The organism is Streptomyces sp. NPDC029956, assembly GCF_055574655.1.
The window spans coordinates 1-57,671 of sequence record NZ_JBVHZJ010000015.1; the positions used below are offsets into that span (position 1 = coordinate 1).

General features: G+C 72.7%; 44 protein-coding genes and 1 tRNA gene (1 of these 45 running past the window's edge). 20 read left to right on the plus strand and 25 right to left on the minus strand.

The window, feature by feature from the left end; all coding sequences use genetic code 11:
- Nucleotides 1-125 precede the first annotated feature (125 nt).
- Nucleotides 126-1,511, plus strand: coding sequence for a PucR family transcriptional regulator (locus tag ACZ4XX_RS14510; protein ID WP_468508279.1), 1,386 nt, complete (start codon nucleotides 126-128; stop codon nucleotides 1,509-1,511).
- Nucleotides 1,512-1,633: 122 nt separating this feature from the next.
- Here the strand turns inward: ACZ4XX_RS14510 and ACZ4XX_RS14515 are convergent, their stop codons facing one another.
- Nucleotides 1,634-2,905, minus strand: a complete 1,272-nt coding sequence (locus ACZ4XX_RS14515; RefSeq protein ID WP_468508280.1) for an IS701 family transposase — start codon at nucleotides 2,903-2,905, stop codon at nucleotides 1,634-1,636.
- A gap of 385 nt (nucleotides 2,906-3,290) precedes the next feature.
- Between ACZ4XX_RS14515 and crcB (ACZ4XX_RS14520) the strand changes: the two genes are divergently transcribed.
- The gene (gene crcB / locus ACZ4XX_RS14520) at nucleotides 3,291-3,734 is read left to right on the plus strand and encodes a fluoride efflux transporter CrcB (RefSeq protein WP_468508281.1); all 444 of its coding nucleotides are present in this window, start codon (nucleotides 3,291-3,293) and stop codon (nucleotides 3,732-3,734) included.
- Entirely contained in the window at nucleotides 3,731-4,084 is a 354-nt protein-coding gene (crcB, locus tag ACZ4XX_RS14525) for a fluoride efflux transporter CrcB (protein WP_468508282.1), read from the plus strand. Before crcB (ACZ4XX_RS14520) ends, crcB (ACZ4XX_RS14525) begins: the two co-directional genes overlap by 4 nt.
- 29 nt (nucleotides 4,085-4,113) lie before the next feature.
- Here the strand turns inward: crcB (ACZ4XX_RS14525) and pucL are convergent, their stop codons facing one another.
- Nucleotides 4,114-5,031: a factor-independent urate hydroxylase gene (pucL, locus tag ACZ4XX_RS14530; protein ID WP_468508283.1), complete on the minus strand. Its 918-nt coding sequence runs from the start codon at nucleotides 5,029-5,031 to the stop codon at nucleotides 4,114-4,116.
- Between the two features lie 476 nt (nucleotides 5,032-5,507).
- Here pucL and kdpF point away from each other — a divergent pair, with 476 nt between their 5' ends.
- The 4 genes from kdpF to ACZ4XX_RS14550 are packed head-to-tail and all read left to right on the plus strand — an operon-like array spanning nucleotide 5,508 to nucleotide 10,049.
- Entirely contained in the window at nucleotides 5,508-5,597 is a 90-nt protein-coding gene (gene kdpF / locus ACZ4XX_RS14535; RefSeq protein WP_033204243.1) for a K(+)-transporting ATPase subunit F, read from the plus strand.
- 8 nt (nucleotides 5,598-5,605) lie between these two features.
- A complete protein-coding gene (gene kdpA / locus ACZ4XX_RS14540) occupies nucleotides 5,606-7,270 on the plus strand; it encodes a potassium-transporting ATPase subunit KdpA (RefSeq protein WP_468508284.1) in 1,665 nt (554 codons plus the stop codon).
- Nucleotides 7,267-9,372 (plus strand): potassium-transporting ATPase subunit KdpB, encoded by a 2,106-nt coding sequence (gene kdpB / locus ACZ4XX_RS14545; protein ID WP_468508285.1) that lies wholly within the window; start codon nucleotides 7,267-7,269, stop codon nucleotides 9,370-9,372. Before kdpA ends, kdpB begins: the two co-directional genes overlap by 4 nt.
- Nucleotides 9,373-9,374: 2 nt before the next feature.
- A complete protein-coding gene (locus ACZ4XX_RS14550; RefSeq protein ID WP_468508286.1) occupies nucleotides 9,375-10,049 on the plus strand; it encodes a potassium-transporting ATPase subunit C in 675 nt (224 codons plus the stop codon).
- A 59-nt stretch (nucleotides 10,050-10,108) separates the two neighbouring features.
- Here the strand turns inward: ACZ4XX_RS14550 and ACZ4XX_RS14555 are convergent, their stop codons facing one another.
- On the minus strand, nucleotides 10,109-11,260 hold the full coding sequence (locus ACZ4XX_RS14555) for a winged helix DNA-binding domain-containing protein (protein ID WP_468508287.1): 1,152 nt from the start codon (nucleotides 11,258-11,260) through the stop codon (nucleotides 10,109-10,111).
- Nucleotides 11,261-11,421: 161 nt separating this feature from the next.
- On the opposite strand from ACZ4XX_RS14555, the gene ACZ4XX_RS14560 reads away from it, so the two are divergent.
- Nucleotides 11,422-12,759 carry an esterase-like activity of phytase family protein gene (locus tag ACZ4XX_RS14560; RefSeq protein ID WP_468508288.1) on the plus strand — a complete coding sequence of 446 codons (1,338 nt, stop codon included), beginning with the start codon at nucleotides 11,422-11,424 and terminating at the stop codon, nucleotides 12,757-12,759.
- A gap of 12 nt (nucleotides 12,760-12,771) precedes the next feature.
- On the opposite strand, the gene ACZ4XX_RS14565 is transcribed toward ACZ4XX_RS14560, so the two are convergent.
- Both ACZ4XX_RS14565 and ACZ4XX_RS14570 read right to left on the minus strand, forming a co-directional pair.
- The gene (locus ACZ4XX_RS14565) at nucleotides 12,772-13,476 is read right to left on the minus strand and encodes a class E sortase (RefSeq protein WP_468508289.1); all 705 of its coding nucleotides are present in this window, start codon (nucleotides 13,474-13,476) and stop codon (nucleotides 12,772-12,774) included.
- A gap of 173 nt (nucleotides 13,477-13,649) precedes the next feature.
- The gene (locus ACZ4XX_RS14570) at nucleotides 13,650-14,918 is read right to left on the minus strand and encodes an MFS transporter (RefSeq protein ID WP_468508290.1); all 1,269 of its coding nucleotides are present in this window, start codon (nucleotides 14,916-14,918) and stop codon (nucleotides 13,650-13,652) included.
- A 356-nt stretch (nucleotides 14,919-15,274) separates the two neighbouring features.
- Here ACZ4XX_RS14570 and ACZ4XX_RS14575 point away from each other — a divergent pair, with 356 nt between their 5' ends.
- From ACZ4XX_RS14575 to ACZ4XX_RS14585, 3 genes are all read left to right on the plus strand, one after another.
- Nucleotides 15,275-16,285 (plus strand): GNAT family N-acetyltransferase, encoded by a 1,011-nt coding sequence (locus ACZ4XX_RS14575; protein ID WP_468508291.1) that lies wholly within the window; start codon nucleotides 15,275-15,277, stop codon nucleotides 16,283-16,285.
- Nucleotides 16,286-16,653: 368 nt separating this feature from the next.
- Nucleotides 16,654-17,073: a pyridoxamine 5'-phosphate oxidase family protein gene (locus ACZ4XX_RS14580; RefSeq protein ID WP_468508387.1), complete on the plus strand. Its 420-nt coding sequence runs from the start codon at nucleotides 16,654-16,656 to the stop codon at nucleotides 17,071-17,073.
- A gap of 530 nt (nucleotides 17,074-17,603) precedes the next feature.
- Nucleotides 17,604-18,251 (plus strand): hypothetical protein, encoded by a 648-nt coding sequence (locus tag ACZ4XX_RS14585; RefSeq protein WP_468508292.1) that lies wholly within the window; start codon nucleotides 17,604-17,606, stop codon nucleotides 18,249-18,251.
- Between the two features lie 443 nt (nucleotides 18,252-18,694).
- Here the strand turns inward: ACZ4XX_RS14585 and ACZ4XX_RS14590 are convergent.
- Nucleotides 18,695-18,767: transfer RNA gene (locus ACZ4XX_RS14590), tRNA-Arg, on the minus strand.
- Nucleotides 18,768-19,069: 302 nt separating this feature from the next.
- On the opposite strand from ACZ4XX_RS14590, the gene ACZ4XX_RS14595 reads away from it, so the two are divergent.
- From ACZ4XX_RS14595 to ACZ4XX_RS14625, 7 genes are all read left to right on the plus strand, one after another.
- On the plus strand, nucleotides 19,070-20,680 hold the full coding sequence (locus tag ACZ4XX_RS14595; protein WP_468508388.1) for a dynamin family protein: 1,611 nt from the start codon (nucleotides 19,070-19,072) through the stop codon (nucleotides 20,678-20,680).
- A 259-nt stretch (nucleotides 20,681-20,939) separates the two neighbouring features.
- The gene (locus ACZ4XX_RS14600) at nucleotides 20,940-22,613 is read left to right on the plus strand and encodes a GTPase (protein WP_468508389.1); all 1,674 of its coding nucleotides are present in this window, start codon (nucleotides 20,940-20,942) and stop codon (nucleotides 22,611-22,613) included.
- A 203-nt stretch (nucleotides 22,614-22,816) separates the two neighbouring features.
- Nucleotides 22,817-23,398, plus strand: a complete 582-nt coding sequence (locus ACZ4XX_RS14605; protein WP_468508293.1) for a single-stranded DNA-binding protein — start codon at nucleotides 22,817-22,819, stop codon at nucleotides 23,396-23,398.
- 225 nt (nucleotides 23,399-23,623) lie between these two features.
- A complete protein-coding gene (locus ACZ4XX_RS14610; protein ID WP_468508294.1) occupies nucleotides 23,624-25,069 on the plus strand; it encodes a Cys-Gln thioester bond-forming surface protein in 1,446 nt (481 codons plus the stop codon).
- Nucleotides 25,070-25,364: 295 nt separating this feature from the next.
- Nucleotides 25,365-27,029, plus strand: a complete 1,665-nt coding sequence (ettA, locus tag ACZ4XX_RS14615) for an energy-dependent translational throttle protein EttA (RefSeq protein WP_266891988.1) — start codon at nucleotides 25,365-25,367, stop codon at nucleotides 27,027-27,029.
- Between the two features lie 2 nt (nucleotides 27,030-27,031).
- Nucleotides 27,032-27,454: an acyl-CoA thioesterase gene (locus tag ACZ4XX_RS14620; RefSeq protein ID WP_468508295.1), complete on the plus strand. Its 423-nt coding sequence runs from the start codon at nucleotides 27,032-27,034 to the stop codon at nucleotides 27,452-27,454.
- Nucleotides 27,451-28,125 (plus strand): DUF8010 domain-containing protein, encoded by a 675-nt coding sequence (locus ACZ4XX_RS14625; protein ID WP_468508296.1) that lies wholly within the window; start codon nucleotides 27,451-27,453, stop codon nucleotides 28,123-28,125. Before ACZ4XX_RS14620 ends, ACZ4XX_RS14625 begins: the two co-directional genes overlap by 4 nt.
- Nucleotides 28,126-28,209: 84 nt before the next feature.
- Here ACZ4XX_RS14625 and ACZ4XX_RS14630 read toward each other — a convergent pair whose 3' ends face one another.
- From ACZ4XX_RS14630 to ACZ4XX_RS14650, 5 genes are all read right to left on the minus strand, one after another.
- Entirely contained in the window at nucleotides 28,210-28,755 is a 546-nt protein-coding gene (locus ACZ4XX_RS14630; protein ID WP_468508297.1) for a hypothetical protein, read from the minus strand.
- Nucleotides 28,756-29,040: 285 nt separating this feature from the next.
- Nucleotides 29,041-30,027: an ABC transporter ATP-binding protein gene (locus ACZ4XX_RS14635; protein ID WP_468508298.1), complete on the minus strand. Its 987-nt coding sequence runs from the start codon at nucleotides 30,025-30,027 to the stop codon at nucleotides 29,041-29,043.
- On the minus strand, nucleotides 30,024-32,819 hold the full coding sequence (locus ACZ4XX_RS14640) for an FtsX-like permease family protein (RefSeq protein WP_468508390.1): 2,796 nt from the start codon (nucleotides 32,817-32,819) through the stop codon (nucleotides 30,024-30,026). Before ACZ4XX_RS14640 ends, ACZ4XX_RS14635 begins: the two co-directional genes overlap by 4 nt.
- A gap of 206 nt (nucleotides 32,820-33,025) precedes the next feature.
- The gene (locus ACZ4XX_RS14645) at nucleotides 33,026-36,379 is read right to left on the minus strand and encodes an FtsX-like permease family protein (protein WP_468508299.1); all 3,354 of its coding nucleotides are present in this window, start codon (nucleotides 36,377-36,379) and stop codon (nucleotides 33,026-33,028) included.
- A 339-nt stretch (nucleotides 36,380-36,718) separates the two neighbouring features.
- The gene (locus tag ACZ4XX_RS14650; RefSeq protein ID WP_468508300.1) at nucleotides 36,719-37,123 is read right to left on the minus strand and encodes a globin; all 405 of its coding nucleotides are present in this window, start codon (nucleotides 37,121-37,123) and stop codon (nucleotides 36,719-36,721) included.
- Nucleotides 37,124-37,208: 85 nt separating this feature from the next.
- Between ACZ4XX_RS14650 and ACZ4XX_RS14655 the strand changes: the two genes are divergently transcribed.
- Nucleotides 37,209-38,162 carry a methyltransferase domain-containing protein gene (locus ACZ4XX_RS14655; protein WP_468508301.1) on the plus strand — a complete coding sequence of 318 codons (954 nt, stop codon included), beginning with the start codon at nucleotides 37,209-37,211 and terminating at the stop codon, nucleotides 38,160-38,162.
- Between the two features lies 1 nt (nucleotide 38,163).
- Here ACZ4XX_RS14655 and ACZ4XX_RS14660 read toward each other — a convergent pair whose 3' ends face one another.
- The 14 genes from ACZ4XX_RS14660 to ACZ4XX_RS14725 form a co-directional block, all read right to left on the minus strand.
- Nucleotides 38,164-39,633, minus strand: coding sequence for an FHA domain-containing protein (locus ACZ4XX_RS14660; protein ID WP_468508302.1), 1,470 nt, complete (start codon nucleotides 39,631-39,633; stop codon nucleotides 38,164-38,166).
- A 40-nt stretch (nucleotides 39,634-39,673) separates the two neighbouring features.
- Nucleotides 39,674-41,005, minus strand: a complete 1,332-nt coding sequence (locus ACZ4XX_RS14665) for a vWA domain-containing protein (protein WP_468508303.1) — start codon at nucleotides 41,003-41,005, stop codon at nucleotides 39,674-39,676.
- A 61-nt stretch (nucleotides 41,006-41,066) separates the two neighbouring features.
- Nucleotides 41,067-42,485 (minus strand): PP2C family serine/threonine-protein phosphatase, encoded by a 1,419-nt coding sequence (locus tag ACZ4XX_RS14670; RefSeq protein ID WP_468508304.1) that lies wholly within the window; start codon nucleotides 42,483-42,485, stop codon nucleotides 41,067-41,069.
- Nucleotides 42,486-42,487: 2 nt separating this feature from the next.
- Nucleotides 42,488-45,013: a serine/threonine-protein kinase gene (locus ACZ4XX_RS14675; protein WP_468508391.1), complete on the minus strand. Its 2,526-nt coding sequence runs from the start codon at nucleotides 45,011-45,013 to the stop codon at nucleotides 42,488-42,490.
- A gap of 79 nt (nucleotides 45,014-45,092) precedes the next feature.
- Nucleotides 45,093-46,370, minus strand: coding sequence for a coiled-coil domain-containing protein (locus ACZ4XX_RS14680; protein WP_468508305.1), 1,278 nt, complete (start codon nucleotides 46,368-46,370; stop codon nucleotides 45,093-45,095).
- 52 nt (nucleotides 46,371-46,422) lie between these two features.
- On the minus strand, nucleotides 46,423-47,460 hold the full coding sequence (locus ACZ4XX_RS14685; RefSeq protein ID WP_468508306.1) for a glutamate ABC transporter substrate-binding protein: 1,038 nt from the start codon (nucleotides 47,458-47,460) through the stop codon (nucleotides 46,423-46,425).
- An 11-nt stretch (nucleotides 47,461-47,471) separates the two neighbouring features.
- The gene (locus ACZ4XX_RS14690) at nucleotides 47,472-48,908 is read right to left on the minus strand and encodes a hypothetical protein (RefSeq protein WP_468508307.1); all 1,437 of its coding nucleotides are present in this window, start codon (nucleotides 48,906-48,908) and stop codon (nucleotides 47,472-47,474) included.
- Nucleotides 48,909-49,214: 306 nt separating this feature from the next.
- A complete protein-coding gene (locus ACZ4XX_RS14695; protein ID WP_468508308.1) occupies nucleotides 49,215-50,204 on the minus strand; it encodes an N-acetylglucosamine kinase in 990 nt (329 codons plus the stop codon).
- Nucleotides 50,195-51,460 (minus strand): 6-phospho-beta-glucosidase, encoded by a 1,266-nt coding sequence (locus ACZ4XX_RS14700; RefSeq protein WP_468508309.1) that lies wholly within the window; start codon nucleotides 51,458-51,460, stop codon nucleotides 50,195-50,197. Before ACZ4XX_RS14700 ends, ACZ4XX_RS14695 begins: the two co-directional genes overlap by 10 nt.
- Before the next feature lie 8 nt (nucleotides 51,461-51,468).
- Nucleotides 51,469-52,365 carry a carbohydrate ABC transporter permease gene (locus ACZ4XX_RS14705; RefSeq protein WP_468508310.1) on the minus strand — a complete coding sequence of 299 codons (897 nt, stop codon included), beginning with the start codon at nucleotides 52,363-52,365 and terminating at the stop codon, nucleotides 51,469-51,471.
- A gap of 3 nt (nucleotides 52,366-52,368) precedes the next feature.
- On the minus strand, nucleotides 52,369-53,250 hold the full coding sequence (locus ACZ4XX_RS14710; protein WP_468508392.1) for a carbohydrate ABC transporter permease: 882 nt from the start codon (nucleotides 53,248-53,250) through the stop codon (nucleotides 52,369-52,371).
- Between the two features lie 133 nt (nucleotides 53,251-53,383).
- Nucleotides 53,384-54,730 carry an ABC transporter substrate-binding protein gene (locus ACZ4XX_RS14715; protein WP_468508311.1) on the minus strand — a complete coding sequence of 449 codons (1,347 nt, stop codon included), beginning with the start codon at nucleotides 54,728-54,730 and terminating at the stop codon, nucleotides 53,384-53,386.
- 71 nt (nucleotides 54,731-54,801) lie between these two features.
- Nucleotides 54,802-56,016 (minus strand): ROK family transcriptional regulator, encoded by a 1,215-nt coding sequence (locus tag ACZ4XX_RS14720; protein ID WP_468508312.1) that lies wholly within the window; start codon nucleotides 56,014-56,016, stop codon nucleotides 54,802-54,804.
- Nucleotides 56,017-56,255: 239 nt separating this feature from the next.
- Entirely contained in the window at nucleotides 56,256-57,335 is a 1,080-nt protein-coding gene (locus ACZ4XX_RS14725; protein WP_468508313.1) for a mechanosensitive ion channel family protein, read from the minus strand.
- Between the two features lie 238 nt (nucleotides 57,336-57,573).
- On the opposite strand from ACZ4XX_RS14725, the gene ACZ4XX_RS14730 reads away from it, so the two are divergent.
- Nucleotides 57,574-57,671 carry the 5' portion of an HNH endonuclease gene (locus tag ACZ4XX_RS14730; protein ID WP_030325842.1) on the plus strand. 466 nt of this gene lie beyond the right edge of the window, so 98 of the gene's 564 nt are visible here — the first part of the coding sequence; it begins with the start codon at nucleotides 57,574-57,576; its stop codon lies beyond the right edge, outside the window.

Here is a 57,671-nt window from a genome sequence, read left to right on the forward strand (position 1 = left end):
TCCCCCCCTTCAACCCCCTCCCCACATTTGCCCCCCCCCCCTCTTTCGACGGTTTCGCCGCATCGTCCCTGCGCGCCGACCACCTCCCCCCCCCCCCCCCCCCCCCCCCCCCCCCCCCCGACACCGTGATCGGCGTCCTGCACGGAGCCGACCGGCGGGTCCGCCGCCACACCGGCGAGGAGATCGGGCTCCTCACCGCGCTCGCCGACCTCGCCGCACTCGCCGTCGAGAAGGCCGGACTCCTCGACAGGACCCGGGCCGAGGTCTCCGAACTCGAACGGGACAGCTCCCGGGTCCGCACCAGCCTCACCCGGATGCGGCACGTCAGCGAGGCCCACGGCCGCATCATGAACCTCGTGCTCGCCGGCGGGGACCTCGGCAGCGTCGCCAAGGCCGCCGCCGACGCCCTCGACGCCACGGTGATGATCCGCGACCAGGGCGGCCGCTGCCTCGCCACCGCCGGAGACATACCCGGCCTCGTCGAGGAGGCCGTCGCCAAGGCCTCGCTCGACGCGCACGCCCGCCGCCGCCCGGTCCTCGCCGACGACGACACCTGGGTCGCCCCCGTCATCGCCGGCTCAGAAGACCTCGGCGGCCTCGTCATCCGCGCCGCCGGCGGCCTCACCGGCGAGGACGAGCGACTCCTCGAACTCGCCGCCCAGTCCGTCGCCTTCCTCCTCCTCATGCGGCGCTCCACCGCCGTCGCCGAGGGCCCCGTTCGCGACGAACTCCTCGACGACCTCATCGCCGACCCGCCGCACGCACCCCAGCAGATCGCCCAGCGCGCCCGCCGCCTCGGCGTCGACCTGCGCAGACCGCACGTCCTCGTGCTCGCCCGGCCGGAGGGCGGCGAACAGGGCAGGGCCGTGGTGTGGGCGTCCTCGTACGCGTACCGCCTCAGTGGTCTGAAGACCGTCCAGGGCGGCTGCATCGTGCTGCTGCTCCCCGGCATCGACGCCTCGGCCGCCGCCAGGGCCGTCGCCGACGAACTGTCCCCGCTGCTCGGCCATCCCGTCTCCGTCGCCGCCGCCGGACCCGGCCAGAGCCCGGACGGCGTCGCCCGGATGCACCAGGAGGCCGGGCGCTGCCTGGACGCGATGAGCGCCCTCGGCGGCACCGGCTCGGCGGCGTCCGTGCAGGACCTCGGCTTCCTCGGGCTGCTGCTCTCCGACGACAACGACGTCGACGGCTTCGTCGAGGCGGCCATCGGACCCGTACTCGACTACGACGCGGAGCGGTTCACCGACCTCACCCACACCCTGGAGGCGTACTTCGCCTCCGGCGGCAGCCCGACCAACGCGGCCGAGGCGCTCCACGTCCACCCCAACACGGTCTCGCGCCGGCTGGAACGGATCGGTGAACTCCTCGGCCCCGAGTGGCAGAGGCCCGGCCAGGTCCTGGAGGTCCAGCTGGCGCTGCGCCTCCAGCGCACCCGGGAGGTCCTGGCCAGGGGCCGCGCCACCGCGGACCCGGGCCGACCGGCACCGGGCCCGCAGGAGCGGAGCGTCTGATCCGCCCACGCGGGCCCTGCGACGCCACGCGGGGCCTGAGAGGCCGTCCACGCGGGGCCTGAGAGGCCGTCCACGCGGGGTTCGAGGCCGCCCACGCCACCGACTGCGACCGCCCGTGCGGCTCAGCTCGCCGTACGCGCGGTCCGTCCTGATCCGTAGCCGGGGCCGTAGGACGCCTCCCAGTCGGTGGCGGCCATGACCGTCGCCGCGTGGGCCGCAGAGGCCAGCGTGATGTGCCGGTGCCAGCCGCGGAACGAGCGGCCCACGAAGTCCCGCAGCCCCGCGCCCTCGCCGACCTCCACGAAGTCCCGCTCCACCCGGCGGGCCAGCTTCGTCAGCCGCAGCAGGGAGCCGACCGGCGAACCGGTCAGATCGCTGATCCACACCCGGGCCGGGGGCCGCCGGGGGTCGTCCCACTCGCCGAGCAGCACCAGCGGACGCATCCGCTCGCCGCCCGGCGTGGGCAGCGCCACCCGCACCGCCGTGGCCAGCGAGGTGCGCGAGGTCCGCGCGCCGGCCACCGTGTCCACCCAACTCACCGGCCTGCGCAGACCCTTGAGCGACTCCAGGATCTGGACCGCCGACAGCGGACCGGCCCCGAATCCGGGCAGCGAACGGTCCGCGATCGCCAGCCGGGAACCCGGACCGATCCGGGCCACGACCGGCACTCCCGCACCGGCGAGCCGGGTCAGGGCCGCCCGCCCGGCGCCGCCCCGGATGTCGAGCAGCACCGGCTTGCGGGTCACGTCCTGCCAGCGGGCCGTGTCGAGCGCCGCCGCGACGGCGCACTCCTCCAGGGTCTCCTCGCCGGCCTCCTGGGGAACCTCCGCGCGGTCGCGCCGCGTGCGGTCGTTCACCCACGGGTCCGGCAGGAACAGACGCCAGTTGACGGGAACGCTCAGCTCGTCGCTCGCGAACCACACCCCGAACGCCTGCTGGCCGTGGAAGACCTGCCCGCGCTCCGGGTCGAAACGCCGGTCCACACCCACCGAGTGCTCCCCGGCCTTCGGTATCGGCATCGGCCGCACCACCCAGGCCTGCGGGCAGCTGTTCCGCTCGAGGTGCCGGGCGAGCGCCGCCCGCATCGGCTGCCAGTCCCAGGTGGAGCTGGACACGAAGTGGTGCAGGCTCTGTTCGGCGGCCGGACCGCCTATCTGCGCGGCGATGTTACGGATGGACTTGCGGCCCTGCGCGGTGAGCAGGCCGTGCAGATACTGCTCGGCCTTCAGCCGCTGGTCCCGGCGCGGGAAGCCGGAGAACAGCGCGGCACACAGCTCGGCGTAGACGTCCTCGCGCGAGCCGGGCGCGCCGACGGCCCTGACGACGTCCAGGGGGACGGCCGGCTGAACGGACCCGGTCACGGTCCTGCGCTTGGTTGCGACGGATGTACTCACGACACTCCTGCCCGAAGGTTGCGCAGCTCCCTCCCGCTGCTCCACCACCGTCGCCCGACCAGGCCACCCGCGGCGAGGTGTACCCGGCACCCGAATCGGCCGTCGGATGGTGACCGGACCACCTACCGACGTGTCGTCGCAGGTCAGAGGTGTGCCCAAGGAGCCCTCGCGGCCCACCGCCAGGGGCCGGTCCGCCCCTCGGCATCCCCCTCCGGAACGCCCCGAGGGGGATCTGACAGACTCGCCGGCCCGGCTTTGACCCGTCGCACGGAGTGGCCGGACCATCGCAGAGCGAGGCTGCACGGGCCGGACCCCGGTTAATGCCCCAGGCCGGGGGCCGTGCCTGTGCGCCTCGCCTTGATCCGTCCCTCGTAGGCTTGTGGCCATGGGACTGCGCGCCGAACTGCCGGTCGTCGGAGTGGTGGCCGCCGGCGGCGCCCTCGGCGCAGCCGCCCGCTACGGCGCGGGACTCGTCTGGCCGACCCCCGAAGGCGCCTTCCCGTGGACCACGTTCACGGTGAACGTCGTCGGGTGCGCACTCCTCGGCACGCTGATGGTCCTGGTGACGGAGCGGCGGACCGAGTGGTCGACGGCGCTCCCGCACCCACTCCTCCGGCCCTTCCTCGGCACCGGATTCTGCGGCGGGTTCACCACCTTCTCGACCTACAGCCTCGAGACCGAGCGGCTGTTGAGCGCCGGGGACCCGACACGCGGTCTGCTCTACCTGGGCGGCACCCTGGTCACCGCGCTCGCCGCCGTATGGGCCGGGGTCGCCGGCACCAGGGCCGTCCGCGCGAGGGCGGGGCGGGGCGGGGTGGGGCGCGCGTGAACTGGCTGCTGGTCGTCGCGGGCGCCGCCGTCGGCGCGCCCCTGCGCTTCCTCACGGACCGCGCGGCGCGCGCCCGATTCGGCCCCGGCTTCCCTTGGGGCACGTTCACGGTCAACGTCGTCGGCTCGTTCGTCCTCGGTCTGCTCACCGGGGTGACGTCGGCCCAGGTCCATCTGCTGCTCGGCACGGGCCTGTGCGGGGCGCTCACGACGTACTCGACCTTCTCCTACGAGACGCTGAAGCTGTACGAGGACGGGGCGAAGGGGTACGCGGTGCTCAACGTCCTCGCGAGCCTGGCCGCCGGACTCGGAGCCGTATGGCTGGGAGTGGAGACGGCCAGGCTGTGGTGATCCGCTTCCTCGGGCGGTGATCCGCTTCGTCAGGCGGTGATCCAGTCGCTCGTCGCGATCACCGGCTGCACGCCGTCACGGTGGATGGTGCCCTCGATGAGGCCGTACATCCGGTCCGCCGCGAAGTAGACCTCGTTGTCGTTCTCGAGGCCGAACGGCTCCAGGTCCACCAGGAAGTGGTGCTTGTTCGGCAGGTTGAGCCGGACCTCGTTGACCGTGGAGACGTGGTCCAGGACCCGGTCGGCCATCGCGTGCAGCGTCTGCTGGAGCGAGTAGCTGTACGTCTCCGCGAACGCCTCCAGCAGGTGACGGCGCACCTTCTGGTACGAGCGGTCCCAGTCGTGCTCCTCGTCCGCGGCCGCCGGGGCCGAGTTCGCCCAGCGGGCGGTGACCTTGGTGGCGAGGATCCGGTCGTGCGCCTCCTTGAGCGTCGTGTACCTGTCCTTGATGAAGCCGTGAAACTCGGAGTTCGTCGAGTTCATGACGGTGAGGTCCTTGAGGCCCGAGAGGACCTGGAGTCCGGTGTTCGCCGAGTAGGTGATCTGCGCGGTGCGGACCTCCTGGCCCTTGCGGGCGAAGGAGTGCTGTTCCTTGCGGGTGGGGACGGAGATCCGCTCCCAGGTGTACTCCTCCACCCGGATCTGCGCCTCGTGGATCACCGCCTGCGAGGTCACGAAGTGCTTGGCCAGGAGGATGCCGAAGGCCTCGGGGGAGGCCACGCCGTGCTCCTTGGCGAAGGCGTAGACCGTGTTCTTGGTGGTGTCGGTCGGCAGGCAGTTGCCGTTGTCGCCGGTCAGATGGACGTCGCGGTACTCACCGCGCAGCGCCACCGACACGTTCAGGTCGCGGATCTCGTGCCACGCGCCGTCGTTGCCCTTGCGGGTCACGGCGACGATGCGGTTCTCGGCCTTGCCGTACTGGTTCTGTGCCAGGACGTGCTTGCTCATGTGCTGCTCAGCTCCTGCGGGTACGTGGATACGGATATCCCGTACGCCCGGCGTCCAGCGCCCCCCGTCGTCCCCGGAGGTTCCGCTCCCCGCCGTCCGGCCCGTGAACGGCGGGCCGCCCCGGGACTGACGAGCATCCCGGTCCGTAGGTGTCGCTCGAAGATATGTCCCCTTCCGGCCACTGGCAATGGTCGAGCGCCGAACCAGGTGGAGCCCGGAACCCGTGGGCCAGGTCACCCGGCCGTACGGGACGCGTCAAGAGGGGCGTGCACGGCGTTAGGGGCACGTCAACGGAGGCGGCGAAGCAGCCGGGGGAGAGGTTTCCTCGTCTCGTCCGAGAATCCGTTTCTCGTCCGAGAACCCTTTCTTCCTTCTTCCTGCATCCGGGAGCTCACGATGGCCGACGTGGCCTTCGTCGTCACCACGATCGCGGTCTTCGCGCTGGTGGCCTTCATCGCCAAGGGGGTGGCCAAGCTGTGAGTGCCGAGAACATCGTCGGTCTGCTGGTGGCAGCCGCCCTCCTGGGCTACCTCGTCCTCGCCCTCGTCAAGCCCGAGAGGTTCTGAGGCCGATCATGAGTCCCGTCCTTGCCGGCGTCCTCCAGCTCCTCGCTCTTCTGGTCGCGCTCGGCCTGTCGTACCGGCCGCTGGGTGACCACATGGCCAGGGTCTACTCCTCCGACAAGCACCTGCGGGTGGAGAAGTGGATCTACAAGGGCATCGGCGCCGACCCGTCGGTGGAGATGCGCTGGCCCGCCTATCTGCGCGGAGTCCTCGCCTTCTCCGCCGTGAGCGTCCTCTTCCTCTATCTGCTGCAGCGGGTGCAGGGCTCGCTGCCCGGCTCGCTCGGCTTCGTGTCGATCGACCCGGACCAGGCCTTCAACACGGCCGCCTCCTTCGTCGCGAACACCAACTGGCAGTCGTACTACGGCGAGCAGGCCATGGGCCACGTCGTGCAGACCGGCGGCCTCGCGGTGCAGAACTTCCTGTCGGCGGCGGTGGGCATCGCGGTCGCGGTCGCCCTGGTGCGCGGCTTCGCCCGGTCCCGTACCGGCGCGCTGGGCAACTTCTGGGCCGACCTGGTCCGCGGCACGGTCCGCGTCCTGCTCCCGATCTCCGTGATCGGCGCCCTCGTGCTGGTCGCGTGCGGTGCGATCCAGAACTTCGCCGGCATCCACGAGGTCGGCCAGTTCATGGGCGGGTCGCAGCAGTGGAACGGCGGGGCGGTGGCCTCGCAGGAGGTCATCAAGGAGCTGGGCACGAACGGCGGCGGCTACTTCAACGCCAACTCCGCCCACCCGTTCGAGAACCCCAACCCGCTCTCGAACCTCTTCGAGATCTATCTGATCCTCGTCATCCCCTTCGCGCTGACGCGGACCTTCGGCCGCATGGTCGGCTCGCTGAAGCAGGGGTACGCGATCCTCGGCACGATGGCGGCGATCTGGCTCGGCTTCACCGCGCTGATGATGTGGACCGAGTTCGCCCACCACGGCCCCGCCTTCGACATCGCCGGCGGTGCGATGGAGGGCAAGGAGACCCGGTTCGGGATCGGCGGCTCGTCGATCTTCGCGGTCGCCACCACGCTGACCTCCACGGGAGCGGTGAACTCCTTCCACTCCTCGTACACCGGCTTCGGCGGCGGCATAACGATGCTGGGCATGCAGCTGGGCGAGATCGCGCCCGGCGGCGTCGGCTCCGGCCTCTACGGCATGCTGATCATGGCGGTCATCGCGGTGTTCATCGCCGGCCTGATGGTCGGCCGCACCCCCGAGTACCTGGGCAAGAAGATCGGCACCCGCGAGATCAAGTTCGCGGCCTGCTACATCCTGATCACCCCCGCCCTCGTCCTCGGCTTCACGGCGGTCGCGATGGCGCTGGACACACCCTCGAACTCGATGACGAACTCCGGCGCGCACGGCTTCTCCGAGATCCTCTACGCCTACACCTCGGGTGCCAACAACAACGGTTCGGCGTTCGCTGGTCTGAACGCGGACACCCAGTGGTTCAACTCGACCATCGGCATCGCGATGCTGCTCGGCCGGTTCCTGCCCATGGTGTTCGTCCTCGCCCTGGCGGGATCGCTCGCCGAGCAGCAGCCCGTACCGGAGACGGCGGGCACCCTGCGGACCGAGAAGCCGCTGTTCACGGGCCTGCTCGTCGGCACGATCCTCATCATCGCCGGTCTCACCTACTTCCCGGCGCTCGCGCTGGGACCGCTCGCCGAAGGGCTCGCAGCATGAGCACCATCACTCCCACCCGGCCCCCGCAGTCCGGGGCGACCGGCGGCCGGCCGGCCGAGGCCGGACGCGTCGGCGGCGGACTGTTCGACCCCAGGCAGCTGGTCACGTCCTTCCCGGACGCGATCAGGAAGCTCGACCCGCGGGTCATGGTCAAGTCTCCCGTGATGTTCGTGGTGTTGATCGGCTCGGTCGTCACGACGGTGCTCGCGGTCACCAACCCCGGCGACTGGTTCGGCTGGGCGATCACGGCCTGGCTGTGGCTGACGACGATCTTCGCCAACCTGGCGGAGGCGGTGGCCGAGGGCCGCGGCAAGGCGCAGGCCGACACCCTGCGCAAGGCCAAGACCGACACCGTCGCCCGCAGGGTCATCGGCACGAACGAGGAGCGGGTCCCGGGCACGGAGCTCCGCATCGGCGACCTGGTGGTCTGCGAGGCCGGCGACATCATCCCCGGCGACGGTGACGTCGTCGAAGGCGTCGCCAGCGTCGACGAGTCCGCCATCACCGGCGAGTCGGCCCCGGTCATCCGCGAGTCCGGCGGCGACCGCTGCGCGGTGACGGGCGGCACGAAGGTGCTGTCGGACCGGATCGTCGTGAAGATCACGACGAAGCCCGGCGAGACGTTCATCGACCGGATGATCAACCTGGTCGAGGGCGCGGCCCGGCAGAAGACGCCGAACGAGATCGCGCTGAACATCCTGCTCGCCTCGCTGACGATCGTCTTCCTGCTCGCGGTCGTGACGCTGAAGCCGTTCGCGATCTACGCGGGCGCCGACAAGCAGACCTCCCTCATCGTCCTCACCGCCCTGTTGGTGTGCCTGATCCCGACCACGATCGGCGCGCTGCTCTCCGCGATCGGCATCGCGGGCATGGACCGGCTCGTGCAGCGCAACGTCCTCGCCATGTCGGGCCGCGCGGTCGAGGCCGCCGGTGACGTGTCGACGCTGCTGCTCGACAAGACCGGCACGATCACCCTGGGCAACCGGCAGGCCTCGGAGTTCGTCCCGGTGGCCGGGACGACGGAGGCCGAACTCGCCGACGCCGCCCAGCTCTCATCGCTCGCCGACGAGACGCCCGAGGGTCGCTCGATCGTTGTCCTGGCGAAGGAGAGGTACGGCCTGCGCGAGCGCCACCAGGGCGAGTTGTCCCACGCCACGTGGATCGAGTTCACGGCCCAGACCCGTATGTCGGGCGTGGACGTGGACGGACGCAAGGTGCGCAAGGGCGCGACCGGTTCGGTCGTCGCCTGGGTCCGTGAGCGGGGCGGCACGGTCGCCGACGACGCCGAGACCCTGACCGACCGGATCTCCCAGGCCGGTGGTACGCCGCTGCTCGTCGCGGTCAAGGACGACAAGGGCGCGCGCGTCCTCGGCGTCGTCCACCTGAAGGACGTCGTGAAGGAGGGCATGCGGGAGCGGTTCGACGAGCTGCGCCGCATGGGCATCCGTACGGTCATGATCACGGGTGACAACCCGCTGACCGCGAAGGCGATCGCCGAGGAGGCGGGCGTCGACGACTTCCTCGCCGAGGCCACCCCCGAGGACAAGATGGCCCTCATCAAGCGGGAGCAGGCGGGCGGGAAGCTCGTCGCGATGACCGGTGACGGCACGAACGACGCGCCCGCGCTCGCGCAGGCCGACGTCGGTGTCGCGATGAACACGGGCACGTCGGCCGCGAAGGAGGCCGGCAACATGGTCGACCTCGACTCCAACCCGACCAAGCTCATCGAGATCGTCGAGATCGGCAAGCAACTCCTCATCACCCGAGGCGCGTTGACGACCTTCTCGATCGCCAACGACGTGGCGAAGTACTTCGCGATCATCCCCGCGATGTTCGCGGTGGCCTACCCGTCACTGGACCGGCTCAACATCATGGGCCTGACCTCGCCCGAGTCCGCGATCCTCTCCGCGGTCGTCTTCAACGCGCTGATCATCGTCGCGCTGGTCCCGCTCGCCCTCAAGGGCGTGCGCTACCGGCCGTCCGGCGCGGACTCGATGCTCCGTCGGAACCTGGGGATCTACGGCCTCGGCGGCCTGGTCGCCCCGTTCGTCGGCATCAAGATCATCGACGTGCTCCTCTCCCTCATCCCCGGAATCGGCTGATCATGAACAACTCCGTAGGAAGCACGGGCCGTCTGCTCTGGGCGGGCCTTCGCGCCCTCCTCGTCCTCACCGTCGTGTGCGGTGTCCTCTACCCGCTGGCCGTCACCGGGGTCGCCCACGTGGCCTTCCCCGGCAAGGCGAACGGCTCCGAGGTCACCGACGCGAGCGGCACGGTCGTCGGCTCGGAACTGATCGGCCAGACCTACAACCTGCCCCTGAAGGAGGGTGAGGAGACGGCGGCGCCGGACCTGAAGTGGTTCCAGCCGCGCCCGTCGAACGGCCTGGGCTCCAACAGCGTCAACACCCGGTACTCGATCATCCTCTCCGGCGCCACGAACCGCTCGGGCGACAACGAGGACCTGATCACCTGGGTCAAGGCCGCCAAGGCCGCCGTCATCAAGGACAACTCGACGGCTTCGTACACGGTGAAGCCGTCGGACGTCCCCGCCGACGCCGTCACCTCCTCCGGCTCCGGCCTGGACCCGCACATCTCCCCGGAGTACGCGAAGCTCCAGGTCCACCGGATCGCCGAGGTGAACAAGCTGGACGTCGAGGCCGTCGACAAGCTGGTCGCCGACCACACCGACGGCCGGATCCTCGGCTTCGTCGGCGAGCCCCGCGTCAACGTCCTCCAGCTCAACATCGCCCTCAAGCAGCTGGTGACGGCGAAGGGCTGAGCCCCGGTCGGCGAGCCGCCGGCGGTCGCCATCGGGCCGCCGGCGGCTCCCGGCGGCGGTCACCGCCCCGGCAGCACACGGGTCTCCGCCGCGGGAAGCCCCTTGACCCACCAGTGGTCGTAGCGGCTGTAGACACGACGGTCGCGGGCGGCGAGGAAACCGTCGAGCGCCGCGGCCTCCTCCGCGAGTTCCGCCCAGACCCGGGCGGGCAGCGGGTGGAAGGCCGAGGCCTCGATGCCGCCCTCGACGGGGCGCCAGACCCCGGCCACGTACCCGTCGACGAGCAGGGTCGGCAGCGTGTCGCCGTTCACGCGGATCACGTGCCTGCGGTACTCGGCCGGGATGACGCGGCTGCGGTCCGCGTAGGCCAGCAGGATGCTGTCCCACATCGCAAGCAGACGGGGCGGCGCCGGGACCTCCTCGTCGGGCCGGGACGCCCCGGGCACATCGTGGAGGAGGATCCCGTCGGGCCCCTCCAGCTGTTCGAGCTCGCCCTCGAGGAGCCGTACGGCCTCGCGCACCTTCCCCCGCGGCGCCGTCGTGAACTGCGCCATGTCGGGTACGGACGCCGGCCCGAACCCCTCCAGATAGCGCCGGATCAGGACGGCGAGCCCCGCCGTCGCCGCCTCCGGATCGCCGAGCACGGGCAGCGGCGCGTTCGCCGTCACGAACGACTGCGCCGCCCCGAACGACCACGGCGGCCCCGTCGGCGCGTGCCACAGCGGCGCGTACTGCCGCATCATCCGCCACACCACGGCCTCCACCGGCCCGCCCCGGGCCGCTTCGAGGCGCTCCCGCATCTGCGCCCCGGACCGGGCCTCCCCGGCGAATTCGAGGAGAGCGGGAAGCAGCGCGTCGGCGTCCTCGGCCGTGAACCCCGCCGCCTTGAACCGGGGGTCGTGGAGGCGCGAACCGCGCAGGGTCGGCTCCATGCCCTCCCGGAAGGCCCGGTAGTCCTCGGCGTGCACCAGGTGCAGCGTGAGTCGCATCAGGGTCGACCTGACCAGCTCGAAACCCTCCACGGCCTTGTCGAGCTGCGCGGGATCGAAGCCGGCGACGCGGTTCCACAACGCCACGTAGGGCGAGCCCGGTTGCTGCGCCTGCAGGGCCACCACCTGGCGTACGGCGTCCCCGACCCCGATCGGCACCCGGTCGAGGAGGAGCTGCCGGGCGAGAGTGGAGCGGTTGAGGGCGCGCGCGGTGATCACCATGGCGCGATTGTCCTCCCCGGCACCGACACCCGCGGGCCGGAGTCGTGCGTTCACCCACGGCTCGCCCCGACGTCGCCCACCCGTCGCCCACCGTTGTGGCCGGAATCGGACCATGAGGCCGCCGCCAGGGGCGACATTCCATGTGTTCAAAGGGAGTTCAGATGAATCCGCGCCTCATGCGCCGACCCGCCGCCGTGGTCCTTCCGCTGTCCGCCGCGCTCGCGCTGACCGTGGTCATGGGTACGGCCGAGGCGGAGCCGGCACGGCACGGCTCCGCCGCCCGGGTCGTCTCCACCGCGACCCTGCCGGACATCCCGTTGGCCGCCTTCAGCAACGGCCTGCTGCCCGGCAGCGTCGACGACGACCGGGACGTCGACCTGGGCGGCATCGGCAGCGACCTGTACCCGGCCGAGCGGCGCGGCGAGTACTGGACGGTCACCGACCGGGGCCCCAACGGTCAGATAGCGGTCGGCAAGGACAAGCGACGCACGTTCCCGGTGCCCGGCTTCGACCCGGCGATCGTGAAGGTCCGCGCGGTCGGCGGCCGGATCCAGGTGCTGAAGTCCATCCCGCTCACCACCGCCTCCGGCGCGCCCGTCACCGGCCTGCCCAACCAGCCGGACCGCGACGAGGCCCCGTACGGCTACGACGCCACGACCCCGCTCGCGTACAACGTGAACGGCCTCGACACCGAGGGGCTCGTACGGGACCGGGACGGCAGCTTCTGGCTGGTGGACGAGTACGGCCCGTCGCTGGTGCACGTCTCCGCCGAGGGGCGGGTCCTCGCCCGCCACGTCCCCAAGGGGCTCGGTCTGACCGGCGCCGACTACCCGGTGATCGAGTCGCTCCCGTCGATCTTCCTCAAGCGCAAGATCAACCGCGGCTTCGAGGGCCTGGCGCTGCTCCCCGACGGCGACCTGGTGCTGGCGCTGCAGAGCCCGCTCCTGAACCCGGACAAGGCCGCCGGCGAGGACTCCCGCACCACCCGCCTGCTGCGCTTCTCGACCCGCAAGAACCGGGTCACGGCGGAGTACGCGTACCGCTTCGACCCGGTGGGCGTCGTGGAGCCCGGCCAGACGAAGACGTCCGAACTGAAGATCTCCTCGATCGTGGCACTGGGCGGCGACCGCGTGCTGGTCCAGGAACGCACGGACAAGTCCTCCCGCCTCTACGAGGTACGGCTCCGCCGCGGCTCCGACATCCTCGGCTCCCCGTGGGACACGACGGCGAGCCCGGCCCTCGAACAGCTCGACGACGAGGCGGCCGCCGACGCCCCGGTCCTGGCCAAGCGCCTGGTGGTCGACCTGAACACGGTCGAGGGCGTCCCCGGCAAGATCGAGGGCATCGCCCTGGAGGGCTCCTCGACCCTGGTCCTCCTCAACGACAACGACTTCGGCATGACGGACGGCCCGGCTGCCTTCGACGCGAACGGACGCCTGGTCGACAGCGGCGTCGACACCACGCTGGTCCGCGTCCGCCTGCCGCACCGCCTGCGCTGACGCGCCGGGACGCTAAGCGGGCCGCGAGGACGTCAGAACGCCGATCTTGTCGATGCGATGCTCGGGGTTGTTCTGGGCGTCCCGCCAGAAGTTGCCCGCGGCGTTGTCCTCGGGGGTCGCACAGGTGGAGAGCGTGATCATGGCCCGGGTGGGCTTCTCGCCCGGCTCGCCCGGCACGGCGGCGCGCTGCTCGGCGAGCGAGCGGGCCGAACGGAACGACGTGGTCCGGGTCTCGACGATCTCGTACGTGTAGACGGTGCCGTCGGCGGTGACGTGCACCGCATCACCCACCTCGACCGAGGGCAGCTCCCGCAGCGGCCCGCCGGCGGAGAGCCGGTGGGCGGTCACCAGGTAGTTGCCGACCTCGCCCGGCCCCACACCACCACGCGCGCCGTGGGGACTCGCGGCGACGCCACGGTCCTGGATACGGGTGCCCGCCCGGTCGTCGGTCGTCCCCCGGTACGGCAGGACGTCCAGGTCCTCGACACCGATCGAGGGGATGGAGATCTCGGCGGCGACGGGCCCCCGGGGCGAGGGGGCCGTCGAGGCGGAGGGCGTGGGGGAGGGCGTGGGGGGAGGGGCGACGACCGGCGGAGCGAGCGGCACGGGCCCGGGCGCGCCGGTGGTCGTACCGGCGCCGCGGTCCCCGCCACCACCTGTGTCAGCGCCCGCGCAACCGGCCGACGCCGTGAAGCCCACGACGACGGCGGCGACCACGCCGACCAGGGCCGAGCGCGACCCTCGGCCGCGACTCCGCCCCTTCCCCGGGGACCCACCACGCACAGCGCCCATACCCCCAGAATGACCCACCTTCCCCGCCCGGGCATCCACGGCGGGAGAGGTCCCACCCGGGCGGAAGGCTTCCGGCGCCTCGCCAGGCCGCTCCCCGGTCACTTCGCCGTCGGCGTGGCCTGCACGGGATCGGCCGGTTGCGGGCGGGTCCGGACGCCCCAGCGGGCGAGTGCGGGGCCGGCTGCGCCCAGGGCCGCGAAGAACACCGCGAGGAGTAGCCAGCCCGCCGTGCCGAGGCCGAGCACCACCGTGGTGAGGATCGCGGGGGCAAGCGCCTGGCCCGCGCTGAAGCCGAGGCCGAGGAGGCCTTGGTACTGGCCCTGGGCGTGGTCGGGCGCGAGGCCGAAGCCCAGGGCGAAGCCCGCCGAGGACTCCCAGATCTCCCCGAGGCTGTGGACGAAGATCGCCGCGACGAGCAGCCCCGCGGCCGCCCAGACCGGCGTGTACGCCGCCAGCGCCATCATCGGGCAGCTGACGAGGAAGAGCAGGCCCGCGTTGCGGAACGCCCTGCCGCCGTCGTGCGGGGTTTCGATACGGGAGCCGATCCTGGTCTGCAGGAGCACGCAGAAGGCCGCGTTGACGGCGAACACCGCAGCCACCGTCCAGCGCGGCGCCTCGGTGTGCTGGGAGACCCAGATCGGCAGGAGCAGGGACACCACCGAGTACTGCAACCCCATGGCCCCGTACAGGGCGGTGAACGTCAGGTACGGGCGGTCCGTGAAGGCGAGCCGGCGACGCTCTCGCGGCGGTGCCGGCAGCGCCGGGTAGTTCGGCAGCAGGAACAGCAGCAGCGCGCACAGGGCGAAGCTCGCCGCGTTGCCGAGGATGAGCGTGACGTAGGCGCCGCGGGTGTCCGCCGCCACCGCCAGCCCCGACCCCACCGTTCCGAAGATGACGCCCAGATTGACGAAGGTGCGCAGCTTCGCCCGGAACAGCGCCGGGCGTTCGGTCCCGACCCTGGCCACCAGAGCGCCCCAGGCCGCTCCGCCGGCCGCCGCGGCGATCTGGTCGACCGTCGCGAGGACCGTCAGCGCGGTCCAGCTCTCGACCAACACGAGAGCCGACATCGACACCGCCTGGACCGCGAGGGCCAGCATCATGATCGTGCGCGCGCCGCGCCGGTCGGCGAGATGACCCCCGGGTATCCCCGCGAACAGGCCGATCAGTCCGGCGATGGTGAGCGCGGATCCGACCTGCACCGCCGGCAGGCCCACGATCAGGGTGAAGTAGAGCGCCGACGCCGCGTTGAACAGGCCGTTGCCGACCCGGTTGACGAAGCTGGCGGCGATCAGCACGCGCTCCGGCCCGTTGTCGCCGGCGACACGGGCCAGGCGGGCCGTTCGGTCGGCCGGGCTGCCCTCGATCATGATCGGCAGGCTAGCAGCGGGCTCGGGGGCGGCTTCGGGGCGGCTTCGGGGCGGCGCTGGGGGCCTCGGGGAGTGCGGGCCCGGGGAGCGCGGGTCTCGGAGTGCGGGCCTTACTGCACGTGCAGGGAAGAAGCATCGGAATGCATCGAGATCCACCGGCAGCGCCCCCGGTCCACCGGTCCACCGGCACTCCCCACCGTCGGCCCGGACAGGGCGACGGAGAAAACGCGATGGCCCGAACGTGACGCGATGGCTCAGGCTGGGCCGGATCACCCGAGCGGATCACCCGGGCGGCCTTCCCGGGCGGCCCTCCCGAGCCGTCCTCCCGGACGGTCTTCGGAGCCGGCCCCGCGCAGGTGACAGCAGCCATCCCCACCGAGAGGCTCCACATGATCAACGCCGTTCCCCTCACCCAGGTCTCGACCGAGGACGCCACCGCCTGGCACGCGGTCGTGTCGGCCTCGCTCGCCGCAGATCTGCCCGAGGAGCCCCGGCCCACGTTCGAGCAGACCCACGCCCAGCTCGCCGTCGTCGGCCGGCACAACCGTCGGCTGTTGTGGCTGGCCACCGACGGGGACGGCACGGTGGTCGGTGTGGCCGGTCTGCGGCTGTTCACCTCGCCCGGTCAGCAGCACCTGGCGGAGCTGGAGCTGCACGTCACCCCGGACCGGCGGCGCTCGGGAGTGGGCTCGCACCTGCTGGCCGCCGTCGTACGGGCGGCACGCGACGAGGACCGTCGCAGCCTGGTGGCCGCCGCGCCCGGCGAGGGGCCGACCGGCGCCTTCTGCGCCGCCCGCGGCTTTCGGCGGGTCCTGGCCTTCGACCATCTGCTGCTCGACGTCGCGGACGCCGACGTCGCCGAGGCCGAGGCCGAACACCCCGGCTACGAACTGGTCAGCTGGACCGGCACGGTCCCCGACGAGCTGGCGGAGGCGTTCGCCGCGGCCAAGAACGCCATGAACGACATGCCCACGGGTGACATGGACTTCGGCAGCCGGACCTGGACCGCCGACCGGGTCCGCGCGATGGCCGAAGTGCTGGCCGACCGCGGCGACCTGCTGCTGACGACCGCCGCGCTCGGCAAGGGCGAGATGGCCGGCTACACCGAGATCGTCATCCGCTCGGGGGAGACCCTGCGTGCCCTGCAGTACGACACCGCCGTGGCGCCCGCCCATCGTGGCCACGGGCTCGGGCTGTGGGTGAAGGCGGAGATGGTGCGCAGGCTCCGTGCCGAGCACCCCGCGATAGAGGAGATCGAGACGGACAACGCACAGGACAACACCCACATGATCGCGGTGAACCGCCGGCTGGGCTTCCGCTTCCACCGCAGCACGTACGAGTACCAGCTGGACCTGATCGCCGAGTGACCGACGGGCCGGCGGGGGGTCGGTGACGAGCAGGCCGAGGACGGCACGCGTCGGCAGGACTGCCGAGAATAGTCTGCAACAAAACCATCTGCTACGGTTCCTTGTGTGGCGCCAACGGGCGGGAGGCCGCGTGCGCTTGCCGCATCCGGCTCCGGTCCGGGCCGATCCGGGCTCCACTCCCAGCCGCCGTCCGACCACCGAAGGGCTGTCCCATGAGCGCGCACTCCGGCACCGAGACCACCACTGGCACCGCTGGCACCGCCGGCGCAACCGGAACCACTGGCACCGCTGGCGCCACCGGAACCACTGGCACCGCTGGCGCCACCGGAACCACTGGCACCACCCGGAACGACGGCCCGGCCCCCCGTGTGCTCACGGACCAGGAGCTCTCCCGGCTGTTGGGCGGGCAGCGGTTCGGCGTACTCGCGAGCGTCAGGAGCACTGGGCACCCGCACCTGTCGACCGTCCTCTACGACTGGAACGCCGAGGAGCGCGTCCTGCGCGTCTCCTCGACGGCCGATCGCCTCAAGGTCCGCGGGCTGCGGCGCGACCCGCACGCCTCGCTCCACGTCAGCGGTCCGGACGTCTGGTCGTTCGCCGTGGCGGAGGGCGAGGCGGAGATCGTGGACCCGGCCGCCGATGCGGGCCCCGGCGAGCGGCCGCTGCCCGACCGGCGCGTGGTGATCGAGCTCAAGGTCTCCCGGCTGTACGGAACCGCCCTGGACTTCCCGGACGGGAATCCCCCCGCCCAGGACATCCCGGACCGGGACCTCCCCGCCCAGGACTGAGGCCGTCGCCGGGGGCGTCGCGTGGCCTCAGGCGCCGCGCCGGTTGCCCTGGTTGTCGCAGGGGATGTCCGAGGCCGGGTGGGCGGCCAGGAGGTCGCGGGTCGCCTGACCTGCCGGAACGGGTCACCTGAGTGCGTCGTGACCAGGGGGGACGGTTGCGGTTGTCAGGGGCCCTGAGCGACTGGACGGGTAACCACAAGAACAACTGCTCCAACGGCAACGTCATCGACCACTCGGGAGGAGGCTCCCAGCCCTGATCGCCCCCTGACCGCCCCCCTGATCGGTCCCTGTCGGCGGCTGATCGGCCGCCGCTCTGTCGGCCGCGCCGGAGCACTCTGTGAAGTGGCGTGCTCCGGCGCCCGGGCGGGAGTCGCCCATGGCGCTTCGAGACACCGGTGCAGTGACGGGTGTGGCCACTTGTCGCGCTCGCCGCAGTGCGGGCAGCGTGCCGACGGCCCGTATCTGACGGACTTGCGGGCGTCAGTCGAGAACCTGCCCCCGTGAGGTCTCAAAGTCCCTACGGTCAAGGCATGTTGAGAAACAAGGTAGTCGCTGTGCTGGCCGCAGCCTTCATGACCATGCTCGCCCTCCCGGCCACGGCCTCCGCCGAGACCTCCGACGCGGGGACCGGCACGAGTTCCGCCCGCGTCGAGTACAAGGGCGACGTGACCACCCTGGCAGCGCTGGAGGAGCGGATCGGCGAGTCCCACTGCCACGACGCGAAGGGACAGGGCAAGGTCACCTGCTTCGCGACCGAGCGCGAGGCGGACCTCGACCTGCTCGACAGGGGCGGCTTTCCCGGCGAGGCCGCCAAGGCCGTCGCCCGCAAGTGGGGTGTCGCCGTCCCCAAGCGGACCCGCGTAGCCGCCGCGCCCGCGGCTGAGGCCGCCGGTACGTGCCACCCCTGGGTGGTCGCCCGTTTCTACGACGGCAACAGCGGCTCGGGGGCGTCCTTCACCCTCTACTGCGACTACACGAACCTCGGGCAGATCGGCTGGGACAACCGGGTGAACTCCCTTGCCTGTCATGTCTGTTCCCCGATCCAACACCCGGAGGTGGACGGCCTCGCGGCCTTCCAGAACTACAGCTACCGAGTTCAGATGATGATGGCGCAGGCGACGACCACCCTGAACGTCACCGCGAACGTCATGTCGTCGAACCGTCTCGCCTTCGACTAGAGGCGCACCCCGGGCCGGAGGGGATTCCGCCCGTCCGGCCCGGGGGTCTTCACGTCGGATGGCGCATCCAGTGATCGCCACCGGTCGCGCCTGACGAACCGGCTCATCGCCGGCGTCCTGCCCGCGACCGCTGCCGAGTGGTCGGCAACGGCGTCCCCGTCCTCCTCTCCACCTGTGCCCGGTGCGCCGGCGGGCAGCTGCCCGACCTCAAGCGCCGCGTCGAGCAGGCGGGGGAGCAGCCGGGGGAGCTGCCGGACCGGCAGCGGCGACCGGCTGGAGATGTCTCCGCGTATTCTCCGTGGCCACCCGCAGAACCCCGGTCCCAGCCGGACGCGCCGGACGCGCCTCACCCCGCCGTGAGGTGCGACCGGCCTCTCCGGGGCCTACCCGAGACCGCCGCTGAACAGCAAAAAGACCCTCCCGAAGGAGGGTCTTCCGTCGTGCGCCCCCGGCAGGACTCGAACCTGCGGCCAAGTGCTTAGAAGGCACCTGCTCTATCCACTGAGCTACGGGGGCCGGGTGGTGGCCGTGTGGCCAGGAGCCCCTTGTGGGTGGGGTGTGGCCTGCCGGGACAAGGATAGGGCTCCGATCGCCTTGGCCCGGTTGCTTCACCTGCGTGGCACGATGTGGAGGTTCGGTGAAGCGGAACGATAATCGCAGGCAGGTGCGATTCGCGCAGCGGTTTTCACGCCGCTCGGGGCGGGTGTTGTGCACTCGTTATGCCTGAGCTTCCGGTCGACACCCCTCTCTTCGGCGCGCAGGGCCGCAATAGGCTTCAAAAACACTCATAAATTGGGCATTCTTCGCATGTGGTGACCTTGGACGAACGGCCTCAGCTGATCGACGCACTTTCCGCCCTGCGCGACCGTGTCGCCGCCGTGCGCCTTCCCCTCCCCCTCCCCGACACGCCACGCGCCCGGCAGACCCGGGCCGAGCTGCTCGCTCAGCTCGACGACTATCTGGTGCCCCGGCTCAAAGATCCCGACGCCCCGCTGCTCGCCGTCATCGGCGGGTCCACCGGGGCCGGCAAGTCCACGCTCGTCAACTCCCTTGTCGGGCGGCGCGTCAGCGAGTCCGGCGTGCTCCGGCCCACCACCCGCACCCCCGTGCTCGTCTGCCACCCCGAGGACCACCACTGGTTCGCCGGGATGCGCGTCCTGCCGCAGCTCACCCGCGTCTGGCTGCCCCAGGCCGACGACGACCACGCCGACGACGCCCCGCCCCCGGAGGAGAACGCGCTCCGCGTCGAGACCGCCGCCTCCATGCCCCGCGGCCTCGCCCTCCTCGACGCCCCCGACATCGACTCCCTCGTCGTCGAGAACCGGCTCCTCGCCTCCGAGTTGATCTGCGCCGCCGACATCTGGGTGATGGTCACCACCGCCTCGCGGTACGCCGACGCCGTGCCCTGGCACCTCCTCCGTACCGCCAAGGAGTACGACGCCACCCTCGTCACCGTCCTCGACCGCGTCCCCCATCAGGTCATCGGCGAGGTCTCCCGCCAGTACGGGGCCCTCCTCGACAAGGCCGGTCTCGGCGACGTGCCCCGCTTCACCATCCCCGAACTCCCCGAGTCCGCGGGCGGCGGCAGTGGCCTCCTCCCCGACTCCGCCGTCGCCCCCCTCCGCGGCTGGCTCGCCCACCGGGCCGAGGACCCCGCCGCCCGCCAGCAGGCCGCCGACCGGACCGCCACCGGCGTCATCGACTCCCTCGACGCCCGGCTCCCCGAACTGGCCGGCGCCGTAGCCGCGCAGTACGCCGCCTCCGTCCGCCTCGGCGGCGCCGTCGCGGCCGCCTACGGCGAACAGGCCAAGCGGGTACGCGAACAGCTCGGCCGCGGCGCCGTCCTCGCCGGCGACGCCCGCACCCGCTGGCGCGCCTACCCCCGCGACAGCACCGCCGACGAGCTCCTCGACGCCCTCGCCGAGTCCCTCGCCGCCCTCCTCCACTGCGCCGTCTCCGCCGCCGAGGAACGGGTCCGCGACGCCTGGCGCCGCGAACCCGCCGCAGACGCACTCGGCCCCGCCCGGACCGGCGGCGACCGCGACACGGCCGAGCGGACCGGCGTGGAGGTACGGCGCTGGCGCCGCGTCCTGGAGGAGCTCGCCGAGGAGGAGGTGCGCACCGTCGAGCGTCCCTCCGCCCACCGTACGGCCGCCCCCGAGGCCGACACCGTCGCCGCCCTCCTCGCCGCCTCCCTCCTCGGCGGCCGCCGCACCCGGGCCGCGGGCGAGCGCCTCGCCGAACTGCTCGGCGCCCAGGCCGCCCTGCGCCTGCGCGACAAGGGCGGCGAACTCGTCCTCTCGTACGTCGACCGTGTCCTGCACGCCGAACGCGACCGGCGCCTCGCGCCCCTCGAAGCGCTCGACGTGACCCCCGAGCCGCAGGCGGAGCTGATCGCCGCGCTCTCCGTACTGCAGAAGGAGAAGTGACGTGGTGGACGACGACGAGTCGCGCGCCGGTGGCCGTGCCGAGAAAGGGAGCAGCGCTGCCGGTGCCCGGGCCGGGGGAGGCCACGGAGGCCACGGAGATAGCGGAGACAGGAGCCGTGACCACGGTCACGGCGGCGACCGTGAACGCGAGCAGCCGGGGCGCTGGGACGACGGGCTGATCGCGCGGCGCGCCGCCGAACGGGGTGCCGCCGTCGCCGACGTACTTCCCGGCGCGGACGACACGCAGGAGCCCGACACCCTGCCGCCCCTCGGCGGGAGTTACGGCGGGCCGCTGCGTGCCCGCCTCGACGCCCTCCACGAACTCGTCGGGCTCTCCCGTACGCGGGTCGAGAGCGAGGCCCTCGCCGAGGCCGGGCGGGTGCTCGACGAGGCCGCCGCCCGGCAGCGGCTCTCCTCGCGGCACACCGTGATCGCGATCGCCGGTGCCACCGGCAGCGGCAAGTCCACGCTCTTCAACGCCCTCGCCGGCGTCCCCGTGTCCGAGACCGGACTCCGCCGCCCCACCACCTCCGCGCCCATCGCGCTCTCGTGGTCCGAGGGCGCCGCCGGGCTGCTCGACCGGCTCGCCGTCCCCAGCCGGCTGCGCCGCCGGCCGCTCGCGGGCGGCGCCGCCGACACCGGGCTCCAGGGGCTCGTCCTCATCGACCTGCCCGACCACGACTCGGCGGTCACCGCCCACCGCGACCAGGTCGACCGGGTCCTCGGCCTCGTCGACGCCGTCATCTGGGTCGTCGACCCCGAGAAGTACGCCGACGCGGCCCTCCACGAGCGCTACCTCCGGCCGCTCGCCGGGCATGCCGAGGTCACCTTCGTCGTCCTCAACCAGATCGACCGGCTCGGTACGGAGGCCGCCGACCTCGTCCTCGACGACCTCCGCCGCCTCCTCGACGAGGACGGCGTCGCGCTCGGCGAGCACGGCGAACCCGGCGCCACCGTCCTCGCCGTCTCCGCCCTGACCGGCGAGGGCGTCCCCGAACTGCGGGAGATGGTCGGCGGATTCGTCCAGGAACGTACCGCCCCCGAGCGCCGACTGGCCGCCGACGTCGACGCCGCCGCGGCCCGGCTCCGTCCCGCCTACCTCGGCGACGGCCGGTCGGGACTCGACGAGCGCGCCCGCGACGCCTTCACCGACCGGCTCGCCGTCGCCGTCGGCGCCCAGGCCGCCGGCGAGGCCGCCGAACGGGTCTGGCGCCGCGGCGCCATCCGCGCCTGCGGCACCCCCTGGCTGCGGCTCTACCGCTGGTACGAGCGGATCCGCGAGCACGGCTCCACCGACCCGCACCTCGCCGCCCCGGTCGAGGACGAGCTGACGGCACGCCAGCGCGTCGAACAGGCCGTCCGGGTCGTCGCCGACGAGGCCTCCCGCGGACTCCCGACCTCCTGGGCGCAGGCCGTTCGCGAGGCGGCGGCGCGCGGGGCGGCAGGGCTGCCCGAGGCGCTGGACGAGCTGACGGTCACCATCGGCGACGCGGCGGCGCGGCCGCCCCGCCCCGCCTGGTGGCCCGCGGCCGTCCTCGCGCAGGCCGTGATGACGCTCCTGCAGATCTTCGGCGCCCTGTGGCTGGTGGGCCAGATCGTGGGTCTCGTCGAGCCGGGACTGCTCCCGCCGGTCCTGGTGATGCTCGGCGGCATCATCGGCGGACCGCTCGTCGAATGGGCCTGCGAGGGAGCCGTCAAGGGCCCCGCGCGACGGTACGGGCAGGAGGCCGAACGCCGGCTGCGCGAGGCGGCTGCGGCCTGCGGCCGGGCCCGGGTGCTCGACCCGGTGGCGGCGGAGCTGATGCGCTACCGCGAGGTGCGTGAGCAGTACGCGACGGTGGTGGGCACCCGCCCGTCGGCACGGATCGTCGGCGGAGGCCGCGGGGGTACGGGGCGGCTGGGTGCGACGCGGACGGGAGTACGGGGGAGGTAGCGGCGCGCTCGGCCGACCTCGCCGGTGTCTCCCCGGCCGACCGGGCGCGGGCGCCTTCGCCTCCCGTACGCCCATCCGGGTGTGGGAGTTGTCCACATTCCTGCCCTCGTCCACAGCCCCCGGCGGCATCTTCTCCGCAGCCCCACGATGGTGTCCGACCGGTGAAGAGACAGCAGTGTGAACGCAGGGTGGGGGAACGGACCATGAACGACACGACCGTGACGCTCGTCGGCAACGTGGCGACGGCGGTGGAGTACCGGGACACGGCGACGGGCGGCCTCGCCAGGTTCCGCTTCGCGGTGACGGCGCGCCGCTGGGACCGGGAGAAGGGGCTCTGGTCGGACGGGCCCACCAGCTTCTACACGGTGTCAGCCTGGCGCTCCCTCGGGGCCAATCTGGCGGCCTCGGTGTCCGTCGGGGAACCGCTCGTGGTGCACGGTCGGTTGAGGGTTCGTGAGGACGAGCGGGACGGGCAGCGCAAGACCTTCGTGGACGTGGCCGCGCTGGCCGTGGGGCACGATCTGAGCCGGGGGACGGCGGCCTTCCGGCGGGCGGCACGGCCCCTCTGGGCGGATTCGGAACCAGGGACCGGACCGGGATCCGGGCCAGGGACCGGGCCGGGAGCAGGACCGGGGCCGGGGTCAGGAGCCTTGTCTCGGAAGGAACCTGAGGTGGGGACGGCGGAGGGGGTGCCGGTGCTCGGACCGGCGCCGGACGGCGACCCGTGGGCGGTTGCGGCGGAGGCCGCGGAGGAGTCGGCGACGCTGTTGGTGACCGTGCCCTGACCTTGTGTTGTGGGGATTTGTCGACCAACTGGCCCTGGGTGATAACGATTCCGATTCGGAATGGTTATCTGACCGTATGGCCGGGCACCCGGGGGTTCCGCATCCCTAGGATTCCCGGGTACTCATGTGGCACGTGAGCCCATCGGGTCTGTGATCTGCTGGCGTGCGCTCCCCCCACGCGAATCTAACGATGTTCGTGGAGCGTCTCGCCCGGAGGGGAAAGCAATGTATTCAGTTCGTGGACGAGGCGCTGTCCGCCTCGCCGCAGCCGCCCTCGTTTCCGGCCTCGTCATGGCCGGTGCGATAGCGACGGCCGGTCCGGCGCTGGCTGACGACGGTGCCCCGGGCACCGGTGGCGTGACGGCGAAGCTCGGCGGGATGACCGACCGGGACGACGTCGTCATCTCCGAGAAGAACGGCGAGAAGTGGGGCGTCAAGGGCGGCCTCTTCAAGATGGAGGTCGAGGGCGGGGGCACTCTCCAGACCTACTGCATCGACCTCCGCACGCCGGCCAAGCACGACTTCGACTACAAGGAAGTCGGCTGGGACGAGTCCTCCCTGCACAACAACGACAACGCCGGAAAGATCCTCTGGATCCTCGAGAACGGCTACCCGAAGCTCTCCGCGGAGGACCTCGGCAAGAAGCTCGACGTCGACCTGTCGAAGGACGAGGCCGCCGCGGCCACCCAGGCCGCCATCTGGACCCTGTCCGACGACGTGACGGCGACGCCGAAGAGCCCCGACGCCCGGAAGCTCACCGAGCAGCTCCTGAAGGACGCGGTCAAGCTCGAGGAGCCGAAGGCCTCCCTCTCGCTCTCCCCGTCCTCGGTCGCGGGCAAGGCCGGTGACCGGCTCGGCCCGATCACCGTCTCCACCAACGCCGAGATCGCCAAGCTGGCGACCGCCCCGGGCACCCCGGACGGCGTCAAGATCGTGGACAAGGACGGCAAGGCCGTCACCGAGGCCAAGAACGGCGACCAGGTCTACTTCGACGTTCCCGCCGGCACCGCCGACGGCACCGCCGGTCTGACCGCCGAGGCCACCACCAAGGTCTCCCTGGGCCGCGCGTTCGTCTCCATCGACGGCCCGTCCCAGACCCTGATCCTGGCCGGCTCCAGCGAGTCGACCGTCACCGCCCAGGCCTCGGCCACGTGGGCGAAGAAGGGTGCCGTCCCGGCCGTCACGGTCGCCAAGGACTGCGCCAAGGGCGGCCTGGAGGTCATCGCCTCCAACGAGGGCGACGAGGCCTGGACCTTCGACCTGAAGGGCACCTCGTACACCATCGCCGCCGGTGAGACGAAGACCATCCCGGTCCCGCTCGCCGAGGACGAGGCCTACAAGTTCACCATCACCGGCCCGAACGGCTTCGAGGAGACCTTCGAGGGCGTCCTGGACTGCAAGACGGCCACCCCCGGCCCGAAGCCGTCCGAGACCCCCACCACGGAGCCCTCGACCGAGCCGCCGACCGAGCCCACCCCGTCGACCACCGCTCCCGCGACCGGTGACACCACGGGCGGCACCACCGGCGCCACCACGACCGGTGGCGGCGACCTCGCCGAGACCGGCAGCTCCAACGCCACCCCGATGATCGCCGGCATCGCCGCCGCGCTCGTCGTGATCGGCGGCGGCGCGGTGTTCTTCCTCCGCAAGAAGAAGGCCGCCGGCGCCTGATCCCAGGCCCCCGGTGCCGGCCCGCCGGCACCGGGAAGCCACCCGATCCCGTGAAGTGATCTGCGTCACATCATGATCGCCTCGTGATCACCGCACGACCCCGGAACGCGTCAGCGTCCGGGGTCGTCGCACGTCCGGGCTCCGTTTCCGCCCCCTACCGCCCGGTACGGCTCCTCCGCGGCACCCGCGCTCCGCTCCGCCGGGCCCCGCTCCCGCCTCACCGGTTTCCGCCCGAGGGTTCCGGTCAGGCAAGATGGGTGTATCTGCCCACTCACTCCTTGCCGGACGGTTTCTCTTGGCTGAGTACATCTACACGATGCGCAAGACGCGCAAGGCGCACGGCGACAAGGTCATCCTCGATGACGTGACGCTGAGCTTCCTGCCGGGTGCGAAGATCGGTGTGGTCGGCCCGAACGGTGCCGGTAAGTCCACCGTTCTCAAGATCATGGCTGGCCTCGAGCAGCCGTCCAACGGTGACGCGTTCCTGTCGCCCGGCTTCACCGTCGGCATCCTCATGCAGGAGCCGAAGCTCGACGAGTCGAAGACCGTCCTGGAGAACGTGCAGGACGGCGCCGCCGAGCAGATGGGCAAGCTCAAGCGCTTCAACGAGGTGGCCGAGCTCATGGCCACCGACTACAGCGACGCCCTGATGGAGGAGATGGGCAAGCTCCAGGAGGACCTGGACCACTCCAACGCCTGGGACCTCGACGCCCAGCTGGAGCAGGCCATGGACGCCCTGGGCTGCCCGCCCGGCGACTGGCCGGTCGTCAACCTCTCCGGTGGCGAGAAGCGTCGTGTCGCGCTCTGCAAGCTCCTCATCGAGGCCCCGGACCTGCTCCTCCTCGACGAGCCCACCAACCACCTCGACGCCGAGTCGGTGAACTGGCTGGAGCAGCACCTCTCGAAGTACTCCGGCGCCGTCGTCGCGGTCACCCACGACCGCTACTTCCTCAACAACGTCGCCGAGTGGATCCTGGAGCTCGACCGCGGTCGCGCGATCCCCTACGAGGGCAACTACTCCACCTACCTCGACAAGAAGGCCACCCGCCTCAAGGTCGAGGGCAAGAAGGACGAGAAGCGCGCCAAGCGCCTCAAGGAAGAGCTGGAGTGGGTGCGGTCCAACGCCAAGGGGCGTCAGACCAAGTCCAAGGCCCGTCTCGCCCGCTACGAGGAGATGGCGGCCGAGGCCGACAAGATGCGGAAGCTGGACTTCGACGAGATCCAGATCCCGCCGGGCCCGCGTCTGGGCTCCATCGTCGTCGAGGTCGAGAACCTCTCCAAGGCCTTCGGCGACAAGGTCCTCATCGACGACCTGTCCTTCACGCTCCCGCGTAACGGCATCGTCGGCGTCATCGGCCCGAACGGCGCCGGCAAGACCACGCTCTTCAAGATGCTCCAGGGTCTGGAGACCCCGGACTCCGGCTCCGTCAAGGTCGGCGAGACCGTCAAGATCTCGTACGTCGACCAGACCCGCGCCAACATCGACCCGAAGAAGACGCTGTGGGCCGTCGTCTCCGACGAGCTCGACTACATCAACGTCGGCCACGTCGAGATGCCCTCGCGGGCGTACGTCTCCGCGTTCGGCTTCAAGGGCCCGGACCAGCAGAAGCCGGCCGGTGTGCTCTCCGGTGGTGAGCGCAACCGTCTGAACCTCGCGCTCACCCTCAAGCAGGGCGGCAACCTGCTGCTCCTCGACGAGCCCACCAACGACCTCGACGTCGAGACCCTGTCGTCGCTGGAGAACGCCCTCCTGGAGTTCCCCGGCGCCGCGGTCGTGATCTCCCACGACCGGTGGTTCCTGGACCGGGTGGCCACCCACATCCTCGCCTACGAGGGTGAGTCGAAGTGGTACTGGTTCGAGGGCAACTTCGAGTCCTACGAGAAGAACAAGATCGAGCGCCTCGGCCCGGACGCGGCCCGTCCGCACCGCGCCACGTACAAGAAGCTGACCCGAGGCTGACCGTGCGCCACATCTACAGCTGTCCCCTGCGCTGGTCGGACATGGACGCCTTCGGGCACGTCAACAACGTCGTCTTCCTGCGGTACCTGGAAGAGGCGCGGATCGACTTCATGTTCCGGCTCGCGCCGGGGGACGGTTCCCCCTCGTTCTCCGGCGGGTCCGTCGTGGCCCGGCACGAGATCGACTACATGCGGCCGCTGGTCCACCGGCACCAGCCGGTGACCATCGAGTCCTGGGTGACGAAGATAGGCGCGGCGTCGCTGACGATCGCGTACGAGATCAAGGACCCCGAGGTCACGTACGTACGGGCGTCCACGGTCGTCGTGCCCTTCGACCTGGAGGCGCAGCGTCCGCGCAGGATCTCCGCGGAGGAGCGCGCGTTCCTCCAGGAGTACGTCGACGACGGGATGACGTCCGCAGCATGACCGTGCTCGCGCCGCTGCACTTCGCCGACGCCAGGGAGGCGGCGGCCCTCGCCGCCTTCCTGACCCGGCTCGTCCACTACGACCGGGCCGCCGCCGTCCGCCTCCAGGGGGGCGGCGGGGCGCTGGCCGTCTTCGGCCGGCCGCCGTCGTTCGAGGTGCTCGCGATCCGTACGGCCCGGCTGGTCGACGCCGTCGACCTCGACGTCACCGTCTCCGCCGGCGAACTCCTCGAAGGCATCGAGGAGTCCGCGGGCAAGGCGGTCGTCCCGGACTCCGTCACCGGGCCCCCGTGGACCGGTGTCCTCCCGCCCCGCACCGGCTGGCAGCCGGTCGCCGGGCTGCCCGACGCCGCCGGGATGAGCGGCGCGGTCGCCGCGGCCGTCGCCGAGTTCCGGGCGCGGGACGAGGAGTTGCCCGAGGAACGGCGCACCAGGGCCGAGCGCGACCGGATCGGCCACGAGATCTGGTCCCGGACCCTCGGACCCACCGGACTCCCGCTGCGGGCCGTGCACGCCGCGCAGTCGCTGGGCTTCCTGCCGCCCGCGGACACCGAGGTCCCGGTCGCCCTCTTCGCCTCCGGCCCTTGGCTGCGGCTCCGCACCCCGTACGGCTCGATCGCCCTCCGTACGGTGTCCCTGTCGCTGAGCGTCACCCCCGGTCCTTCCGCGTGACGGGTGCGGTCGTCGACGTCGACGGGCCCCTCACCGGCGGGGAACTGCACGAGCGGTGCGGTTTCCGGCCCACGGCCGCCGGGCTCATGGCCCTGGACGAGCCTCCCGGTCCCGTCGGCCCGCTCGGCTGAACCGCCGGGCCCCCGCCGTCGCGACGGCGAGCAGCAGCACGGCGAGGAATCCCTGGCCCCACGGCAGGGACGAGCCCTCCACCGCCGGTGCCACCCGTCGCCGCGGATCGTAGGCGATCCGGACCTCCCCGCCGTCCGGGGCGACCCTGCGGTCCTCCGCGAGGTCCGACGGATAGCCGCCGGGACAGCGCAGGGTGTGGCGGTACACGGTCCGCTCGCCGCCGCCCTCGCCGACCGACACGTGCTGCTCCTCGTGGACCTTCACGACGACGCAGTCCGCGACCGCCCCGCGCGAGGCCGTCCGGTCGGCGACGGCGACCGTCAGCAGCAGCGCGCCGACCAGTGCCAGGGCGCCCCAGAGGCCCATGACCCCGTCGACGAGCAGGTAGTACCCGACCGCCGCGGCGAGGACCGCCGCCCCGCCGACCGCGACGGCGACCGTGGTGGACGGCGCCGACGCGCCACCGAAGGACCAGGCTGCCCAGGCGTAGACCGCCACCGCGCAGACCGCGGGCAGGACCGTGGCCGCCCAGGTTCCCGCGCCCGCGGGACTCCCCGTACCGCCGGGTCGCCCGCTACCGCTGTGACTCCCCGTACCGCCGGGTCGCCCGCTACCGCTGTGACTCCCCGTACCGCCGGGTCGCCCGCTACCGCTGTGACTCCCCGTACCGCCGGGTCGCCCGCTACCGCCGGACCGGCCACTGCCGTCGGCAGGCCCCGCACCCGTAGATGACATGGACATCACCCCCGAAGGGTGGGACGTCCGGCGTCGCCTTCCGGTTGCTCAGCCCTCCGCGTCGTCCGGCCACACCCCGATGTGGTCCTGCTCCAGCTCCAGGGCCACCCGGTGCTCCATGCCGAGCGCCTGCGTGTAGTCCGCGGGGAGCTGGAGCCGGCCCGCGCGGTCGAGCATCGCGTACTCCCGGGCCACCAGGGACTCCTTGCCCTGCTCGTCGACCTCCGTGCGGCGCAGGACCTCCGAGGAGGTGCGGCCGTCGCGGATGGCGACCGTGCGGCGGACCTCGGAGGCGACCGCCTGGTCGTGGGTGACGATCACGATCGTCGTACCCAGTTCCTCGTTGGCGCGGCGGAACGCCGCGAAGACCTGCTCGCCGGTCGCCGAGTCCAGCTCGCCCGTCGGCTCGTCGGCGAGGAGCACGGAGGGGTTGTTGGCCAGGGCGACCGCGATGGCCACCCGCTGCTGCTGCCCGCCGGAGAGCTGGTGCGGCCGCCGGTCGCGGACGTCCGCGATGCCCAGCATCGCGAGGAGCTCCTCGGCACGCTCCGCCTTGTGCTTCGCTCGGCCCTTCAACTGCATCGGAAGCGCCACGTTCTGGGCCGCCGTCAGATAGGGGAGCAGGTTGCGGGCGGTCTGCTGCCAGACGAAGCCGACGACCTCGCGGCGGTAGCGCAGCCGCGCCTTGCCGTCCATCGCGAGCAGATCGGCCCCGGCGACCCGGGCCGCGCCGGCGGTCGGCACGTCCAGGCCGGCGAGGATGTTCATGAGGGTCGACTTGCCGGAGCCCGAGGCGCCGACCAGGGCCATCAACTCGCCCTCCTTCACGAGGAGGTCGAGCCCCTGGAGTGCCTGCACCTCCACCCCGTCCGTGGTGAAGATCCGGACGAGGCGGTCGCAGGCGATCAGCGCGTCATGGCCGTACGAGGGCCGGTCGCGCCGCGCGGTCGCCTTCCGCTCCAGCTCCTCCAGGGTGGTGGGGTCGGAGGCGGACCCGGCCGCACCCGCCCGGATCGACGTGTCGGTCTTCGTCATCGTGCGTCTCCTGCCCTGAGTTCCTTGATCGAGCCCCTGCGCCCCGCCCACCAGGCCTGTCCGGCCGCCGCCACCGCCGTGATGAGGACGACCGCGACCGCAGGCACCACCAGCGACCACGGGTCGGCCCGCAGCGGCGCGCTGTCCAGCGGGGCGAACCCCGGTGTCGTCGCGAGCGCGAGCCGGAACAGGTCGATGCCGGGCGCCAGCAGAGGCACCGTCGCCCAGCCGACGAGCATGCCGCCGATCGCGGCGAGGACCGCCTGCGGGAGTGCTTCGAGACCGAGCAGCCGCCGTCCCTGCCTGCGGGTCAGGCCCATCGTCCGCAGCCGAGCGAGGAGCGTGGTCCGCTCCGGCGCGCTCTGCATCAGCGAGAGCAGCACGGCCACCACGGCGAACCCGGCGCCCGCGCCGATCGCGCCCAGGTACATCCGCTCGGCGCCTGACTGGAGAGGCGAGTCCACATAGCCGGCCCGCTCCTCGTCGCGCATCGTCACCACGAGGGAGGCGGACTTCGCCTTCACCACGGCCCGCAGCGCGGCGCCGTCCTTCGGTCCCGTGACGAGCAGAGCCGTGTTCGTCCGGTGGGTGAGGTCGGCGGCGTTGACGAGGAGGAAGTCGGCGCCCTGCAGGGCGGGGGTGTTCGACCGGACCGCGACGATCTTCACCCGGAACACTCCGGCCGCCGTCACGATCTCCTGCGGGGAGCTGCCGAGCCGTTCGGCGACCGACGGCGAGGCGATCGCGGGAAGCACCCGCTCCGTGTCGGCGGCGGCCTCCTTGCCGCCCTTCCCCGTCGACGCGAGGAGCGCCGCCGGGAACGGGCCGAAACCGGTCCGCCGCGCGAGCCGGGTGTACGAGTCCGGCTCGACGCCCACGAGCGCCGAGCTCATCGGCTGGGCGGAATCGTTCCGGGGGGACGGCAGCGACACCCCGTACTCGATCTGCAGCGGTGCCGCGTCCCGTACCCCCGCCGTGCGGCGTACCTCCTCGGTGAGGCCGGCCGGCAGCGGCGTCCACTCGACCGAGCCGTCGATCCGGGCGTCCGCGCCGGTCGCGAGGAGCGCGGCCCGGTCGCGGGCGTCGGCGACACCGGCCAGGACCGAGCCGCCGAAGGCCGCCGTGGTCAGGGCGAGGACGAGTGCGAGGAGGGGAAGGGTGCCCGCCGAGGACGTGCGTCCGGCGCGGGCCAGGGCCAGCGGGCCGACGGCCCCGCGCAGCCGGCGGGCCGGGCGGCCCAGCCAGCGCAGGGGCAGCGGATAGATCCGTACGAGGACCATGGCGGCGATCAGGCCGACGAGCACCGGGGCGGCGCTCACCAGATGGTCGCCGGAGTCGCCGGTGCCACGGAGCCGCAGCGAGGCGACGGCGCCCACGGCGAGGACCAGCAGGGTGAGTTCGAGGACCGTGCGGCGCCGGGAGGGGCGGGCGGTGAGCAGGTCGTCGCGCCCGCCGTGCAGCCGCGGGCGACGGTGCACGACGACGGCCCGCAGCGGCAGGACCAGCATCGCGAGCAGGGCGACGACGGAGGCGGCGAGGACCGAGGGGAGCAGGGGGATGCCGCCGGACCCGCCGTCCGGCCCCCGTACCGTCACCACGGCCAGTCCCAGCGCGAGCGCCGCGGCCGGTACGGCGACCGCCGAGGTCTCGCCGAGCAGCCGCAGGCCGATGCCGGTGAGCGAGGCGCCCCGGGAACGGATCAGGGCGAGTTCGCTGTCGCGGCGGGCGACGAAGAGGCCGCCGGTCATCGCGAGGACGACCGCGGCGACCGCCCCGATGCCGAAGACGGCGACGGCCACGACCGGCTTGATCGCCTCGCGCATCGAGCCGTACGAGTCGACGATCGAGTCGAGGTCGGTGGTCAGCGCGCCCGCGTCCCCGAGGGCCTCGCGCATCCTGACCAGGTCGGGTCCGCCGGTCGCCGAGTCGAGCGCGGCGGTGATCCGGTCGGTGTCGCGCCCGGTGAGGTGCCCGGAGACGGGCAGGAAGCGGAAGTAGATCTCCGGATCGCCGAGGGTGTTGAGCACGGCGGGCGCCGAGGAGGGGGAGAGGAGCAGGGCCCCCTGCCAGTAGTACTTGATCTCCTGGCCGACCAGCGGGGCGAGCACCGGGGTGCGGAGCAGCGGCTCCACGGCCCAGTACGGGCTCTCGGGGCCGCGCGGCTCCACGATCCCGGTGATGGTGACGGCGACCGGCTCGGCGTTGGTCCGGCCGGGCACGTGGATGACGGAGCCGGGCTTCAGGCGCAGCGACTCGGCGGTCTTCGCGGTCACGACCGCCTCCGGCCGGTCGGCCGTGCCCGCGGGGAGCCGGCCCTTCCGGAGCGTGGTGTGACCGTTCAGGTCGGACGGGGAGGAGAGCACGAGCTCGGGGGAGATGCCGTCCGGTCGGGGCAGCCACGGGTCGAGCCCCTCGACCCGCTTGACCGTACGGACTCCGTGGACGGTCTCCTTCGGGTCGGTCCGCAGCGGTTCGGGCAGCAGGCTCCGCAGTTCGTCGCGCTGTTTCCGGAGGATCGCGGGGGCGATGTCCGCGTCGCGCGCCGACACCGGCAGCGTGGCGGTCACTTCGAGGACGCTGTTCCGGGGGGCGGCCGTCGTGATGTCGTGCCGCAGGCCTTCGGTCTCGTAGGCGTCCACGGCGCGGGGAAGCGCGGCCGCGAGATAGGCGGTGACGAGGACGAGGAGCGCGAGGGAGGCCGCGGCCCAGGGCGCGGTCCGCAGCCGGGTCCGCACCCAGGGCGCCACGGCGCGGGCGGGCTTGTCGGACCGGGACGACCGGGACCGGGGCATGGCGGGGGCCTTCCTGCGTACGGCGGGTGTGTCGGGGTTCTCCCTGTGCGGCTCAGGGGCCTTCCCGCTCGGGTCCGGGTTCTCCCCGCTCGGGTCCCGCTTCTCCCCGTGCGGTTCGGGGTTCTCCCTGCTCGGGTCCCGCTTCTCCCCGTGCGGCTCGGGGTTCTCCCTGCTCGGGTCCGGGTTCTCCCCGGCCGTGCCGGACATCAGTTCTCCCCCTGGTGGCGCAGCGTCACGGCCGGGTCGGTGCGCCGCAGGGCGATCGCGGCGACCATCGCGAGCGGCAGCGCGGCGACGCCGGCGAGCAGCAGGGCCACCTGGCCGAGGGGCAGTTCGACCAGGACCGGCGGTACGGGCCGGGCGGCCTGGCCGGTCAGGACCACGAGCGGGACGACGGCTCTGACGAGGACGGCGCCGAGTCCGATGCCGACGAGCAGGCCGATGGCGATGAGGAGCCCCTGTTCGGCGGCGATCAGCCGGGCGAGGCGGCGGCGCGGTGCGCCCAGCGCCCGCAGGACGCCGAACTCGGCGGACCGTTCCCGCATCGCGCCGGCCGAGCCGACCGCGAAGCCGACGGCGGCGAGCGCGGCGGCGGCGGCCGCGACGGCCATGAGCGCGGCGTCGGGGCCGGCCCCGAGCGGGTCGCCGAGCAGTTCGGCGGCGGTCTCGTCGCGTACGAGGACCTGGGCGGGGTCGGCGTTGGGCCGGGCGCGCAGGGCCCTGGCGACGTCGTCGGCCCGGCCGGGTTCGACGGTCAGCCACCACTCGGAGGCCGAGACGCTCAGGCCTTCCTCGGCGGACAGGTAGTGGTTGACGGAGGCCAGGTCGAGGAGGATCGCGCCGCCGTCCTCGGGGGTGGCGGCGGGACCGGTCGCGGAGCCTGCCCGGCCGCCCGGGCCGGTGGTGGGCAGTTCCTCGACGACCCGTGCGACGGTGACGGCGACGCGGCGGCCGCCGAGGGCGACCTCGATCAGGTCGCCGGGCTTGGCGCCGGCCGCCGTCATGAAGGCCCCGGTGGCCACGGCGGACAGCCGGCCGGGTGCCTTCGGGCCGGGGGCGTTCATCCGCAGGGTGAACTCCTCGGTGGGCCGGTGGGGGTTGTCGAGGGGTACGCCGGCGACGGCGAACGTGAGGGCGAACGGGGCGGGGCGGCCGCCCCGCCCCGCGGCGCCGGGGACACCGGAGGTGGGGGTCTCGGCCGGGGCCTCGGGCTGGGACTGCTCGAAGGTGTGCGTCCAGGAGGTGAGGACCCGCCCGGGGGCGTGGACCTTCTCGGCGCCGTCCGCGCCGACGACGCCGAACCGCTCGACGTGCAGGGTCTGGGTGCCCTTCGCGCCGTCGGCGACCGAGCCGGTGAACTCCAGCCCGATGAGGGTGAGCAGGCCGGCCGAGCCGCGGGCTCCGTCGCCGTCGCCGGATCCCGCGGTCAGGGTGCCGACGTCGAGCGTCAGCCGGTGCGTCCGGCCGTCGTCGGGCAGCGGCCCCAGGGCCTGCCGGTACGGGACGCCGTTCGGGTCCTCCAGGACGGCGGTGAGCCTGGCGGCGCCCTTCGGCTGGGCGAGCCGCAGGTCGGCGGTGACCGTCCGGGTACCGGCGGGCAGCGGGAGGCCGGGGCGGGTGGCGGCCGCGGGGGCCAACGGGGAGAGGAGGGAGCGGACGGAGACCTCGGCGAGGTCGGGGCGGAGCAGCAGACCGTCGGCGGCGTTACGGGTGTCCACGGCGAGCACGGTGGCGTTCTTCCCGGCCACGTCCATGGTGGTGCGGTGCACCGGCGCCACCGCACGGACGCCGGGCACCTTGCCGAGCTGTTCGGTCTCGGTGGGCTCGCCGGGGCCGGCGCCCAGGACACGGACGGCCGCGCCGACGCGGAAGTCGGCCTGGTCGCGCTGCGAACGCTCCCACGAGCCGCTCTGTCCGATGGCCAGCATGCCCATCGCCACGGCGAGGACGAGCAGCAGGACCGGGCCGGCGCCGCGCAGCGGCCGACGGCTGAACTGCCAGCCGGCGAGGGCGGCGGAGAGACCGCGCCCGCCCGCCGCGCGTCGCTCGGCCAGCTTGGCGGCGGGCGGCAGCAGACGCAGCGTCAGCACGGTGCCGGCGAGCAGGGCGAGGGCGGGCGCGGCGACGAGCACCGGGTCGATGGAACCGCCGCCGTCCCCGTCCGTGCCGAGGGTGCCGCCCGTGGCGGCGGGCCGCTGCAACTGCCAGTAGGCGACGGCCGCGACGGCGAGAAGCCCGAGGTCCGCGCCGGCCCGTACGGGGCCGGGGAGAGAGGCCGAGCGGGCCTTGCGCAGGGAGACGCCTGAGCCGTCCCCGGCGGCGAGGGCGGGTGCGACGACGACCGCGGCGCAGCACAGGGCCACGGCGGCGGCGACCAGCCACACCTGGAGTGAGGGGGTCGTGTCGAGCCGTACGCCGAGGGCGGAGAGCGCGGACCGCTCGGCGAAGAGCCGGGTCAGCGGTCCGGACAGGAGCGGGCCTGCGATCGCGGCCGGCAGGGCGAGCAGCAGCGCCTCGACGGCGGCGAGACCGGCGATCCGGCGCCGCGAACCACCACGGGCCCGCAGCAGCGCGGTCTCCCCGGACCGCTCGGTGCTGAGCAGCCGGGCGACGAGCAGCAGCGCGTACGCGGCGAGGAGCACCAGCTGGACGGCGACGATGAGCAGCGTGGTGCGGGAGACGAGCAGGGACCGCTGGGTCTGCTCCAGGACGGTCGGGAGCGCGGTGGCCGCGCTGATCGTCGTACCGAAGCGGTCGGTGGCACCGGCCAGCGCCTTCGGGCCCTCGGTCGCGGTGGCGCGCAGGGTGTCGATGCGGTCGGTGGTGAAGCCGGTGAAGTCGGCGGAGCCCAGCCAGGACGTCTCGCCGGTGGTCAGCGCGCCGGAGGTCATGACGGCCGGGTCGACGAGCAGCGGCCCGTACGTGGTGAACGCGATCGTCCGCACACCGCGGCCCCCGGCCGGGTCCAGCTGCCAGTACAGGTCGCCGGTGTCGGTGGGCCGGTAGACGCCGGTGACCCGGGCCTTCACCTTCCGGGCGTCGAGCCGGTCGGTGAGGTCGAGCACGGCCCCGGGGGCGACCTTCAGCCGTCGGGCGGCCTCCTCGGGCAGCGCCGTCTCGACGACACCGGGCGTGCGGGCGGCCGAGGGCCAGGCGCCCTTGACGAGGGAGAGCCGCGAGCGGTCGAGCGCGGCGAAGTGCGTCAGGTCGGGGTCGCCCTTACGGGCGGAAGGCGGCTGAAGACTCCGGGGCAGCGCGTACGGCCCCGAGCGCTCGAGCCGCCGTACGGTGACGGGCAGCCCGTCGAAGGTCTTCCGCGTCCCCTCCCGGACGGCCTCGTCGGCATCCGCCCGCTTGGCGGCGGACACCTGCCCGTGCACGAGCAGCGAGGCGGCGGCCGCGGAGCGCCCCCGCAGCCCCGCCTGGAGCGCGGCGTCCCCGATCGTCCCGGAGAACGAGGCGAGGGTGGCGAGCACCGAGGTCGTCAGGAGCACGGCGAGCAGTGCCGCGGCGAGCAGTAGCCGGTGCGCCCTGACACGCAGAAATACGAACCCCGTCACCCATCCCCCTGGCCACCCTGATCACGGTGCGCACGTCGAACAGGCGTCGAACGCTCCCGAAACTTCTCTCGGATGCTTTCAGAGTGCATACGCCGCTGGAAACCGCTTGCGGTCCCACCTTGACCCGATCGTGACCGTTATTCGGGGTTCCGACTCCGGAATGTGTCCGTCCGTGGGGGGTGGGAGCGGTGACGGGGTGGGCCGGGAGGTGAGGACGGGCCCGGCGACGGCCGACGCGCGGTCCGAGGGCGGGGCCGAGGACAGGGCAGGCGACCGGGCCGAGGATGGGTCCGGCGAGGGGGCGGAGGCCGGGCCCGGCGACGTCGGCGTGAGGGGCCGTCAGCCGGCCGTGTTCACCATCGACGCCGCCGCGTACGTCATGTAGCGCCAGAGTTCGGCCTCGTGCTCCGGGGCCAGGGCGAGGTCGTCCAGGGCCGCGCGCATGTGACGGAGCCAGGCGTCGTGCGCCGCCTGGTCCACGGTGAACGGAGCGTGGCGCATGCGCAGGCGGGGGTGGCCGCGGTGGTCGCTGTAGGTGCGGGGGCCGCCCCAGTACTGGATCAGGAAGAGCGTGAGACGCTCCTCAGCCGGGCCCAGGTCCTCCTCGGGGTACATCGGGCGGAGCAGCGGGTCCCCCGCGACGCCCTCGTAGAAGCGGCGGACCAGACGGCGGAAGGTCTCCTCGCCGCCGACCTGCTCGTAGAAGGTCTGCTCCTGCACTGTTTCCCCGGGAATCTCGTTCACCATTCCATCGTCTCAGATGCCCCGCCCTAGGACGTGAGGTCCAGGACCGCTCGCCGGGGCCTCCGGGCGGCGGGACAGTGGAGGCATGGGTGAGCGGCGGGACGAGTTCGCCGAGGCCGGCGCGCGGGCGCGACGGGCTCTCGTGCGGGAGATCGAGGCCGAGGGCGTGCCGGCCGACGCCCGCTGGCGGCAGGCCTTCGCCGAGGTCCCGCGCCATCTCTTCGTGCCCTATTTCTACGTCCCCGGCACCGGCGGCTACGAGCGGCTCTGGTCCGGCGACCCCGAGCCCGAGCGGCGTGCCCGCTGGCTGAGCGGGGCCTACGCGGACACCGCGATCGCCACCCGGGTACGGGACGGGGAGCTGGTCTCCTCCGCCAGCCAGCCCTCACTGATGGCACTGATGCTGGACGCCCTCGACGTCCGAGAGGGGAACGACGTCCTGGAGATCGGCGCCGGGACCGGCTACCACGCGGCCCTGCTCTGCCACCGCCTCGGCGCGGAGCACGTCACCACCGTGGACCTGGACGAGGAGATCGCCGAGTCCGCCAGGACCCATCTGGCCGCCGCCGGGTACCGGCCCGCCGTGGTCGCCGCCGACGGCGCCCGCGGCTGCCCGGAGCGCGCCCCGTTCGACCGGATCGTGGCGACCTGCGCGATGCCCTCGGTCCCGTACCCCTGGCTCGCCCAGTGCAGGCCCGGCGCCCTGGTGCTCGCCCCGCTGTCCACCGGGCTCCTGCTGCTGCGGGTGCACGACGTCACCCACGCGGAGGGACGGTTCCTCTCGACCTCGGCGTACTTCGTGGCCCTGCGGGGCGTCGCGGGACGCGTCCCGCGCCACGGCCCGGCGGGGGACGAGCGCTTCCGCTTCTTCTGGGGGCTGGTCGACCAGGCCCTGGACAGGAACGAAGCGCTCTCGCTCTGGCTGCGCGAGGGGCGGCCGGAGCGGGAGCGCTTCGGTGTGACGGTCAGCGGAGAGCGGCAGTGGGCCTGGCTGGACGACCCCGGAGGGCCGTACGCCTGGCCGCTGCTCAGGGAGTGACTCAGCCCACGCGGATCGTGATCGTCGTCCAGGCGCCGACGTGCACCCGGTCGCCGTCCTGGAGCTGGACGGGGACGTACGGCTGGATCGGCTCCTCGCCGCCGTTGATCGTGGTGCCGTTGGTGGAGTTCTGGTCCACCACCGCCCACGAACCGTCCGGCTGCTGCACGAGCACGGCGTGCTGGTGCGAGACGCCCGGGTCCTCCGGCGGCACGGCCAGGTCGATGTCCGGGGACTCGCCGGTGGAGTGCCGGCGACGGCCGATGGAGATCTGGTTGCCCTGGAGCGGCAGGTGCTTGTCCGGCGAGTACGCGGGCAGGTTCAGCCCACCGGCCTCGGGGCCGCTGCGCTGCATCATCGCCATGAAGTACTCGCGGTCCGGGCCGATGACCGCGGTCCAGGTCAGCGGCTGCCGCGGCGGCTGGAACTGCTGCTGCGGGGGCGCCTGGAACTGCTGTTGCTGTTGTTGCTGCTGCTGTGGCGGCGGGGGTGCCATGTGCGGCGGCGGCCCCTGGTGCGGCGGCGGCCCCTGGTGCTGAGGAGGCGCCTGGTGCTGAGGAGGCGCCTGGTGCTGCGGAGGCTGCGGAGGTGCCTGGTGCTGCGACGGCGGCGAGAGCACCCAGTCGTCGTCCGCGCGCGGCTGCGGCGGCGCGGGCGGCGCCGGGGCCTGGACCGGAGCGCCCGGGGGCGCGGCCGGCGGAGCGGACGGGGCCTGGAGGTACGCCGGAGGGGCGGGCGGCTGCTGACCGGGCGGACCGAAGGGGTCGCCCTGACCCGCAGGACCGGGCGGCTGCTGCGCCGACGGGCGCTGCGGCGGGGCCTGGTGGTGCGTGGGGTCGCCGCCCAGCGGCTCGGCCGGGCGGTTCACCTGCGAGGGCCGCGAGCCCTGGTAGCCGAACGGGTCCTGCGCCGGCGGCGGTCCCTGCTGCCCGTGCGGACCCGGCTGGCCCTGCGGACCGTGCTGGCCCGGCTGGCCCGGCTGCGGTCCCGGCGGGGGAGGCGGCGTGGACTGGAAGCCCGGCGGCAGGTTCAGGCCGGGCGGCGGGCCCGCCGGACGCTGCGGCGACGGGACGTTCTGCGGGGCCACCGGCGTGTACGAGGTGGCCGTGTTCGTGAGGAAGTTCCAGCGGCACTCCTCGCAGAACGGCGCCATGTGCTCGCGGGGCGTCCGGCACTGCGGGCAGAGCTCGGCCTGGGCCGTCGCGTTCGGGTCGCCACCGTGGCCGAAGCCACCGGGAGCACCGGCTGCGCCGTAGCCGGAGGGAGCACCGGGCGCGTCGTAGCCGCCGGAAGCACCGGGTGCGTCGTAGCCACCGGGGCCACCGGGGCCGGGGTATCCGTACGCGGGGGGCGGCGGCGGGGGAGGCGGCGGTACGGCACCCGTCGGCGCACCCGCCCCGGCCATGCGATGGCCGCAGACCTCGCACCAGTCGTCGGAGACCGACTGGTGTCCGTTCGGGCAGGTCGGCATGTCGGTGCTTCCCCCTCTCGTCGTCCGGCCCGTGGCCGGGCTACCTCTTGACGCGAACGGTCTTGGTGGAGCGGGTCTCGAGTGTCATCTCGTCCGCTTCCGCGACCTTCGCCTTCAAACGCACAGTACCGGTCGCCGCATCGACGACGTCGACCACCTTCGAAAGGAGTTTCGCCGTATCCGCGTTGCCGGAGGCCGCCGCGAGCTGCACGGCGCGGCCCAGTTTCGCCGTCGCGCCGTCGTGATCGCCCGATTTGCGGGCATCCAACCCCTGCTGGATCACGTCCGCCAGCTCGGCCTGGCCCGTGTAGTGGGCGACCTGCGGATTGATCGATGTCGACATCGCCAGGTCGTCCGTCCACACCGCCCGTACCAGTCCTTGGGACAGCGGCTTCGGGTCGCCGCCCAGCGGGTCCGGCGCGATCAGGGAGACGCGGGCCGCCAGCATCTCCTGGCCGATCGCGGCCTGCGGGACCCGCACGCTCACGTGGTAGTCGCGGGACTCGTCGCCCCAGGAGCCCGTGGGATAGTCCCCGGCACGCGGTCCTGCTTCGGTACGGCGCCCGGTCAGGTCCTCGACCGTCGGCGCCACCTGCTTCACATAGGCGATCTCCACCCCGACCGGCGTCCACAACCGGAGCGCGACGTCCGCCACGCCCTTGCCCATCGCCTGCTCCATCATCGCCGTGAAGTCGGCGGCGAGGGCGGCCGGGTCGGCGACGATGTCGGCGGTGCCGAGGAGCGCCGAGGCGATCCCGGTGACCTCCTTGACCTCCCAGTCGGTGCCCACCCCGCGCGCGTCGCAGGTGAAACGGCCCGCGCAGGCGTCGAGCGCGGCCCGCAGCTCCTCCGGCGTCTCGTGCTCGTTGCGGCCGTCGGTGAGCAGGATGCCGTGCCGGATGGCGGGACCGGCGGTGGAGAGCAGCCGGTCCGCGAGCCGCAGCCAGGTGCCGATGGCCGTGCCGCCGCCCGCGCTGAGCCGGCGCAGCGACTCCTTGGCCTCGGCCCGGGTCCTGGCGTCGGCGACGGCGAGCCCGCCGTTGCCCGGGTAGACCTCCTTCGCCACGTGCGTACCGGCGACGACGGCGAAGGCCGTACCGTCGCGCAGGGTGTCGACGGCGGCGGCGGTCGCCTCACGGGCACCGCGCATCTTGGTGGCGGGGTAGTCCATCGAGCCGGAGCAGTCGACCATGATCACGACACCGGCCGTGCCGCCGCCCGCAGAGGCGAGCGGCTGCCGGCCCGTGGTGCCGCCGCCGGTCGAGGTGACCGTGACGATCGCGCTGACGTCCCGGCCGCCCTCGGGCAGGAACTCGTTCTGGTAGACGTCCACCGAGAACTGCGGCACGGTCGACTTGGAGAAGTTCGCCATCTGTTACGGCTCCTCGGGCAACAACGGTCAATCGGTGGAGGGACAGGGGATCGGCGACCGCTCAGGCGGATCCTGCCCCTTGGGGAGCGACGGCGAACGGCACGAGGGCGACCGTGATGTTGTCGTGGCCTCCGCCGTCCAGGGCGTGGCCGACGAGGACCTGGGCTCCGTGCAGCGGCCGGTCGGACGCGTCGGCCGGAACGACCCTGGCCATGTCGTCGGCGCCCTCGGCGTAGTTCCACAGGCCGTCCGTGCAGACGACGACCACACCGGACCGGTCGGGCTTGAACGCGGCCGTGTGCGGCTCCAGTTCGTACGCGTCGGCGCCGAGCCAGCCGGTGATCGCGTGGGCGCGCTCGTCGGCGTACGCCTCGGCCTCGTTCATCAGGCCCGCCGCGACCATCTGCGCGGCCCACGAGTCGTCCTCGGTGAGCCGGGCGGCCGGGGTGGCCCGGTCGTCCGGCACCCAGTAGACGCGGCTGTCGCCGACCCAGCCGACGACGAGCAGTCCGTCGGCGACGACGGAGCCCACGATGGTGCAGGCCGGGGCGTTGCGGTGGCGGTGCGGGTCGTGCTCCGAACCGTCCTGACCGGGCTCCTCCGCGAGGGCGTTGACGGCCTCGGCGGCGGCCACGATCGCCTCGTGCATCGCCTGCTGCGGGTGCGTGCCCCGGGGCAGCGCGGCGAGCAGCGAGGCGCCGGCCGCCTCGGCGGCGGCGGCGGACGCCTCGTCGGGCCGGGTCGCCGAGGACACGCCGTCACAGACGATCGCGAGGGTGGCGGGTGAGCCGTCCGGGAGCGTGGTCGCCGATACGGCGAACGCGTCCTCGTTGCGGTGGTGGCGCAGCCCCCGGTCGGAGACGGCGGCCACGCTGCCGAGCTCCCGCTCCATGTGGTCGCGCTCGCGGGGCTGCGCGTGCCCGCAGTTCTCGCAGTAGCCGTCGGTGTCCACCCGCCCGGCCCGGCAGGCCACGCACAGGGCGGAGCCGGGGGCGGCTGCCGGATCGGGAGCCGCCGGGGCGGGAGCCGGAGCAGCCGGTGCGGGTGCGGGGGAGGGCGCCGGGGCGGGTGTCGCCGGCGCCGGGTCCACCCGGACCGCCGTACGCGGGTCCGGCGCGGCCAGCTCGAAGTCACCGCTGCCCGTCGTGGTCCTCCCGGCGGGGTCGCCGCCGGGCGGCGGCACCGGCCCGTCCGTGCGGACCGCCATCGTGGGCAGGTCGCGCCCGCCGGAGTCGGTGCCCGGGAGGTCGCCCGGGTGCTGGGTGGCGGTCGACAGCGAACCGGGGTCACGTGGCGGGGCGTCCGGCCAGGCCACGGGCGTGCCGATGGCCACGGTCGGGCGGTCCGGCTCGACCGTGGCGACCGGCACGGCCGCCAGGTCGTGACCGCACGCCCCGCAGAACCGGTCACCCGACTCCAGAGGCTCCGCGCAGTCCGGGCAGACGGTGAGGCCGTGCGACGGCTTCGGCTTCTGGGACATCCTCACACCCACGTCCGGGGGCGGAAGCGGTTGGCCCGCTCCACCAGTTCGATCCTCTCCTCGCCCTGCTGGGCGAGCCGGGCCAGCACCCGGTACGAGCGTTCGAGGCCGAAGCGCAGTCCGCGCTCGTCCAGTTCACTCCCGAGCAGCAGCGCGCCGCCGCCCGGTTCCGCACCGGGACTTCCGGAGAGTACCCAGTCGAGGGCGGTCCCGAGGACCTCCGTCGACAACTGCTCCCGGCGCACGGCGTCCAGACCGAAGCCCTGGAGCGCCGAGACCTGGGCGGCGGCCGCCGTCAGATCGGCGGCGAGCGGCTCCCACGCCGGGCGCCGTCGAAGCCGCGCCCGCACGGTCGCGACCCGCGCCGCCGTGTAGTGGATCGAGGCCTCCGGCACGGACTCCAGCGTCCGCACGGCTCCGTTCCGGTCCCCGGCGGCGAGCTGCACCCGGGCGAGCCCGAAGGCCGCGCTGACGAAGCTCGGGTCGGTGGCCCACACCAGACGGTAGTACTCGGCGGCGTTGTCCAGCTGGCCCAGCACCTCGGCGCAGATCCCGAGGGCCAGCTTCGGCGAGGGCTCGCCGGGGAAGGCGTCGTAGACCGCGTCGAAGGCGAGTGCCGCGTGCTCGTGGTCACCGGTCACCAGGGAGGTGACGCCCCGGTACCAGACGACCCGCCAGTCGTCCGGGTCCCGCTCCTCGAGACCGACCAGGGTCCGGGCGGCGGACGCCAGGTCGCCCAGCTCCAGCTCGGCCCGCAGCGTCCGCAGCCGCAGCTCGGCGGAGGGCGCGGGCGCGGCCTGCAGCGCGGCGAGCAGTTCGCCGGGCGCGGCGGCGGCGAGACCGGCGAGGAAGCCGGCGTTGGGGTCGCCCGTGTCGACGCGCGGGACGGGCAGTGCGAGCGCGGTGGCGGGCGTGTCGAGCGGCGCGAGCAGGGCCCCGAGCCCGGGCGCGACGGCGGGCGCCGCGGCACCGGGCCCGCCGGGCAGCGCGGACCCGTGCACGGAGCCGGCCGCGGCACCGGGCCCGCCGGGCAGCGCGGGCTGCTTGCGTCCCCGTCGGGCCCCGAGCAGCGACACGTCCTCCGTCAGTTCGGCGAACAGGGCCGTGTCCGTGACCCGTACCTCCGTGCCGAACAGCGTCGACAGCGCGGGTCGCGGCCGCCCCGACTGGAGTGCCACGACCTCCCGCAGCACACCCGTCAGCTGCTCCGCCATCTCCTGCGCGGAGGCGAACCGGCGTGCCGGGTCCGGGTCGGTGGCGCGGACCAGGAAGCGGTAGAACGACTCGTAGGTCCGGAAGACCGCGATGTTGTCCGGGTCGGGCAGCGAGTCCACGAAGACGTTCGTGTAGCCCTGGAAGTCGAAGGTCATCACCGCGAGGGTGCGCGCCACCGTGTACAGGTCGCTCGCCACCGACGGCCCGACCTCGGCCACCTCCGGCGCCTGGTAGCCGACGGTGCCGTAGATCGCGGACTCGTCGTCGTCCATCCGCCGGACCGCGCCCATGTCGATGAGCTTCAGCTGGTCCTCGGACTGGATGGCGTTGTCGACCTTGAAGTCGCAGTACAGCAGGTTGCGGCTGTGCAGGTGGCCGAGTGCCTCCAGGGCCTCGATCCCGTACGCGCAGGCCTGCTCGACCGGCAGCGGATCGCGGCGGCCGTCCGGGGTGCGCCGGTCGTTGGCGATCTCCTTGAGGGACTTGCCGCCTACGTACTCCATGACGATGTAGCCGTCCATGGAACCGGTGCGCTGGTCGAGGTGCTCGACGAAGTTGTAGATGCGGACGATGTTGGAGTGCTCGATCTCCGCGAGGAAGCGGCGCTCGGAGATCGCGGCGGCCATGGCGTCCTGGTCACCGGTGTCGAGGAGGCCCTTGAGGACGACCCAGCGGTCGGAGACGGCCCGGTCGACGGCGAGGTAGATCCAGCCGAGACCGCCGTGCGCGAGACAGCCCGCGACCTCGTACTGGCCGTGGACGATGTCCCCGCCGCGCAGCTTCGGCACGAAGGAGTACGGGTGCCCGCACTTGGTGCAGAAGCCCTCCGTGCGGCCCGGCCGCTCACCCCGCGAACGACCCACGGGCGCACCGCAGTCGGAGCGGGAGCAGAAACGCTTCCGCTCCGGAACCTCCGGGTTCTCCATGACCGCGGCCCGCGGGTCGGGACGCGGCACCTCGGGCACCGACACCAGGCCGGCACCCAGCCGGTTCCGGGCGGACTGGCCGGTCGACGTGCCGGAACTGCGCACCGAGACCGAGCGGGACGTGGAGGCCCCGGAGAGCGAGCGCGAGAGCCGCCCCGAGACCGAACGACGGGAGGTCGACGAGCGCGACGAGGCCCGCGAGGACGCCCGCGAACTGCTCCGCGAGGAGCTGGAGTCGGGCCCCCCGACACCGGAGCCGCCTCCGACGACGCTGCCCGTGCCCCTTCCCGGCACGGCCACCCCCGTGGGCGTCGAGCCGATGAGCCCGCCGGCCGCGACCACCGGGGCGAGGCCGCAGGTGTCGCAGTACAGCTCGCCGCCTCCCATGTCCTCGTACGAACCCTCGCACGAAGGACGCTGACAGCTCCCCACGCCCGTCTCCCCGCCGCTCACCACTGTTCCCCGCTCACCACTGTCGTCCTCCCGCGTCTCTCGGGCCGGACAGTACGTCCGCCGCCGCCTGCTGGTAGCGCAGGACGGCCTGTTCCGCGACCCGCAGGTCGCAGGGCGCGCTCCACAGCATCCGCCGGGCCGCGTCGTACCGCTCCACGAGCAGCGGGTCCTCCGCCGCGCCGAGCCGCGCCACCTTCGCCTTGTACGCGTCCAGCCTGCCCCGCAGCTCGGCCCGGACCGCGAGCGGGGCCGTGACCGCGGTCAGCGACTCCCGGGCCCGCAGCAGTTCGTCCTCCGCCTCCCGCTCCAGGGACTCCAGGAGCGGGGAGAGCCGGTGCCACTGGGCGTGCCTGCGGTACTCGGAGGCCGCCACGAGCTGTTCCTGGAGCACGATCGGCGGCCCGCTGACGGCCGGCACCTCGGAGGCGGCGATCTTCGCGAGGACCTCGCCGCGCGCGACCCGGGCCTCGGCGAGCGTCCGGTCCGCCCGCGACAGCACGTCCCGCAGCCGGAGCAGCCGGTCCTCGGAGTCCTGCCGGACCGCGAGCACCGCCTCGATCTCCCGCCGGATGTCCTCGAGGGCCAGGGCCGCCCGGTCGTACCGCTCGGTGTCGGGGCGGCCCCCGCCGGGCGCGGAACTCCCCTTCGCCGGGCGCCAGAAGGCCAGCGGGTCGGTGACGACCTGGGAGCGCAGCGCGGTCAGCTCGGCGGTGATGTCCTCCAGCTCGTCGCCGGCCGGGTGCTCCCCGGGCCGTACGCCGACCGAATGCGCGAGCGAGCGCGTCCGGCCCAGCTCGGCGGCGAGGAGGTCTATCCGGGCGGGCAGCGCCGACCAGACCGCGTCGGCGGTCACCACCACGTCCAGCGAGGACGCGTACAGCTCGTTCATCCGCCGGACGAGGCCCTCCAGGGTGAACCGCTCGGTGAGCAGCCCCTGTTCACCCGCCCCGCCCGCCACATGGACGCTCTCGCCGCGCAGCCGGTCGGTCAGCTCCACGAGCTCCTCACGGCCGGGCCAACGGCGCCGGGCCCGCACCTCGCGGGCGTCCCGCAGGGCACCGGTGTACACGTCGAAGCAGCTCCAGAGCAGGGTGATGGTCCGCTCGGTCGCCGCCCAGCGGTCCCGGGTCGTACCGGTCAGCTCCGCCCCTTCGAGCAGCCTGCGGCCCGCGTGGTCCTGGAGCGCGAAGAGCGAGTCCTCGACCGCCTTGTGCTCGGCTCCGAGGCGCGCCAGCGCACGGTCCACCTCGTCCCGGTCCATCACCGGCCCAGGGGGTCCCGTGACGCCCATCGATCACCTCTTCCTCTCCGTGTACAGGGCTGCTTGTACGGGGTGCCGGGCGCTACTTGTACAAGGGAGCGGGCGGCCCGGTTATCCCGGGCAGGTCCTTCTCCAGCCAGTTCCTGTACGCCTGCTGCCAGGGGCCCTGGCGGTAGCCCACGAGGACCTGGTTGACCCGGCGGACCAGGTCGTCGTTGCCGAGCTTGGCGGCCACGCCGTAGAACTCGGTGGTGAACGGGGTGCCCTTGAGCTCGACCGCCGGGTCCTGGGCGGCCTGCCCGGCCGCCAGGGCGTTGTCCGTGACGACGGCGTCGACTTCGCCCATCTGGAGCCTGGCCAGACAGTCCAGCTGGTTGGGGACGGTCAGCAGGTCCCTGTCGTCCTTGGTGCCGTCGGCCTCGTCCTTGAAGAGCGCGCCGAAGGACTTCTCCTCCAGGGCCTCGTAGGCCGTGGAGCCCTCGGCGGTGCAGACCCGCTTGCCCTTCAGCGAGGTGTCGTAGCCGGTGATGTCCGTGGCCAGTTTGGGCGCGAGGACCTGCTGGCCGGCCTGGAAGTAGGCGGTGGAGAAGGCGACCTGCTGGATCCGCTTGCAGTTGATCGTCATGGTGCGCACGACGAGGTCGACCTTGCCGCTGTCGAGCGCGGCGATCCGCTGGTTCGTGGGGATCGCCCGGAAGATGACGGCGTCCGCACTGCCCAGGATGTCCTTGGCGATGGCCCGCGCCAGATCGATGTCGAAGCCTTCGAGCGCGCGCGTCTCCGGATTGCGGTAGCCCCAGCGGTAGCTGGACTGATCGACGCCGACGACGAGCTTCCCGCGCTTCCTGATCTCCTCGATCGACGGGCCGTCCGCCGTGGACGGCGTCAGGGACGCCCAGGGCTTGTCGCAGGTGTCCGCCTTGACCTGGACCCCGGTGCCGATGCCGGGCCCCGGCCCCGCGACGCCGGGCACGGCCGCCGCGTCGCCGCCCTCGTGGGCCAGCGGGAGCAGGGTGAGCGAGGCCGTGAGCCCGCAGGCCACGGCCATCGCGCCCACCCCGCCCCAGCCCCGGAAGCGCTGCGCCGTCCGCCGCACCAGCGGGTACGTGCCGTTCGGCATCCCGCCCCCTCTCACCGGTACTCCGACAGTCTGCGGTTGATGCCGAGCACGGCGCCCGCCGCGCCCAGGATCCCGAGGGCCAACGCGCCGAGCGGCAGCGCCGCCAGCGCGTCCCTGGCGTTCCCTGCGGAGCGGGTGAACTCGGTCTGCTCGTGCGCCAGAGCACGGTCCAGGGCGGCGTCGACCTGGTCGAAGGACTGCCCCGTCGACCGAGCCGACTCCTTGGGGCCGACGATGCGGCCGAGGGCGCCCTCGAAGTCGCCCGCCTCGTCCTCGGCGCGGGCGTCCTTGTGACGCTGCTTCCACTCGGCGGTACGCGCGGCGGCCTCGTCGACGGGGACACGGCCGGTGTCGTCGTCGGCCAGCTCCCGCGCCGCGGCGAGCGCGTCCGTCAGGGTGTCCATGCTCGACGTGTACTCGGCCTCGTACTTGTCGTTCTTGCCGTCCTCGGTGAGGACGGCGCCCCGGGCGACCAGGGTCAGGAGCTCGTTGGCGCGGGCCGTGAGCGAGCCGATCCGGGCCGTGTTGAGGTCCTGGAGGGACTCCTGCCCGTGCGCCCGCGCGTCGTCGAGGCCGCTGCGGGCGACGGTGTGTGCGGCGAGCAGCCAGAGGAGCACGGTCAGCGTGGCGGCGGTGGCGGCGAGCAGCCCGTGGTTGAAGACCCGGTTCGTCCGCGCGTAGGTGCGGCGCTGGGCCCAGACCAGGGCGGTGAGGGTGAGGAGTCCGAGGCCGAGGGCGAGGAACGGCCAGGTGCGGGCCGACTCGTCGTCCTCGTGGAGCCGTACCGTCTCGGCCTCGTACAGCCGCTCCGCGGCGGGCAGCAGCATGCTGGTCATCTGCTGGTTGGCGTACCGCAGATAGGCGCCGCCCAGCGGAAGGCCCTGCCGGTTGGCGGCGCGGGCGCGCTCGATCAGGCCCGTGTAGCGCGGGAGCTGTTCGTTGAGGGTGGCGATCTCGCGGGCCGATTCCCCCGAACCGTCCGTGCTCGCGGCGGCCTTGACGAGCAGTCGGGCGGCCGTGGCGATGTCCCGGTCGTACCGCGCGCGGGACTCCGCGGGCTCCAGGGTGCCCGCGAGGAAGCCACTGGCTGCGGTGGTGTCCGCGTCGGCGAGGGAGCGGTAGATCGCCGCGGCGTCGGCGGACAGCGGCTGGCTGCGGCTGACGACGTCGTCGGCGGCGGTCGTCCGGTCGTCGACCTGGAAGGCGGTGACGGCCCCGAACGCGACGACGAGCAGCGCGAGAACGGCCCCGAGGATCTGGAGCCGGCCCGGCTCGGTCGTCGTGGCGACCCGCAGCCGCTCCCGTCCCACGGCCCAGGCGCTCCGCCCCGCGGGCGGGGCGGAGCCCGGCGCGGGCGACGACTGCGCGGGCACGCCGGCCGGGCGCGCGGGCGCCTGCGCCGTGCTCCGCGCCGCCGGGGCGGCGGGTGCGTTCGGCGGGTGTGTCATGTGACCTCCCCCTGGGTCGCCGACTTCGGCCGGTTCCGGCCTGCAGTATGGCCGCAGGGGGCCGTCCGCACACCGGGATTGACTGGATCTTGTTCTTATCGTGCCGCATGCCCCCGGCACATCCGCGGGCGAACCCCCTCACTTCGCGGACGCCCCCCAGCACTTCGCGGACGAATCCCCTCACTCTGAACACGTCACGCGGCCGTGATCGGTTCCGTATCGGACATCGCTCGAACAGGTGAACATGCCTGCGGGGCGTCTCCTCCGGCAGAGAAGACGCCCCGCGACCACACCCCCACAGGACACTCAGGCCTCGTAGTGCTCCCGCAGCCGGGCCGCCGCCCGCGGGCCCGCCGCCACCTCGTCCAGCGCGAGCAGCCCCGCGCCGAGGACCGGCGGCGCCGTCACGAAGCCGATGACGGCCTTCGGCGCCCGCTCGGCGAGGAGTTCACGGATCCTCTCCTCCAACTGCGGATGCCGCGCGGCGAGCACGCTGCCGCCCAGCATCACCGGCGCCTCCTCCTCCAGGAGCCCGAGCCGTCCGAGCGCGACCGCCGACAGCGCGACGACCTCCTCGGCGAGCCGGTGCACCAGCGACAGCGCGACCGGGTCGCCGTCCGCGCTCACCCGGAACAGGACCGGCGTCAGCTCGTGCCGCCGCTCGAAGGGCACAAGACCCAGATGCAGCGCCTCGATCAGCGCGTACATCGTCTCCAGACCGAAGTGCGCCGGCAGTGCCCGCGCCAGCTCGGAAGGCTCGCCGCGCCCGTCCTCGGCGCGCGCCCCGAACCAGAGCGCCTCCTCGGCCATGCCGCTGCCGCCGCCCCAGTCCCCGGAGATCTTGCCGATCGCGGGGAAACGCGCGGTCCGGCCGTCCGGGGTCATCCCGACACAGTTGATGCCCGCCCCGCACACCACGGCGACACCGCGCGGCTCGTCGAGCCCGGCCCGCAGGATGGCGAAGGTGTCGTTGTGCACCCGCACCGACCGGCTCCAGCCCCTGCGGAGGAGTTCGGCCTGGAGGGCGGTCTCCTCGACGGGCAGGTCGGCGTTGGCGAGACAGGCCGCGACATGGGCGAACGCCGGGGAGGGACCGGCGCCGCCGGCCTCCGCCCAGGCCCGCCCGACGATCTCCGCCAGGGAGTCGACGGCCGTCTCCACCCCCACCACCGGCGGCTGGAACCCGCCGCCGCGCGCCGCGCCGAGGACGGTGCCGTCCGGGGCGAGGACCGCGACGTCGGTCTTGCTGTTCCCCGCGTCGATCGCGAGGAGCACGCCGTTCAGGTTCACGCCCACGCGAGGTGCTCCCGGTTGTGCGCGATCAGCCGGTCGGTGAGCCCGTCGGCGTACGCGTACTGACCCACCAGCGGGTGCGCGAGCAGCGCCTTGAACACCCGGTCCCGGCCGCCGCGCAGCGCCGCTTCGAGCGCCAGGTCCTCGTAGGCCGTGACGTTCGCGACGAGGCCGGCGTACAGCGGGTCCAGCGGGGCGACCGGCAGCGGCGCGGCACCGTGGGCGCCGACCGCGGCCTGCGTCTCGATGACGGCGTCGTCCGGCAGGAACGGCAGCGTGCCGTTGTTGTACGTGTTGACCACCTGGTACGGCGAACCCCCGCCGCCGAGCAGGGAGGCCGCCAGGTCCACGGCCGCCTCCGAGTAGAAGGCGCCTCCGCGCTTGGCGAGCAGGGCCGGCTTCTCGTCGACCGCCGGGTCCCCGTACATCTCCAGGAGTTCCTTCTCCATCGCGGCGACCTCGGCGGCCCGCGAGGGCTTGGTGCCGAGCTCCCGGACGACCTCGTCGTGCGCGTAGAAGTAGCGCAGGTAGTACGAGGGGACGACGCCGAGCCGGTCCAGGACCGGGCGCGGCAGCCGCAGGTCGTCCGCGATCGTGTCACCGTGCTCGGCGAGCAGCCGGGGCAGCACGTTCTCGCCCTCGGGGCCCCCGAGGCGCACGGCACGTTCCCAGGTCAGGTGGTTGAGTCCGACGTGGTCCAGGTGGACCTCGGACGGGGCGACGCCGAGGAGTCCGGCGAACTTCCGCTGGAAGCCGATGGCCACGTTGCACAGGCCGACGGCCTTGTGGCCGGCCTGGAGCAGCGCGCGCGTGACGATGCCGACCGGGTTGGTGAAGTCGATGATCCAGGCGTCCGGGTTGGTGCGCCGGACCCGCTCCGCGATGTCCAGGACGACCGGGACCGTGCGCAGCGCCTTGGCGAGACCGCCGGCGCCGGTGGTCTCCTGGCCGACGCAGCCGCACTCCAGCGGCCAGGTCTCGTCCTGCTCGCGGGCGGCCTGTCCGCCGATCCGCAGCTGGAGCAGGACGGCGTCGGCGCCCTCGACCCCGGCGTCGAGGTCGGTGGTGGTGGTGATCTTCCCCGTGTGGTCCTGCTTGGCGAAGATCCGCCGGGCGAGGCCGCCGACCAGGTCGAGCCGGTCCGCGGCCGGGTCGACGAGGACGAGTTCGGTGATGGGCAGGGTGTCGCGCAGCCGCGCGAATCCGTCGATCAGTTCGGGGGTGTAGGTGGAACCGCCCCCCACGACAGTGAGCTTCATGGTGTGAGTCAGCCCTTCACTCCGGTCAGTGTGACTCCCTCGACGAACGCCTTCTGGGCGAAGAAGAAGACGAGGATCACAGGGGCCATGACCAGGACGGTCGCGGCCATGGTCAGATTCCAGTCGGTGTGGTGCGCGCCCTTGAAGGACTCCAGGCCGTAACTGAGCGTCCAGGCGCCCGGGTTCTCCGAGGCGTAGATCTGCGGCCCGAAGTAGTCGTTCCAGCAGTAGAAGAACTGGAACAGGGCGACGGCGGCTATGCCCGGCTTCGCCATCGGGAGGACGACCCGGATCAGGGTGCGGAACTCGCCGCACCCGTCGATCTTCGCGGCCTCGATGTACTCGTTCGGGATGGTCAGCAGGAACTGGCGCAGCAGGAAGATGGCGAAGGCGTCGCCGAAGGCCATCGGGACGATGAGCGGCCACAGGGAGCCGGAGAGGTCCATCTGCTGGGCCCAGAACAGGTACATGGGGATGATCACGACCTGCGGCGGCAGCATCATCATCGAGATGACCAGCAGCAGCGACAGGTGCCGGCCGCGGAAGCGGAACTTGGCGAGCGCGTACGCCACGGGTATCGAGGACACCACCACGAGGGCGGTGCCGAGCCCCGCGTACAGCAGCGAGTTCTTCCACCAGGTGAGGAAGCCGGGCGTCTCGAGGACCCGGACGTAGTTGTCCCAGTGCCAGGAGTTCGGCGTCATGTCCCGGGTGAGCGCCTGCTGGTCGCTCATCAGGGAGGTCAGGAAGACGAAGACGAACGGGAGCACGAAGAACAGGGCCGCGGCGATGCCGAGCGAGTGCACGGCGATCCAGTGCAGCAGCGACCTGCGGCGGGCCCGCTTCTCGGCGGGGCTCGCCACGGGACGGTCGGGAGCGGGGGCGGGAGCGGTTGCGGTCGTCATGTGTCAGTCACCCGAGCCGATCAGGCCGCCGCGCCGGCGCATCAGGAGCGCGGTGAAGGCCATGGAGAAGGCGAAGAGCACCAGTGCCACGACGCAGGCGGCGCCGTAGTTGAACTGGCTGAAGCCGAGGTTGTAGACCAGCTGCGGGAGGGTCAGCGTGGAGTCGTCCGGGTAGCCGGGGACGAAGACCTCGCCGGAGCCGCCCATCTTCCCCGAGGCGACCTTCGCGGCCACGATCGGCTGCGTGTAGTACTGCATCGCGCCGATGACCCCGGTGACGACCGCGAAGAGCACGATCGGCGAGATGTTCGGCAGGGTGATGAAGCGGAACCGCTGCCAGGAGGACGCGCCGTCGAGTTCGGCGGCCTCGTACTGCTCCTTCGGTACGTCGAGCAGGGCGGCCATGAAGATGACCATCAGGTCGCCGACGCCCCACACGGCGAGGACGGTCAGCGCGGGCTTGGACCAGTCGGCGTCGTTGAACCAGGAGGGGGCGGGGACGCCGACCGCCTCCAGGAACGAGTTGACCGGGCCGGTGCCGGGGTTGAGCAGGAAGACGAAGGCCAGTGTGGCGGCCACCGGCGGCGCCAGGTAGGGCAGGTAGAAGAGGGTGCGGTAGACACCGGCCCCGTTCTTGATCTTGGTGATCAGCATGCCGACGCCGAGGCCGAAGAGCACCCGGCAGGCGACCATGACGACGCTGAGCCAGAGGGTGTTCCGCAGGGCCGGCCAGAACTGCGGGAACTCGGTGAAGACGTACGTCCAGTTCCCCACGCCCCGCCATTCCGGCGGGTTGAGGCCGTCGTACTTCATGAAGGAGAAGTACAGCGTGGAGAGGAGCGGATAGGCGAAGAAGAAGCCGAATCCGATCAGCCAGGGCGACATGAACGCCAGGGTGAGGAGGGCGTTGCGCCGGCGCCTCGACCGCAGCGTGTTCCGTCCCCCGGGGGAGGCGGCGGCCGGGGCGGCCGCCTCCTTCGCGGGCAGGGTGTCCGTGCTCATGAGTGGGTTCCGGCCGTCACTTCGCCGCTGCGATGTCGCGGTCGATCTGGGCCGCGGTGTCGGCGAGACCCTTCTTCAGGTCCGGGACCTGGCCCTTCTCGTACTGCTGGGCGAACTTCTGAAGGGTGTCCTGGTAGGCGGAGCCGTTGACCGCGCCGTCCGACGTGGTGGACTGGGGGTGCCGGGCGATGTCCAGGAAGGTCTTGAAGCGCGGGTCGAACTTCAGGTTCGGGGACTTCAGCGCCTCCAGCGTGGAGGGCACGTTGCCGATGTCGTTGGCGAAGCCGACCACGGCGTCCGTGTCCGTGGTCATGAACTTGACCAGCTCCCAGGCCGCGTTCTGCTTCTTGCTCTGCGGGGCGATGCCCATGATCGTGCCGGAGAGGTAGCCCTTGCCGTACTCGGCGACCTCGTCGTCGGCGACCGGCATCGGCGCGACGCCGACCTCGAAGCCGACCTTGGCGTTCTTGACGAAGTTCAGCCGCCACTCGCCGTCCAGCTGCATGGCGACCTGGCCGGTCTGGAAGGGGTGCTTGGAGCCCCACTCGTCGCCGAAGGTGGTGCGGTACTTGTCGAGCTTCCGGAACCCGCCCAGGGCGTCGACCAGGGACTTCTGGTACGTCATCATCTCGGCGAACGCCGGGTCCTTGGCGACGTTCGACCTGCCGTCCGCGTCGAAGTACCCGTTGTGCTTCCACTGCGACATGTAGTGGGAGACGACGGTCTCGTAGCCGAGGTAGTTCGGCATGAAGCCGAGCTGCTCGTAGGAGTCGCCCTCGGTCTTGGTGAGCGCCTTGGCCACCTTGGTCAACTCGGACCAGGTCTTCGGCGGGGCGTTCGGGTCGAGGCCGGCCGCCTTGAAGGCGTCCTTGTTGTAGAAGAGGCCGTAGGCGTCGGAGAGCAGCGGCAGGGAGCAGCGCTTGCCCTCGAACTGCGTGTACGACTGGAGGACCTTCGGGAAGATCTTGTCCAGGTCCAGCTTGTCCTTCTCTATGAAGGGCTTGAGGTCGGCGAGCGCGCCCGAGGCGCAGAACTTGCCGACGTTGGCCGTCGTGAAGGAGGAGACGACGTCCGGGCCCTTCGAACCGCCCGCGCGCAGCGCCTGGCCCAGCTTGTCGTCGTTGATGCCGCCGACGATCTTCACCTTGATGTTCGGGTGGGCCTTCTCGAAGCGGGCGACGTTGTCCTCGATCGCCTTGACCTCGGCGGGCGCCGCCCAGCCGTGCCAGAAGGTGATGGTGGTCTCGGCCTTGGGGTCGTCGGAGGCCGCGTTGTTCGCGGAGCCCGTACAGGCGGAGGCGAAGAGGGTGATCGAGGCGGTGGCGGCGAGCGCTGCGGCTGCTCTGCGCGGACGTACGGGCATGACGGTGTCTCCCTGTGGCGAAGGGCTTACGGAGGAAGGGGAACGCGTGGGGCGGTGAGACGGTCGGTGGGTCAGCGCGAGGTGTCGAAGACCTCGTCGCGCGTGGTCGCGAGGGCGCTTTCGAGGGCGCCGCGCAGCACGGGGCGGCGCGGGACGGCGGCGAGGACGAGCCGTGGCCGGGAGGCGGCGAGGTCGGCGAGTTCGGACTGCACGCGCGCGCGGAGGGGTTCGCCGCCGGCGACGAGGACGTCACCGGAGAGCACGATGAGTTCGGGGTCGAGGACGGCGACGAGCGAGGCGAGTCCGATGGCGACGCGCTCGGCGTAGCGGTCGAGCAGCTCCGCGTACCGGGGGTCGTCGCCGTGTGCCGTGACGGCGTGCGCGAGCAGCCCGCTCGCGACCGTCACGTACGGCTGCTCGGGGGTGTCGATCCCGACGGCGCGGGCGATCCGGGGCACGGCCTGGACGCCGGCGAGCTCCTGGAAGCCGCCGGAGTTGGCCTTGGTGACCTGCCGTACGAGCGGGGTGCCGGGCACGGGCAGGAATCCGACCTCACCGGCGCCGCCGGTGAAGCCGCGGTGCAGCCGCCCGCCGAGGACGAGGGCGGCGCCGAGGCCCTCCTCGTTCCACAGCAGGGCGAAGTCCGCGTGACCGCGGGCCGCGCCGACGCGCTGCTCGGCGACGGCGACGAGGTTGACGTCGTTCTCGTACTCGAACGGCATCGGCAGGACGGCGGCCAGCTCCTCCAGGAGGGTGGGGGAGTGCCAGCCTGGCAGGTGGGAGGCGTACCGCAGGCGTCCGGTGGCCGGGTCGAAGGCGCCGGGGGTGCCGATGACCAGACGGCGGACGTCCTCGCGGGTGATCCCGGCGGCCTTGACCGCCCCGTCGAGGGCGTCGGTGACCTGGCGGACGACGCCGGAGGCGGCGCGGCCGGGGGTGCGGAGCTCGTACTCGCCGACGATCTCGCCCGTGACGTCGGCGACGGCGGCGTGGATGCGGAACGGGTTGACGTCGAGTCCGGCGGCGTACGCGGCCCGCGCGTTCACCGCGTAGAGCTGGGCGTTCGGTCCGGGGCGGCCCGCGGTGGTGCCGGTGGCGACGACGAGACCGGCCGCTTCGAGGCGGGCGAGCAGCTGGGAGGCGGTCGGCTTGGACAGGCCGGTGAGCTTGCCGATCCGGGTCCGCGAGAGGGGGCCGTGCTCCAGGAGCAGGTCCAGGGCGGCGCGGTCGTTCATGGCGCGCAGGACGCGCGGCGTGCCGGGGGTTCCCGGGGTCGTACCGGCCATGAGGTCGCACCTGCCCTTCCGTTGCTGGTCGGGCCATTCTGCTGCCTCGCGGCGGCCCGTCTCCCCGACTTTACTGTTAGGAAAGTTTCCTATTCGGTGGGAGAAAAATAAGGCGCCGTCACGGGGGCGTCAATACCCGGGCACGCGAGACGCCCCCGAAGGCAACCAAGGCGTTACCTGCGGGGGCGTCCTGTCCGTGCGCGTCGCTCCGTGTACCTACTTGTGTCGTTCCGTAGTACCTACTTGTTGAGGTCCGCCCTGGGCAGCGGAGTCGCCGCCGCCGACTGCGGCGAGGTCGCCGAGGCGAAGGCCGACGGCGCCGCCATGCCCGCGGTCGGATCCGCGGCCGACTCCTCGGCCTGAGCCGGAAGCCCGCCCACGATCCGGATGCCGGCCCGGTCCAGACCCTGCTTGATCCGCCAGCGCAGCTCGCGCTCCACGCCCAGCGCCTTGCCCGGCATCGTCTTCGCCGAGACCCGGACGGTCATCGAGTCGAGGAGCACCTCGTTCAGGCCGAGCACCTCCACCGGACCCCAAAGGCGCTCGTTCCACGGCTCTTCCTTCGCCATGGACTCCGCCGCCTCGACGATCACGGACCGCACCCGCTCCAGGTCCTCCGTCGGCCGGACGGTCACGTCCACGCCCGCCGTCGCCCAGCCCTGGCTGAGATTCCCTATCCGCTTGATCTCACCGTTGCGCACGTACCAGATCTCGCCGTCCACGCCGCGCAGCTTGGTCACCCGCAGGCCGACCTCCACGACCTCGCCGGAGGCCACGCCCGCGTCGACCGAGTCACCCACGCCGTACTGGTCCTCCAGGATCATGAAGACACCCGACAGGAAGTCCGTCACCAGGTTCCGCGCACCGAAACCGATCGCCACACCGGCCACACCGGCCGAGGCGAGCAGCGGCGCCAGGTCGATCTTGAAGGCTCCCAGGATCATCAGCCCGGCCGTGCCCAGGATCAGGAACGACGCCACCGAGCGCAGGACCGAACCGATCGCCTCCGAGCGCTGCCGCCGACGCTCGGTGTTGACGAGGAGACCACCCAGGGCCGTCCCCTCCACCGCCTGCGCCGAGCGGTTCATCCGCTCGATCAGCTTCGTCAGCGCCCGCCGGACGGCCATCCGCAGAAGCAGCGCGACGATCAGGATCAACAGGATGCGCAGGCCCGTGTTCAGCCAGGTGGACCAGTTCTCCTCCACCCAGCTCGCCGCGTTCGTGGCCTTCTCCGCCGCCTCGTCCAGGGTCACCGGAATCGGCTCGGGTTCGGTGGCAGCCGCCAGGGCGGACCAAGACACGGGACAACCTCCAGGCATCGCGTACGCAGACCATCCACAGTAACGGGGCGTCGGACATGGTCCCGTAGCGCTGTTCGAGGGAGAGACGGACCTCACCCGGGCAAAGAGAAGGGAGACATGCCGATGTGGTCGAGAACACGCCGGGCCCGTCACCCCGATCCCGGTACGTGGTGGCGTTCCGACCAGGCATGAGGAGAGACTGAGAGCAGTTCGTCCCGGCGCGAGCCACGCGCCGCCGGCGTCATAGGAGGCATCCGTGCCGCATGTCCTGGTCCTCAACGCGTCGTACGAGCCGCTCGGCGTCGTACCGCTCCGCCGCGCACTCGTCCTCGTCCTGGAGAACAAGGCTCTCTG

Excerpts from the sequence above, each read along its gene's own strand:
- ACZ4XX_RS14710 (WP_468508392.1), bottom strand. The coding sequence starts at position 53,250 with ATGTCGCCCTGGCTGATCGGATTCGGCTTCTTCTTCGCCTATCCGCTC.
- ACZ4XX_RS14550 (WP_468508286.1), top strand. The coding sequence starts at position 9,375 with ATGAACAACTCCGTAGGAAGCACGGGCCGTCTGCTCTGGGCGGGCCTT.
- ACZ4XX_RS14555 (WP_468508287.1), bottom strand. The coding sequence starts at position 11,260 with ATGGTGATCACCGCGCGCGCCCTCAACCGCTCCACTCTCGCCCGGCAG.
- ACZ4XX_RS14725 (WP_468508313.1), bottom strand. The coding sequence starts at position 57,335 with ATGCCTGGAGGTTGTCCCGTGTCTTGGTCCGCCCTGGCGGCTGCCACC.
- ACZ4XX_RS14635 (WP_468508298.1), bottom strand. The coding sequence starts at position 30,027 with ATGACGAAGACCGACACGTCGATCCGGGCGGGTGCGGCCGGGTCCGCC.
- ACZ4XX_RS14665 (WP_468508303.1), bottom strand. The coding sequence starts at position 41,005 with ATGGCGAACTTCTCCAAGTCGACCGTGCCGCAGTTCTCGGTGGACGTC.
- ACZ4XX_RS14700 (WP_468508309.1), bottom strand. The coding sequence starts at position 51,460 with ATGAAGCTCACTGTCGTGGGGGGCGGTTCCACCTACACCCCCGAACTG.
- pucL (WP_468508283.1), bottom strand. The coding sequence starts at position 5,031 with ATGAGCAAGCACGTCCTGGCACAGAACCAGTACGGCAAGGCCGAGAAC.
- ACZ4XX_RS14680 (WP_468508305.1), bottom strand. The coding sequence starts at position 46,370 with ATGGGCGTCACGGGACCCCCTGGGCCGGTGATGGACCGGGACGAGGTG.
- kdpA (WP_468508284.1), top strand. The coding sequence starts at position 5,606 with ATGAGTCCCGTCCTTGCCGGCGTCCTCCAGCTCCTCGCTCTTCTGGTC.
- ACZ4XX_RS14625 (WP_468508296.1), top strand. The coding sequence starts at position 27,451 with ATGACCGTGCTCGCGCCGCTGCACTTCGCCGACGCCAGGGAGGCGGCG.
- kdpB (WP_468508285.1), top strand. The coding sequence starts at position 7,267 with ATGAGCACCATCACTCCCACCCGGCCCCCGCAGTCCGGGGCGACCGGC.
- ACZ4XX_RS14670 (WP_468508304.1), bottom strand. The coding sequence starts at position 42,485 with ATGTCCCAGAAGCCGAAGCCGTCGCACGGCCTCACCGTCTGCCCGGAC.
- ACZ4XX_RS14720 (WP_468508312.1), bottom strand. The coding sequence starts at position 56,016 with ATGGCCGGTACGACCCCGGGAACCCCCGGCACGCCGCGCGTCCTGCGC.
- ACZ4XX_RS14570 (WP_468508290.1), bottom strand. The coding sequence starts at position 14,918 with ATGATCGAGGGCAGCCCGGCCGACCGAACGGCCCGCCTGGCCCGTGTC.
- ACZ4XX_RS14560 (WP_468508288.1), top strand. The coding sequence starts at position 11,422 with ATGAATCCGCGCCTCATGCGCCGACCCGCCGCCGTGGTCCTTCCGCTG.
- ACZ4XX_RS14690 (WP_468508307.1), bottom strand. The coding sequence starts at position 48,908 with ATGACACACCCGCCGAACGCACCCGCCGCCCCGGCGGCGCGGAGCACG.
- crcB (WP_468508281.1), top strand. The coding sequence starts at position 3,291 with ATGGGACTGCGCGCCGAACTGCCGGTCGTCGGAGTGGTGGCCGCCGGC.
- ACZ4XX_RS14605 (WP_468508293.1), top strand. The coding sequence starts at position 22,817 with ATGAACGACACGACCGTGACGCTCGTCGGCAACGTGGCGACGGCGGTG.
- ACZ4XX_RS14585 (WP_468508292.1), top strand. The coding sequence starts at position 17,604 with ATGTTGAGAAACAAGGTAGTCGCTGTGCTGGCCGCAGCCTTCATGACC.
- ACZ4XX_RS14660 (WP_468508302.1), bottom strand. The coding sequence starts at position 39,633 with ATGCCGACCTGCCCGAACGGACACCAGTCGGTCTCCGACGACTGGTGC.
- ACZ4XX_RS14640 (WP_468508390.1), bottom strand. The coding sequence starts at position 32,819 with ATGCCCCGGTCCCGGTCGTCCCGGTCCGACAAGCCCGCCCGCGCCGTG.
- ACZ4XX_RS14655 (WP_468508301.1), top strand. The coding sequence starts at position 37,209 with ATGGGTGAGCGGCGGGACGAGTTCGCCGAGGCCGGCGCGCGGGCGCGA.
- ACZ4XX_RS14675 (WP_468508391.1), bottom strand. The coding sequence starts at position 45,013 with ATGGGAGGCGGCGAGCTGTACTGCGACACCTGCGGCCTCGCCCCGGTG.
- ACZ4XX_RS14715 (WP_468508311.1), bottom strand. The coding sequence starts at position 54,730 with ATGCCCGTACGTCCGCGCAGAGCAGCCGCAGCGCTCGCCGCCACCGCC.
- ACZ4XX_RS14705 (WP_468508310.1), bottom strand. The coding sequence starts at position 52,365 with ATGACGACCGCAACCGCTCCCGCCCCCGCTCCCGACCGTCCCGTGGCG.
- ACZ4XX_RS14610 (WP_468508294.1), top strand. The coding sequence starts at position 23,624 with ATGTATTCAGTTCGTGGACGAGGCGCTGTCCGCCTCGCCGCAGCCGCC.
- ACZ4XX_RS14685 (WP_468508306.1), bottom strand. The coding sequence starts at position 47,460 with ATGCCGAACGGCACGTACCCGCTGGTGCGGCGGACGGCGCAGCGCTTC.